This is a genomic window from Flavobacterium sp. B330r (assembly GCF_056824325.1).
In genome coordinates this window covers 2,191,518-2,249,188 of record NZ_CP124860.1, presented here as the reverse complement: position 1 = coordinate 2,249,188, position 57,671 = coordinate 2,191,518, and the positions used below count along the sequence as shown (strand labels likewise).

The 57,671-nt window shown below is 34.3% G+C and carries 48 protein-coding genes and 3 tRNA genes (1 of these 51 only partly in view); 23 read left to right on the top strand and 28 right to left on the bottom strand.

What is annotated here, in order from left to right:
• Nucleotides 1-40: 40 nt before the first annotated feature.
• The gene (locus QLQ95_RS10200; RefSeq protein ID WP_095928186.1) at nucleotides 41-1,141 is read right to left on the bottom strand and encodes a DUF4407 domain-containing protein; all 1,101 of its coding nucleotides are present in this window, start codon (nucleotides 1,139-1,141) and stop codon (nucleotides 41-43) included.
• 236 nt (nucleotides 1,142-1,377) lie between these two features.
• Between QLQ95_RS10200 and QLQ95_RS10195 the strand changes: the two genes are divergently transcribed.
• Both QLQ95_RS10195 and QLQ95_RS10190 read left to right on the top strand, forming a co-directional pair.
• Nucleotides 1,378-4,188, top strand: coding sequence for a TonB-dependent receptor (locus tag QLQ95_RS10195; protein ID WP_482503670.1), 2,811 nt, complete (start codon nucleotides 1,378-1,380; stop codon nucleotides 4,186-4,188).
• A 74-nt stretch (nucleotides 4,189-4,262) separates the two neighbouring features.
• The gene (locus tag QLQ95_RS10190) at nucleotides 4,263-5,321 is read left to right on the top strand and encodes a phytase (protein WP_482503668.1); all 1,059 of its coding nucleotides are present in this window, start codon (nucleotides 4,263-4,265) and stop codon (nucleotides 5,319-5,321) included.
• Between the two features lie 245 nt (nucleotides 5,322-5,566).
• Here the strand turns inward: QLQ95_RS10190 and pckA are convergent, their stop codons facing one another.
• Nucleotides 5,567-7,171, bottom strand: coding sequence for a phosphoenolpyruvate carboxykinase (ATP) (pckA, locus tag QLQ95_RS10185; protein WP_482503666.1), 1,605 nt, complete (start codon nucleotides 7,169-7,171; stop codon nucleotides 5,567-5,569).
• Nucleotides 7,172-7,472: 301 nt separating this feature from the next.
• Nucleotides 7,473-7,859 carry a DUF423 domain-containing protein gene (locus QLQ95_RS10180; protein ID WP_482503664.1) on the bottom strand — a complete coding sequence of 129 codons (387 nt, stop codon included), beginning with the start codon at nucleotides 7,857-7,859 and terminating at the stop codon, nucleotides 7,473-7,475.
• A 187-nt stretch (nucleotides 7,860-8,046) separates the two neighbouring features.
• Between QLQ95_RS10180 and QLQ95_RS10175 the strand changes: the two genes are divergently transcribed.
• Nucleotides 8,047-9,411 carry a saccharopine dehydrogenase family protein gene (locus QLQ95_RS10175; protein WP_482503662.1) on the top strand — a complete coding sequence of 455 codons (1,365 nt, stop codon included), beginning with the start codon at nucleotides 8,047-8,049 and terminating at the stop codon, nucleotides 9,409-9,411.
• 88 nt (nucleotides 9,412-9,499) lie between these two features.
• Here QLQ95_RS10175 and QLQ95_RS10170 read toward each other — a convergent pair whose 3' ends face one another.
• The 8 genes from QLQ95_RS10170 to QLQ95_RS10135 form a co-directional block, all read right to left on the bottom strand.
• The gene (locus QLQ95_RS10170) at nucleotides 9,500-9,919 is read right to left on the bottom strand and encodes an energy transducer TonB (protein ID WP_482503660.1); all 420 of its coding nucleotides are present in this window, start codon (nucleotides 9,917-9,919) and stop codon (nucleotides 9,500-9,502) included.
• A gap of 138 nt (nucleotides 9,920-10,057) precedes the next feature.
• The gene (locus tag QLQ95_RS10165) at nucleotides 10,058-10,504 is read right to left on the bottom strand and encodes an energy transducer TonB (protein ID WP_482503658.1); all 447 of its coding nucleotides are present in this window, start codon (nucleotides 10,502-10,504) and stop codon (nucleotides 10,058-10,060) included.
• 55 nt (nucleotides 10,505-10,559) lie between these two features.
• A complete protein-coding gene (locus tag QLQ95_RS10160) occupies nucleotides 10,560-11,774 on the bottom strand; it encodes an energy transducer TonB (RefSeq protein WP_482503657.1) in 1,215 nt (404 codons plus the stop codon).
• Between the two features lie 60 nt (nucleotides 11,775-11,834).
• Complete coding sequence (locus tag QLQ95_RS10155; protein ID WP_482503656.1) at nucleotides 11,835-13,037, bottom strand: M56 family metallopeptidase; 1,203 nt, start codon at nucleotides 13,035-13,037, stop codon at nucleotides 11,835-11,837.
• On the bottom strand, nucleotides 13,034-13,408 hold the full coding sequence (locus QLQ95_RS10150; protein ID WP_198854767.1) for a BlaI/MecI/CopY family transcriptional regulator: 375 nt from the start codon (nucleotides 13,406-13,408) through the stop codon (nucleotides 13,034-13,036). Before QLQ95_RS10150 ends, QLQ95_RS10155 begins: the two co-directional genes overlap by 4 nt.
• Nucleotides 13,405-14,367, bottom strand: coding sequence for a DUF6624 domain-containing protein (locus QLQ95_RS10145; RefSeq protein ID WP_482503654.1), 963 nt, complete (start codon nucleotides 14,365-14,367; stop codon nucleotides 13,405-13,407). Before QLQ95_RS10145 ends, QLQ95_RS10150 begins: the two co-directional genes overlap by 4 nt.
• A gap of 19 nt (nucleotides 14,368-14,386) precedes the next feature.
• Nucleotides 14,387-14,815, bottom strand: a complete 429-nt coding sequence (locus QLQ95_RS10140; RefSeq protein ID WP_253251817.1) for a hypothetical protein — start codon at nucleotides 14,813-14,815, stop codon at nucleotides 14,387-14,389.
• A 515-nt stretch (nucleotides 14,816-15,330) separates the two neighbouring features.
• Entirely contained in the window at nucleotides 15,331-16,719 is a 1,389-nt protein-coding gene (locus QLQ95_RS10135; RefSeq protein WP_095929770.1) for a dipeptidase, read from the bottom strand.
• Between the two features lie 110 nt (nucleotides 16,720-16,829).
• On the opposite strand from QLQ95_RS10135, the gene QLQ95_RS10130 reads away from it, so the two are divergent.
• Nucleotides 16,830-16,911, top strand: a tRNA-Leu gene (locus QLQ95_RS10130).
• 169 nt (nucleotides 16,912-17,080) lie between these two features.
• Here QLQ95_RS10130 and QLQ95_RS10125 read toward each other — a convergent pair.
• Nucleotides 17,081-17,659 carry a DUF4468 domain-containing protein gene (locus QLQ95_RS10125; RefSeq protein WP_482503653.1) on the bottom strand — a complete coding sequence of 193 codons (579 nt, stop codon included), beginning with the start codon at nucleotides 17,657-17,659 and terminating at the stop codon, nucleotides 17,081-17,083.
• 281 nt (nucleotides 17,660-17,940) lie between these two features.
• On the bottom strand, nucleotides 17,941-18,180 hold the full coding sequence (locus tag QLQ95_RS10120) for a hypothetical protein (protein ID WP_482503651.1): 240 nt from the start codon (nucleotides 18,178-18,180) through the stop codon (nucleotides 17,941-17,943).
• 86 nt (nucleotides 18,181-18,266) lie between these two features.
• Between QLQ95_RS10120 and QLQ95_RS10115 the strand changes: the two genes are divergently transcribed.
• From QLQ95_RS10115 to QLQ95_RS10105, 3 genes are all read left to right on the top strand, one after another.
• Nucleotides 18,267-18,497 carry a helix-turn-helix domain-containing protein gene (locus QLQ95_RS10115; RefSeq protein ID WP_281634597.1) on the top strand — a complete coding sequence of 77 codons (231 nt, stop codon included), beginning with the start codon at nucleotides 18,267-18,269 and terminating at the stop codon, nucleotides 18,495-18,497.
• A 128-nt stretch (nucleotides 18,498-18,625) separates the two neighbouring features.
• A complete protein-coding gene (locus QLQ95_RS10110) occupies nucleotides 18,626-19,003 on the top strand; it encodes a YcxB family protein (protein WP_482503650.1) in 378 nt (125 codons plus the stop codon).
• 417 nt (nucleotides 19,004-19,420) lie between these two features.
• Nucleotides 19,421-20,212 carry a hypothetical protein gene (locus tag QLQ95_RS10105; RefSeq protein WP_482503649.1) on the top strand — a complete coding sequence of 264 codons (792 nt, stop codon included), beginning with the start codon at nucleotides 19,421-19,423 and terminating at the stop codon, nucleotides 20,210-20,212.
• A gap of 215 nt (nucleotides 20,213-20,427) precedes the next feature.
• Here QLQ95_RS10105 and QLQ95_RS10100 read toward each other — a convergent pair whose 3' ends face one another.
• From QLQ95_RS10100 to QLQ95_RS10060, 9 genes are all read right to left on the bottom strand, one after another.
• Nucleotides 20,428-21,093 carry an HAD family hydrolase gene (locus QLQ95_RS10100; RefSeq protein ID WP_482503647.1) on the bottom strand — a complete coding sequence of 222 codons (666 nt, stop codon included), beginning with the start codon at nucleotides 21,091-21,093 and terminating at the stop codon, nucleotides 20,428-20,430.
• Nucleotides 21,094-21,439: 346 nt separating this feature from the next.
• A complete protein-coding gene (locus tag QLQ95_RS10095) occupies nucleotides 21,440-23,023 on the bottom strand; it encodes an efflux MFS transporter permease (RefSeq protein WP_095929763.1) in 1,584 nt (527 codons plus the stop codon).
• Between the two features lies 1 nt (nucleotide 23,024).
• Nucleotides 23,025-24,077, bottom strand: a complete 1,053-nt coding sequence (locus QLQ95_RS10090; RefSeq protein ID WP_095929762.1) for an HlyD family secretion protein — start codon at nucleotides 24,075-24,077, stop codon at nucleotides 23,025-23,027.
• Nucleotides 24,078-24,133: 56 nt separating this feature from the next.
• The gene (locus QLQ95_RS10085) at nucleotides 24,134-25,432 is read right to left on the bottom strand and encodes a TolC family protein (RefSeq protein WP_428239059.1); all 1,299 of its coding nucleotides are present in this window, start codon (nucleotides 25,430-25,432) and stop codon (nucleotides 24,134-24,136) included.
• 441 nt (nucleotides 25,433-25,873) lie between these two features.
• Nucleotides 25,874-26,695: an AraC family transcriptional regulator gene (locus QLQ95_RS10080; RefSeq protein WP_482503645.1), complete on the bottom strand. Its 822-nt coding sequence runs from the start codon at nucleotides 26,693-26,695 to the stop codon at nucleotides 25,874-25,876.
• A 182-nt stretch (nucleotides 26,696-26,877) separates the two neighbouring features.
• Nucleotides 26,878-26,951: transfer RNA gene (locus QLQ95_RS10075), tRNA-Asp, on the bottom strand.
• 735 nt (nucleotides 26,952-27,686) lie between these two features.
• Nucleotides 27,687-27,760: transfer RNA gene (locus QLQ95_RS10070), tRNA-Asp, on the bottom strand.
• A gap of 86 nt (nucleotides 27,761-27,846) precedes the next feature.
• The gene (locus tag QLQ95_RS10065) at nucleotides 27,847-28,773 is read right to left on the bottom strand and encodes a DUF58 domain-containing protein (RefSeq protein WP_095929759.1); all 927 of its coding nucleotides are present in this window, start codon (nucleotides 28,771-28,773) and stop codon (nucleotides 27,847-27,849) included.
• The gene (locus QLQ95_RS10060) at nucleotides 28,770-31,337 is read right to left on the bottom strand and encodes a M1 family metallopeptidase (protein WP_482503643.1); all 2,568 of its coding nucleotides are present in this window, start codon (nucleotides 31,335-31,337) and stop codon (nucleotides 28,770-28,772) included. Before QLQ95_RS10060 ends, QLQ95_RS10065 begins: the two co-directional genes overlap by 4 nt.
• 833 nt (nucleotides 31,338-32,170) lie before the next feature.
• Here QLQ95_RS10060 and QLQ95_RS10055 point away from each other — a divergent pair.
• Genes QLQ95_RS10055 through QLQ95_RS10040 form a run of 4 tightly spaced genes read left to right on the top strand, consistent with a single transcriptional unit; the run spans nucleotide 32,171 to nucleotide 37,072 of the window.
• Nucleotides 32,171-33,091, top strand: coding sequence for a DUF4625 domain-containing protein (locus QLQ95_RS10055; protein ID WP_482503641.1), 921 nt, complete (start codon nucleotides 32,171-32,173; stop codon nucleotides 33,089-33,091).
• A 17-nt stretch (nucleotides 33,092-33,108) separates the two neighbouring features.
• Nucleotides 33,109-33,579 (top strand): DUF4625 domain-containing protein, encoded by a 471-nt coding sequence (locus QLQ95_RS10050; RefSeq protein WP_482503640.1) that lies wholly within the window; start codon nucleotides 33,109-33,111, stop codon nucleotides 33,577-33,579.
• A 10-nt stretch (nucleotides 33,580-33,589) separates the two neighbouring features.
• Nucleotides 33,590-35,797, top strand: coding sequence for a TonB-dependent receptor (locus QLQ95_RS10045; protein WP_482503638.1), 2,208 nt, complete (start codon nucleotides 33,590-33,592; stop codon nucleotides 35,795-35,797).
• A 51-nt stretch (nucleotides 35,798-35,848) separates the two neighbouring features.
• The gene (locus QLQ95_RS10040) at nucleotides 35,849-37,072 is read left to right on the top strand and encodes a hypothetical protein (protein WP_482503636.1); all 1,224 of its coding nucleotides are present in this window, start codon (nucleotides 35,849-35,851) and stop codon (nucleotides 37,070-37,072) included.
• Nucleotides 37,073-37,269: 197 nt separating this feature from the next.
• Here QLQ95_RS10040 and trxA read toward each other — a convergent pair whose 3' ends face one another.
• Entirely contained in the window at nucleotides 37,270-37,587 is a 318-nt protein-coding gene (gene trxA / locus QLQ95_RS10035) for a thioredoxin (RefSeq protein WP_068844792.1), read from the bottom strand.
• Nucleotides 37,588-37,818: 231 nt separating this feature from the next.
• Between trxA and QLQ95_RS10030 the strand changes: the two genes are divergently transcribed.
• From QLQ95_RS10030 to QLQ95_RS10020, 3 genes are all read left to right on the top strand, one after another.
• Complete coding sequence (locus tag QLQ95_RS10030; RefSeq protein ID WP_482503635.1) at nucleotides 37,819-40,290, top strand: AsmA family protein; 2,472 nt, start codon at nucleotides 37,819-37,821, stop codon at nucleotides 40,288-40,290.
• Nucleotides 40,291-40,386: 96 nt separating this feature from the next.
• Complete coding sequence (locus tag QLQ95_RS10025) at nucleotides 40,387-41,652, top strand: DNA cytosine methyltransferase (RefSeq protein ID WP_320495788.1); 1,266 nt, start codon at nucleotides 40,387-40,389, stop codon at nucleotides 41,650-41,652.
• Complete coding sequence (locus tag QLQ95_RS10020; RefSeq protein WP_320495789.1) at nucleotides 41,652-42,728, top strand: HpaII family restriction endonuclease; 1,077 nt, start codon at nucleotides 41,652-41,654, stop codon at nucleotides 42,726-42,728. Before QLQ95_RS10025 ends, QLQ95_RS10020 begins: the two co-directional genes overlap by 1 nt.
• Before the next feature lie 57 nt (nucleotides 42,729-42,785).
• Here QLQ95_RS10020 and QLQ95_RS10015 read toward each other — a convergent pair whose 3' ends face one another.
• Nucleotides 42,786-43,019 carry a hypothetical protein gene (locus QLQ95_RS10015; protein WP_066032999.1) on the bottom strand — a complete coding sequence of 78 codons (234 nt, stop codon included), beginning with the start codon at nucleotides 43,017-43,019 and terminating at the stop codon, nucleotides 42,786-42,788.
• A 341-nt stretch (nucleotides 43,020-43,360) separates the two neighbouring features.
• On the opposite strand from QLQ95_RS10015, the gene QLQ95_RS10010 reads away from it, so the two are divergent.
• Nucleotides 43,361-43,675 (top strand): HPF/RaiA family ribosome-associated protein, encoded by a 315-nt coding sequence (locus QLQ95_RS10010; protein ID WP_095929746.1) that lies wholly within the window; start codon nucleotides 43,361-43,363, stop codon nucleotides 43,673-43,675.
• 92 nt (nucleotides 43,676-43,767) lie between these two features.
• On the opposite strand, the gene QLQ95_RS10005 is transcribed toward QLQ95_RS10010, so the two are convergent.
• Nucleotides 43,768-44,433 (bottom strand): hypothetical protein, encoded by a 666-nt coding sequence (locus tag QLQ95_RS10005; protein WP_482503634.1) that lies wholly within the window; start codon nucleotides 44,431-44,433, stop codon nucleotides 43,768-43,770.
• A gap of 179 nt (nucleotides 44,434-44,612) precedes the next feature.
• Here QLQ95_RS10005 and QLQ95_RS10000 point away from each other — a divergent pair, with 179 nt between their 5' ends.
• The 5 genes from QLQ95_RS10000 to QLQ95_RS09980 all read left to right on the top strand — a co-directional run bounded on the left by QLQ95_RS10000 (nucleotide 44,613) and on the right by QLQ95_RS09980 (nucleotide 48,625).
• Complete coding sequence (locus QLQ95_RS10000) at nucleotides 44,613-45,101, top strand: nuclear transport factor 2 family protein (protein ID WP_482503633.1); 489 nt, start codon at nucleotides 44,613-44,615, stop codon at nucleotides 45,099-45,101.
• Nucleotides 45,102-45,364: 263 nt separating this feature from the next.
• Nucleotides 45,365-46,747, top strand: coding sequence for an ammonium transporter (locus QLQ95_RS09995; RefSeq protein ID WP_482503632.1), 1,383 nt, complete (start codon nucleotides 45,365-45,367; stop codon nucleotides 46,745-46,747).
• 113 nt (nucleotides 46,748-46,860) lie between these two features.
• On the top strand, nucleotides 46,861-47,538 hold the full coding sequence (trmB, locus tag QLQ95_RS09990; protein ID WP_095929742.1) for a tRNA (guanosine(46)-N7)-methyltransferase TrmB: 678 nt from the start codon (nucleotides 46,861-46,863) through the stop codon (nucleotides 47,536-47,538).
• Between the two features lie 42 nt (nucleotides 47,539-47,580).
• Entirely contained in the window at nucleotides 47,581-48,216 is a 636-nt protein-coding gene (locus QLQ95_RS09985; protein ID WP_095929741.1) for a LysE family transporter, read from the top strand.
• Nucleotides 48,217-48,298: 82 nt separating this feature from the next.
• Nucleotides 48,299-48,625: an MGMT family protein gene (locus QLQ95_RS09980; protein ID WP_320495794.1), complete on the top strand. Its 327-nt coding sequence runs from the start codon at nucleotides 48,299-48,301 to the stop codon at nucleotides 48,623-48,625.
• A 106-nt stretch (nucleotides 48,626-48,731) separates the two neighbouring features.
• Here the strand turns inward: QLQ95_RS09980 and QLQ95_RS09975 are convergent, their stop codons facing one another.
• Complete coding sequence (locus QLQ95_RS09975) at nucleotides 48,732-50,057, bottom strand: sensor histidine kinase (protein ID WP_320495796.1); 1,326 nt, start codon at nucleotides 50,055-50,057, stop codon at nucleotides 48,732-48,734.
• A 146-nt stretch (nucleotides 50,058-50,203) separates the two neighbouring features.
• Nucleotides 50,204-51,556, bottom strand: a complete 1,353-nt coding sequence (locus tag QLQ95_RS09970; protein WP_095929738.1) for a sigma-54-dependent transcriptional regulator — start codon at nucleotides 51,554-51,556, stop codon at nucleotides 50,204-50,206.
• A gap of 160 nt (nucleotides 51,557-51,716) precedes the next feature.
• Between QLQ95_RS09970 and QLQ95_RS09965 the strand changes: the two genes are divergently transcribed.
• The 3 genes from QLQ95_RS09965 (at nucleotide 51,717) to QLQ95_RS09955 (ending at nucleotide 56,341) form a co-directional block, all read left to right on the top strand.
• Nucleotides 51,717-52,967: an efflux RND transporter periplasmic adaptor subunit gene (locus QLQ95_RS09965; RefSeq protein ID WP_482503629.1), complete on the top strand. Its 1,251-nt coding sequence runs from the start codon at nucleotides 51,717-51,719 to the stop codon at nucleotides 52,965-52,967.
• Nucleotides 52,968-53,070: 103 nt separating this feature from the next.
• Nucleotides 53,071-53,778 carry an ABC transporter ATP-binding protein gene (locus QLQ95_RS09960; RefSeq protein WP_248729096.1) on the top strand — a complete coding sequence of 236 codons (708 nt, stop codon included), beginning with the start codon at nucleotides 53,071-53,073 and terminating at the stop codon, nucleotides 53,776-53,778.
• A 133-nt stretch (nucleotides 53,779-53,911) separates the two neighbouring features.
• Nucleotides 53,912-56,341, top strand: a complete 2,430-nt coding sequence (locus QLQ95_RS09955; protein ID WP_095929735.1) for an ABC transporter permease — start codon at nucleotides 53,912-53,914, stop codon at nucleotides 56,339-56,341.
• Nucleotides 56,342-56,406: 65 nt separating this feature from the next.
• Here the strand turns inward: QLQ95_RS09955 and QLQ95_RS09950 are convergent, their stop codons facing one another.
• Nucleotides 56,407-57,671, bottom strand: partial view of a L,D-transpeptidase family protein gene (locus QLQ95_RS09950; protein ID WP_320495801.1) — the 3' portion only. The gene runs 337 nt beyond the window's last position; 1,265 of the gene's 1,602 nt are visible here — the last part of the coding sequence; its start codon lies beyond the right edge, outside the window — the gene reads right to left on this strand; its stop codon occupies nucleotides 56,407-56,409.

Here is a 57,671-nt window from a genome sequence, read left to right as displayed (position 1 = left end):
GCATTTATAGCTTTGTATTTAGAAACTTTGCACTTTGTACTTATAAAGTCGCTTTTTGCTTTTCTACAAATTTATGAGATTGCAGTTCCAGTAACTCTTTTGCATTTTTTCGTTGCAGATCGAATAAACCTTTATCTTCTGCAATATCAGCGTACACTTTATCATGCATTTCGGCACTTGTTTTAACCAATAATTCACGTTGGTATTTATTTTGTGTCAAAGTTGCTTTCATTGCGGTTTCGGCTTCTTCTTGCTTGAAATCGAATTCCCCTTTTGGCGCTAATAATTTAGCGATAATCGGAGATGTTTCAATAGCAAGAAACAACAACATAATGAAAAATGACGGAAGCCAAGGCAGTTTATTTAAGGCATTGATGCGCGCCATTAATCCGTCGAAACCTTCAATAATAGGCTGTGTCTGCGAAACTTTTTTATCTAAATCGGCCTGAAGCTGTACGCCAGCTTTTTCTTTTTCGGCAATTTTAGCTTCGTTTGCTTTTTTAAGTATTTCAAATTCTTTTAAGGCCGCATCGTGTTTTTCGCGTTTCTCTTTATAAACCGGACCTTTTCCTAATTTTTTAGTTCCGGTTGTTCCTTCGGCTTCAGTAATATAAACTGAATATAAATCGTTTACTTCTTTCTCTTTCTTTACAATATCCGCTTTAAGCGCAGCAATTTCAGCTTTATTTTTATCTAAATCCGTTTTGAAATACGTTCCAATTTGTTTTTTGTTTGCCAATTCCATTTCGTTTTTCTCTTTCAATAAAACGGTATTGATTTCTTTTTCGAAAATCTTAATCTCCAAAGGCTTCGAAATTACAATTGCAATAATAATAGCCAAAGCAATACGCGGAGTTGCCTGAAGGAATTCATCTAAGAAACGATCTCTTTTTTTAATCGTAGAAACGATAAATCGGTCTAAATTGAAGATTAGTAAACTCCAAACAAATCCGAAAATTAAAGCGGGATAAATAGAATCGAAAACAGTAAAAAGCGCATAAGCACTGGCTAGAAAAGCCATAACTGCCGTAAAGAACACGGTGGCGCCAATACCAACGTATTTGGTTTGTTCGCCTTCTGAGCAGTCTTTCAAGAGATCACGGTCGGCTCCTGAACATAGGATAAAAAATTGTTTTAACATGATTGATGATTTTTGATTGTGATTGATATGGCAAATTTAACGCCAAATTTTCAAATACAGTCAAAATATCAATTTCTTTTTAGTTGTGAATCAAACGTTTGAAAACGCAATGTTAGTTAAACATTAATAATTATAAGCAATAACTGACTAATCATAACACTATGTTAATTTTTTTTCAAGGCTTTAGTAATACACGGGTCTTAGTTTCGCAACCGAAATTAAACTAAACACACACAATGAAAAAATTCTATCTATTAACAGCATTCTTTTTATTCGCCTTTACAGGTTTTGCTCAGAAGGCTATTATATCTGGAAAGATATTAGACGCCGATGACAAACTGCCTCTTCCTGGAGCAATGATTCAAATTGTAGGCGAGAAAAAATACACCGTTTCTGACTACAACGGTCGTTTCGAATTATTAAATATTAATGAAGGAACTTACCAAGTTGAAGTAAAATATATTGGATATACTTCTTTAACTCAAGAAATAAAAGTGGAGCAAGGAAAAAACAACGTAATTGATTTTTCTCTTAAAGCTTCTGAAAATGAACTGAAAGAGGTTATTGTTGGAGATATCTTAAAAGGTCAGGCAAAAGCGCTGAATCAACAGAAAAATAACAAAAACATCGGAAACGTAATTTCTTCAGATCAAATGGGACGTTTCCCAGATGCTAACGTTGGAGACGCTTTAAAACGTGTTCCAGGTATCACAATGCAGAATGATCAAGGTGAAGCGCGTAACATTATTATTAGAGGTTTAGCTCCATCTTTGAACTCTGTAACTTTAAATGGTGACCGTATTCCATCTGCTGAAGGAGAGAACAGAAACGTACAAATGGACTTAATTCCATCTGATATGATTTCTACAATCGAAGTAAACAAAACACTAACATCAGACATGGATGCTGATGCAATTGGGGGTTCTGTAAACTTAATTACAAGAGCAACTCCAAACGGAGAAAGAATTTCTGCAACTCTTGCAGGAGGTTATTTACCAATTCGTGACCATGCTTCTTATACTGCTGGTTTTGTTTATGGTAACCGTTTTGCAAATGATAAATTAGGAGTAGTTTTTAGCGGATCTTACAATAATGTGGATTACGGTTCTGACAACATCGAAAACGAATGGGTAAAAGATGAGTTTGGAAATGACTATTTACAAGCTTCTGAAATTAGAAAGTATGATGTACAGCGTATCCGTCGTAGTGCTTCTGTTGCTTTAGATTATAAATTCAATGACAACAATACGATTTTTGCAAATGCAATCTACAACTGGAGAGATGATAGAGAAAACCGTTTTAGAACTACTTACGATGATATTGAGCCACTTTATAATGGCGAAGAAATTGTTGGTTTTGAAGGTCGTGTAAAACGTCAGACAAAAGGTGGTTTAGACAACAATAGAAACAAAAACAGAAGATTAGAAGACCAGAGAGTACAAAACTATTCTATTCGTGGAGAGCACTTAATCAATTCAACATTAGATTTAGATTGGTCTGCTAATTATGCAAAAGCTAGAGAATACCGTCCGGGTGAGCGTTATATCGAATACCGTCAAAAAGGCCTAGAAATGTTCGAAGATTTATCAGATATCAGATTTCCTTTAATTACTACCGTTGGCGAGTCTTTTGACGAATTTAAATTTGACTCTGTTACTGAAAACACAGACGAAACAAGCGAAAGCGAATTTGGTGCTAAAGTAAACATTCGTTTCCCATTCTCTGTAATTGCAGGAGAAAAAGGAAGATTGAGAACGGGTCTTAGACTTCGTTTGAAAGAAAAAGAAAGAAACAATATGTTCTATTCTTATACACCGCTTAACGATGATATGGAGTTATTATCGCAAGTTCCGACATCTTATTATGATGGAAAAGATTTTAATCCAGGAAGTAAATATGTTCCAGGAACTTTCGCTTCAGCTTCTTACTTAGGAAGTTTAGATTTGAATAATGCTTCTCTATTCGAAAAAGAAGCAGATCCAGCAGAATATTTAGCTGTAAATTACAATGCTAAAGAAAGAATTACTGCTGCTTATGTAAGATGGGATCAGGATTTTAACGATAAACTTTCTATGGTTTTAGGTTTCCGTGTTGAAAATACTCATATCGATTATACAGGAAACCGTGTATTAGACGAGGAAGAATTAGAGAGCAAAATCAACAACACCAACTCTTACACTAATTTATTGCCAAGTATTTCATTCCAATACAACGCAACAAAAGATTTAGTTTTGAGAGCTGCTGCTACAACTGCATTAGCTAGACCAAACTATTATGCATTGGCTCCTTATGTAAACAATATCGCTGCCGATAAAGAAATTACAGCTGGAAATCCAGATCTTAAAGCTACTTATTCATACAATTATGATTTCATGGCTGAGAACTATTTCAAATCTGTTGGTTTAATTTCTGGAGGTGTTTTCTACAAAAGATTAAACGATTTCATTTACAACTACAGCGACAATCAATATACAGATGCGAAATTTGCTGCAGATTTCCCTAATCAAGTAAACCCAGTTCCAGCAGGAGAAAACTGGTCTTTCTTACAATCAAGAAATGGAGAAAATGTAGATGTTTACGGGTTTGAAGTTGCATTCCAACGCCAATTGGATTTCTTGCCAGGTAAATTCCTAAAAGGTTTTGCAATCTATTTGAACTATACTTACACGCAATCTAAAGCAAAAGGTATTGCCGATGAGGATGGAAACGAAAGAAATGACATCAGTCTTCCTGGTACAACGCCACATATGTTTAACGGATCTTTATCTTGGGAAAACAAACGTTTCTCTGCAAGAATCTCAACCAACTTTACATCTGATTACTTAGACGAATTAGGTTCTGAATCTTACAAAGACAGCTACTATGACAAACAGTTTTTCTTAGATGCCAATGCTGCTTACAAGATTACTCCAAAACTTCGCTTTTTTGCTGAAGCTAATAACTTAACCAACCAACCGTTACGTTACTACCAAGGAGTTGCTGCTCATACAAAACAAGCTGAATATTACCAGCCACGTTACAATTTCGGATTGAAATTAGACTTGTAATCTGAACTTTTTTAAAATTCTTAAATTAGACAGAGTTTAGCGCTCTGTCTAATTGCATTAAAATATATAACATAATGAAAAATAAATCTTTAGTTGCTCTTTTACTTTTAGCTGTTTCATTTACAGCTTGTAAAGACGATAAATTAGCCCCAGTTCAGCCAAACGCTGTAAAACCTACAGCTGTTACAGAAGCTTTACCTCACGATACAGATGATCCTTCTATTTGGATAAACCCAACAGATGCTTCAAAAAGTATTATTGTTGGAACAGATAAAGACACAGACGGAGGTTTGTATGCTTTTGATTTGAATGGAAAAATCCTTAAAAAATCAATTCCGTTAAAACGTCCAAACAATGTTGATATCGCTTATGGATTGATTATCGACGGAAAAAAAGTAGACGTTGCCGTTACAACAGAACGTGAAGAAAACAAAATCAGAATTTTCAGTTTACCAGATTTAGAACCTATTGATAACGGCGGAATTCCTGTTTTTGAAGGAGAAGCACAACGCGACCCAATGGGAGTTGCTTTATACACTCGCCCGACTGATGGAAAAATCTTTGCTATTGTAGGAAGAAAAACGGGTTCTTCTGGAAGTTATTTATGGCAATATGAACTTTCTGGAAACGGAAAATTTGCTGTAGCAAAAGTGGTTCGCAAATTTGGAACATACAGTGGTAAAAAAGAAATTGAAGCTATTGCTGTGGATAACGAGTTAGGTTTTGTATACTATTGCGACGAGCAAGCTGGAATTAGAAAATACAAAGCAGATCCTGCTTTAAACGATAATAAAGAATTGGCTTTCTTTGGTCAGAAAGATTTCAAAGCAGATCACGAAGGAATTGCGATTTACAAAAAAACAGATTCTACAGGGTACATTTTAGTATCCAATCAGCAGGCCAATTCTTTTATGGTTTATCCAAGAGAAGGCGCAAACGGAAATCCGAACAATCATCCTTTATTGGCAGAAGTTCCGACTTCGACAATCGAATGTGATGGTGCAGATGTTACGAGCGTAAACTTAGGGCCAAAATATAAAAACGGACTTTTTGTAGCGATGAGCAACGGAATGACTTTCCATTATTACACTTGGGATTTAATTCAAAAACGCATCGACGAAGCTAAGAAATAAAGATTCAGTGTTGATTTGAAATTGCAGTTTTTCGGTACTTTCCTTTAAACTGTACTGAAAACTGCGTTTCAATGTCTTTAAAAAGTACTTATTGTCAGGCTGAGCGAAGTCGAAGCCAAGTTTCCAATTGAAATGCCCTTCGACTCCGCTCAGGGAGACAAGGAAGAAGTATCAAACAAACACAAAAAACAAAAAAAGCTGTTCATTTCTGAACAGCTTTTTTACTTTGAATTAAATAATTCCCTTTATTCTGTAATTGGTGCTCCTGCTAAGATTTCAGCATTTGCAAACTCTTCAAATTTGGCAAAATTAGCTTTGAATTTCTGAGCTAATTCTAACGCTTTTTTATCGTATAAATCTTTGTCTTCCCAAGTATTTCTAGGATTTAGAATTTCTTCTGGAACATTCGGGCAAGATTGTGGTTTTGCAATTCCAAACACTTTGTGATCTACGTACTCTACATTGTCTAATTCTCCTTTTAATGCAGCAGTAATCATAGCACGAGTATATTTAAGCTTCATACGGCTTCCTACTCCGTAAGGTCCGCCTGTCCAACCTGTGTTGATCAACCAAACTTTTACTCCCGCATCTTTCATTTTCTTACTCAACATTTCAGCATAACGCGTTGGGTGCAAAGGCATAAATGGTGCTCCAAAACAAGCAGAGAAATTAGGCTGAGGCTCTGTTACACCAGCTTCTGTACCAGCAACTTTTGCTGTATATCCAGAAATAAAGTGGTAAGCCGCCTGACCTGGATTTAATCTTGAAATTGGAGGCAGAATTCCGAAAGAATCGGCCGTTAAGAAAAATATATTTTTAGGATTATGTCCAATCAAACCTGGCTGTACATTATCAATATGTGTAATTGGGTAGCTTACACGAGTATTTTGAGTAATAGAAACATCGTCAAAATCTACTTCGTTTGTTCCTTCTTTGAAAACCACATTTTCTAAAAGCGCTCCTTTTTTGATTGCTCTAAAAATGTCTGGTTCGTTTTCTTCTGTTAAATTAATCACTTTTGCATAACATCCGCCTTCAAAATTGAAAACAGTGTTTTCGTTTGTCCAGCCGTGCTCATCGTCTCCAATTAATTTACGTTCTGGATCTGCAGATAAAGTTGTTTTTCCTGTACCAGACAATCCGAAAAAGATTGCTGTATCTCCTGCTTCGCCAACATTGGCGCTGCAGTGCATTGGAAGTGTATTTTTGAAAACCGGAAGAATAAAGTTCAATGCAGAGAAAATTCCTTTTTTCATTTCTCCTGTGTAACCTGTTCCTCCAATTAAAGCAATTTTTTTAGTAAAATCTAAAATAGCAAAATTAGACTGACGTGTTCCATCTACAGCAGGATCTGCCATAAAACTTGGAGCACAAACTACAGTCCATTCTGGAGTAAAATTTGCCAGTTCTGAATCTTCTGGACGTAAGAACATATTGTAGCAAAACAAGTTTGACCAAGCAGTTTCTGTTACAACACGAACATTTAATCTATAATTTGGATCAGAACATACATAAGAATCACGAACAAAAACCTCTTTGTCTGATAAAAATGCTGTTACCTTATTATAAAGCTTTTCAAAAGCTTGGGGCTCAAAAGGGATATTTACATTTCCCCACCAAACTTGATCTTTAGTGATATCATCTTTTACGATAAAACGATCTTGTGGAGAACGACCTGTAAATTCGCCTGTATTAATTGCTAACGCTCCTGTAGAATTCTCAACACCTTGTCCTGACTGCAAAGTAATCGCATGTAATTCATCTGCAGATAGTTGATAACGAACTTTTGCATTTTCAATTCCTAACTCTTTTAACGAAATCGATTGCGCGAAAACTGTATTAGTGTCCATAAGTTTTTAAGTTGTGTGTGATTTTTTGTTTAAAGCAAAATTACAGATTTATTTTTATTTCTTTTAAAATACTTAAATTTCACTTTAATTTATATGAAAAAAGAGAAATTTCACTTTAAAAATTATAAAAAGAAAAAAATAACCGCCTCTAATTTGTTTATTTACAACCTTATACGCGAATTTGTTATATTATTTTTGTTTGACAACAGAAAATACAAAAAAGTCACATAAATAAAGTTATATGTTATTTATGTGACAAAATTAAAGATTAATTCTTAGACAGAATTTTTTTTTCGGGATTTTATGATTTTCTCTTCAATATCGTAAAGAATAATAGCGCCCAACCAATAATTAATAGAAAACCACCCACAGGAGTTGCGAATACGATAATTTTAGATTCAAACAAAGTGTAGTCTTTTGTAGCCAATACATAAATTGAACCGCTGAAAAGAACAACACCTGCTACCACAAAATTATAGATCGTTTTTAAGGTCTTTTCGGTTATATCTTTTTGAGTCGATAAAAAGAGAAGAAATAAGGCGTGATACATTTGGTAACGAACACCAACTTCAAAAGTATTTAATTGATCAACTGAAAGATATTTTTTCAATAAATGAGCGCCAAAAGCACCCAAAATAATAGCTAACATACCGATAAAAGCTCCAGTTAAAACGATTCTTCTTTTCATAATATATTTCTTTTGAAATTTGAAACAAAAATACTTCAAACGAACCGAAAAACCGCTTTAGTTTCTGGATTATTTAGAACAAAATCAGGTTATTTTTTATCCGATTTCAAAAAATAAATTGAATTTTATTTAATTTGAATTGTTATATTTATAACATTTAAATATATTTGTGTTAAATATTTGAGACATGAGAAACGTTTTAATAATTGGAGCAGGAAGATCTGCATCGTCTTTGATTCGATATTTACTATCAAAATCTAATGAAGAAAAGCTGCATTTAACCGTAGCCGACCTTTCATTGAATCTCGCAAAAGCAAAGACTCAGAATCATCCGAATGCCACACCGCTTGCCTTAGATATTTTTAATTCCGACGAAAGAAAAAAAGCTATTGCAAATGCGTCAATAGTAATTTCTATGCTCCCTGCACATTTGCATATCGAAATTGCAAAAGATTGTTTAGAATTTAAAAAACATCTTGTTACCGCTTCTTATATAAGTGATGGCATGCAAGCTTTAAACGAAGAAGCCATCAAAAACAATCTGATTTTCATGAACGAAATTGGTCTCGATCCAGGAATCGACCACATGAGCGCCATGAAAGTTATTGACGAAATAAGATCGAAAAGCGGTAAAATGCTTTTGTTTGAATCTTTCTGTGGCGGACTTGTAGCTCCTGAATCTGACAATAATTTATGGAATTACAAATTTACTTGGGCACCCAGAAACGTGGTCTTAGCAGGACAAGGAGGTGCTGCAAAATTTATTCAGGAAGGAACTTATAAATACATTCCGTACAGCGCTTTGTTTAGAAGAACTGAATTTCTAGAAGTAGAAGGTTACGGAAAATTTGAAGCGTATTCTAATCGCGATTCTCTTAAATACCGCTCGGTTTATGGTTTAGATGATATTCTGACATTATATAGAGGAACTATTCGAAGAGTGGGGTATTCTCGCGCTTGGAATATGTTTGTACAGCTCGGGATGACTGATGATAGCTATGTTTTAGAGGGGTCAGAAAATATGAGTTATCGTCAGTTCATCAATTCTTTCCTTCCGTATCATCCAACTGATTCTGTAGAAATTAAAACTCGATTGATTCTAAAAATCGATCAGGACGATATTATGTGGGATAAACTTTTGGAACTGGATTTATTTAACCCAGATAAAAAGGTAAATCTGCCAAATGCTACTCCGGCTCAAATCTTAGAAAAAATTCTGACTGACAGCTGGGCTCTTGAACCAGATGACAAAGATATGATTGTGATGTATCATAAATTTGGTTATGAACTAAATGGAGAAAAGAAACAAATCGATTCGAAAATGGTTTGTATTGGCGAAGACCAGACTTATACCGCAATGGCAAAAACAGTCGGACTTCCGGTTGCAATTGCCACTTTATTAATCTTAAATGGAAAAATTACAACTCCAGGCGTTCAGCTTCCTATTAAAAAAGAAGTTTATGAGCCTATTTTGAAAGAGTTAGAAGAATATGGGGTCATTTTTAATGAACAAAATGTGCCTTATTTTGGATACAATCCGGACCTGTTTTAGTCTGGATCTGCATGTTTATTTTTAGAATTTTTTTTTAATTAGTTTTTAATTTTATCCGCTTCTCCCATCAGAAGCGGATTTTTTTATTTTACTGAACTGGCGTAAGCGTTATTGGCAATTTATACAATACTCTTACTGGCAAACCTTTGTTTGAACCCGGAATCCAATTAGGAGAAAGTTTTATAACCCTAACAGCTTCTTCACCTGTTCCATATCCTATATCTTCTACTGCTTTAATATCAGATAGCGTACCGTCTTTCTCAATAATAAACTGCAGTTTCACCTTTCCTCCGTACTTTAGTGCTTTTTCTGGAACTATAAAGTTTTTACCCACAAACCTGTAAAACTTGTTTATTCCACCCGGAAAATCAGGTTTTTTCTCAATGCTATCAACCTTCATTTCCAAAGGTCTATCCTCATCTTTCGAATTATTTTCCTGAGCCATACTTTTAGTACTCATGAAAATCAGTATTACTAATATAAAACTCTGAGTAATTATTCTCTTCATATTTTTAAAATGTTTAACCGCTAAAATATTATGTCTTATACGTACAAATATAGATTTTTACTTTAATTAAAGTTGTTCCAATTTTAGCGCAAGAACAAAAAAAATCCGTTCAAAAAGAACGGATTTTTTTGTTTTGATTTAACGCCCTAAAGGTCTGGCCAATTGAACAACCATCGGTAAAATAAATTTAGAACTTACAGGTTCGCCATCCTTAGTTGCTGGAATCCATTTTGGGCAGATTTTCATAACACGAATAGCTTCGGCACCCAGACCATATCCTAAATCTTTTACAATTTTTATATTAGATAAAGACCCATCTTTTTCAATTGTGAAATGTATATAATACTTTCCATCTACTTTTTTTTCGTAAGCAATCTCAGGCATCTTATAATTTTGAGCATAAAAGATGTAAAAATCGGTTAAACCATTAGGAAATTCTGCCTGAGTTTCTACACTTACAGTATTATCAGATTTAGCAGAAAGATCTATTAGTTCTACTTCTTGTGCCCAACTTTTTGAATTACATGAAAGCAGTAAAAAAAAGGAAAAAGCACCTTTAAATATTAAATTAGAAAACGGTTTCATTTGTAGCATATTTTTTACAAATCTACATTAATTCTTATTTCTTTTAAATTTTTTGCTAATTATTATTTTGAATAGTAATTGGTAAAGTATAAAGGACTCTAACAGGTTTTCCGTGTTCGCTTCCTGGAATCCATTTTGGAGAAAGTTTTAAAACTCGAGTCGCCTCTTCTGCAAGACCATATCCAGAATCTTTTAAAATTGTAATTTCAGACAAGCTTCCGTCTTTTTCAACCATAAACTGCATTGAAATTTTGGTGTTCACACTATTTTTTGAAACTTCTGCTGGAACTTTAAAATGCTGTCCAACAAACATGTAGAACTTCTCTATTCCGCCAGGATATTCGGGCTGTTTTATTTCTAAATCGCCAGATTTATAAACCTTATCGTTAATAGTATCCATTGTTTGAGCTGTCGCTTCAGAACTAAAAGCAAACAGAAGTAAACTGCAAATTATCCCAACAACAAAAACTTTAAAAACTATTTTCAAAGTAGATTCTTTTTTAGTCATCATAACTAAACGTTTTTTAGTTATTTGATAATTGATATTACTTGCCAATGGAACAGTTTGCTTATTTGAAGCAAATTCTAGAAGCAAATTTTGATAATTGCTTACTTCTCCAAACTGGTTATTTACAGCTTCATCGGCTAAAAATTCATGGTTTAGTTTAATCGCTTTTATAAAATAAGGAATAATCGGATTTATCCAAAACACGACTCTCAAGGCTTCAGCAAAAAGAATATCCCACGTATGTTTTTGCTCTAAATGTGCTTTTTCATGCGCGATTAATTCTGATGGAACTTTACCCATCTCAAAATCTGTTTTATTGACAAAAATGGCATTCCAGAAAGAATGAGGCAAAACAACTTCATCTGTTAAAACAATCTTTGCCCCATTTATCAAGCGAGTTTCTTTCCTATTCAATTTCATAAAAAATGAAATTAGATTTAAAACAAAACGAAGTCCCAGAACCAATAAAACAAAAGCATATATACGAATTAAAAAATAAAATATGTTCTGCATAATGAAGCTTTCATTTAGAGGAGCTTGACTTGTTCGAATCACGATTTCATCCAATTGAATTGCGTTTAATCCGCTCTCAAATAAAGGTTTGAATGTAAATAGTTGCAACGGAATTATAAAACTAAAAATCAAACTTCCGAGAAGATAAGCACGATTGAATCGAAACATTCTTTCGTTTTCTAACAACAACTTATATACTGCATAAAAAACAGCAAGCAGTAAACCTGATTTTAAAAGATACGTTATCATTTTTTCTTTTTTTGAATTTCTGAATCGATTATTTACCTTTTTTTTAGGAATGTTTTATTCTCAAGGATTTTGTGGTCTTCTAAACATTGTAGTATCAAACTGAATATTTTGATAACCATAAGATTTCCTTCGTTCTTTTGCTCTTCCTTCACTTTCATTAATTATAGTACTCACCTCAGAACCAGATTCTTGTTTTTTATCTAAAGTTTCATTCTCTTTTACATCCTGCGTTTTTTTTGAAGCAACTGCTGGCTGAGACGAAACTTTGATTTTCTTCCCGTCTGTTGACTTAGCAGATTTTTCCTTTACAACCACGTCTTGTTTTTTATCTTTTGAAATAACTTTTTTCTCATCAAAAGAATTTCCACTTCTACTATTTTTCACTTCTGTTTTCACTTCTTGCGCAACTGTTTTCATGCATAACAGCAACATTAAAGTCGTGATTAGAGGCACTACAGCAATTTTCTTTAAAAACGCTGTGCTTTTTGATGTTCTTTTTTTCATCATTATTAATCGTTTTTTTGTTACTAAATAATTCAAATTACTGGCCAAGTAAATCGTTTGTTTCTCGCTTCCTTTTGTTAAAAGTAAATTTTGGTAAAACGGAACATTATTATAAGTTTTCACAATTTCCTGATCGGCAAGAAATTCGTGATTGAGCTGTATTGCTTTTTTATAAAACAAAAAAATCGGGTTAAACCAAAAAACAATTTTTAAAAGCTCTATAAAAAGAATATCCAAAGTATGTTTTTGATGCACATGAACCAATTCGTGCGTGTACAGTTCGGCTTCAATATTTTGCTTTTTATAATCTTCTAAATTGATAAAAATGTAATGCAAAAAAGTATGTGGCAATATTTTTTCTTTTACCAAAACCAATTTTGAATTCTTAAATTCTACACTTGGAGAATTGCCAATTCTGGAAAAAATCTTCCAAATGTTTCTTCCAAACCTTACTGCCATCAACAGCGTTACGATTGCGTATAAAGTCCATAAAAGAATGAATTTATAATCTACTTTTTCTGCTGTTTGATGAATCGATGTATTTATTTTATGCTGACTAGTAGTAATTTGCCTTGAAAAATCTACAGTAATTTCTTTGATAATTTCAAATGAGATAAACGGAATTGCAACGGAAATTAAAATTGCAAAAAGCAAAAAGAATCTATTAAATTGATGCATTTTTTCTCGCTCTAATATCAAATGATAAAAAGCTAGAAAAACACATAAAGCGACTGTTGATTTTACAATAAAAGCTATCATTTTTTCTTTTTTTGAATTTCTGAATCGATTATTTTTTTAAGATCTTCCAGTTCCGAAGCCGACAAATTGGTTTCGGTCGTAAAAAACGAAGCAAATTGCGAAGCCGAATTATTAAAGAAATTACTAATTAGCCCTTTTACGTGTTTTGCAAAATAGTCTGTTTTCTTGACCAACGGATAATATTCTCGAGAATTTCCAAATTCATTATACGCCACAAATTTCTTGTCAATCATTCGTTTTAAAAGCGTCGCTACGGTTGTTGTTGCTGGTTTTGGTTCCGGATACGCTTCGAGCAAATCTTTCATAAAAGCCTTTTCAAGCTTCCACAAATGCTCCATTAACTGTTCTTCTGCATTTGATAATTGTATCATGGTTTTGTATTTTCAAGTTTTTCTGTTTCAGCCAATTCCTTTTTATATTCCTCCAAATTCCATTCAACATTCAATTTTGTCGCATATTCGGCCATAGTTCCAAGTCCGACCTCTGCACGCCTTTTATCGACATTATCTGGATCTATCATTGGTGCTATACGAATTTTATTAGTCTTTTTATTCATTGAACTCTGACTGCCATAAATTTGTTTTTTTCCTTCTCTCAAAGCCACTCTATCTTCCAAATACGCCAGATTCCCTGGATTGGCATTTCCGTTTTTAACCGCCTCTCTCATCATAGGCAGATATTTTTGCTGGTATTTTAAATCGGCATGCTGAATCACCAGAAATAAAGTCTGATTTCCCTGAGAACCTACCACATTTTTTCCTAGCCAGCCTCTTTCGTCCAGTATTTTCATCACCTTAATGAGGTTAATACTGTCTTTTCTTTCCATGATTTTACCAATGCTGTCTATTTTCTTTTTATCAGGTTTTGAAGCTCTATAAACATTCATAAATTCTCCGCGAATTTCCTGATCTTCGGTATAAATTTCTGCAAGTTCTTTTTCCAGCACTTTATCATAATTTGCTCCAATAATATCTAACTTCTTCTGCAGTTTATCAATTGTTTTATTCCATTGTTTTTCTGAGTGCAAAGGCTTTAAATCGTTATCAATTTTAAGATGGGCAATATTCTCGTATCCGTTATCGATAGAAAGATTTAGCCATTTAAATGCTTTTTTGTTCTTTTTTGCCATAGAAGCAGAACAGCTTGCGTTGTATAAGTCTCGATCGTCTTTCTGTTCTATTTTAAACGCTTTTTCATAATACGAAACAGACAATTCATAGTTTTTTACTGTGTAACAAGAATCGGCTTTTCGAACCCATTCTTTATACGTTTGAGCTTGCAGAAAAATACAGTTCATCACTAATAAAGAGAGTGTAATTATTTTTTTCATGGTTTAGAGGTTAGTTGGTTTATTTAATATTTTGTTCCGAAATCAATTCTCCTTTTTCGTAATTCTTGATTCCTTTTAATTTTCCTTTGTCCGAATAAAACTTCCATTCTCCAAAATAAAACCAATGCGTTTCTACCGAATTCGTTTCTAATTTTGTTTTTCCTTTCGATTCCAGTTTTCCGTTTTCGTAATAACTTTTCACAATACAGATTCCGTTTTTATATTTCTCCGTTTTGTAGATTTTTCCATTAATGTACGATTTCCACTTTTTTACTGGAAGATCATTTTTATAATATTCATACGATTTATAATCTGTTCCGTCTTGCGAATATGTATCAATCCAAACACCTTCTTTTTTCTTGTCAATCTTCTGATTAATCGGCTGACTTTTACACCCCAAAAGCATTAATCCGAAAAGAAATAATAAAAAGATGTTTTTCAATTTCATGATTGCTCTACAATTATAGATTCGTTTCTACAAATGTAGAGTTAAATTTTAAATATGCAAGAAAAAGAGGTTTTTTTTTAGTTGCAAAGTGACAGAGGTACAAAGTGACAGAAGTTTTTCCTTTGAATATTAAAAGATTAAAAACAAAAAAATCCGCTCATTTCTGAACGGATTTATATCTTAAAAATGCTGCTGAAAATTTAACCGCAAAGAACGCAAGGATTTTATTTTGGATCGCTTTTATAAACGCAAAGTTCGCAAAGCTTTGCAGACATAGCTTTGCGAACTTCTATAAATCTTATTAAAAAATCCTAGCGCACTTTGCGTAATTCTTAGCGTTCTTAGCGGTTAAAAAAACTTAACCGCAAAGAATGCAAGGTTTTTATTTAAGGTTACATTTATAAACACAAAGTTCGCAAAGCTATGTGATGAAGCTTTGCGAACTTTTATAAATCTTACTTAAAAAATCCTTGCGAACTTTGCGTAAAACTTTGCGCTCTTTGCGGTTAAAAAACTTATTTACTTAATTCCACAAAATACTTGTAAAACAACGGAATAGTCTCAATACCTTTCAAGTAATTAAAGATTCCGAAATGCTCATTTGGCGAGTGAATTGCATCGCTATCCAAACCAAATCCCATTAAGATGGTTTTACTTTTTAATTCTTTTTCAAACAAAGCCACAATCGGAATACTTCCTCCAGAACGAACCGGAATTGCAGGAACTCCAAACGTTTCTGTATACGCTTTATTTGCCGCCTGATAACCAATGCTGTCAATTGGCGTTACATAACCTTGACCACCGTGGTGAGGCGTAACTTTTACCGTAACTCCAGCTGGCGCAATGCTTGTAAAATGTTTGGTAAAAAGTTCTGTAATTTCTTCCCATTCCTGATTTGGTACCAAACGCATCGAGATTTTAGCAAAAGCTTTACTCGCAATAACCGTTTTAGCACCTTCGCCAGTGTAGCCGCCCCAGATTCCGTTTACGTCTAATGTTGGACGGATTGAGTTACGCTCGTTGGTTACATACCCTTTTTCACCATAAACATCGGCAATGTTTAAAGCATTTTTATATTTTTCTAAGCTAAAAGGCGCTTTTGCCATTTCGGCTCTTTCTTCTGCAGACAATTCTTCTACTTTATCGTAGAAACCTGGAATTGTAATATGATTGTTTTCGTCGTGAAGCGAAGCAATCATTTTTGCCAAAATATTAATTGGATTCGCCACAGCTCCACCGTATAAACCTGAATGCAAATCGCGGTTTGGACCTGTAACTTCTACCTCAACATAACTCAAACCTCTTAAACCTGTCGTGATCGATGGCTGTTGGTTGGAGATCATTCCTGTATCTGAAATCAAGATTACGTCGTTTTTCAGTTTTTCCTGATTGCGTTCTACGAACCAAGCCAAACTTGCAGAACCTACTTCTTCTTCACCTTCGATCATGAATTTTACGTTACAAGGCAACGTATTGCTTTGCACCATTAACTCAAGCGCTTTTACATGCATGTACATCTGACCTTTGTCGTCACACGCCCCACGCGCGAAAATTGCTCCTTCTGGGTGAATATCTGTAGTTTTAATAACCGGTTCAAAAGGTGGTGAAGTCCATAATTCTAATGGATCTGGCGGTTGTACGTCGTAGTGGCCGTAAACTAAAACCGTTGGAAGATTTGGATCTATAATTTTCTCTCCGTAGATAATTGGGTAACCTGGAGTGTCGCAAGTTTCGACATAATCGCACCCTGCTTTTGATAAACTTTCTTTTACAGCCTCTGCTGTGTCAATAACATCTTGAGAATATGCAGTGTCGGCAGAAACCGACGGAATCTTTAATAATTCGATCAATTCGTTGATAAACCGATCTTTATGTTGTTGAACGTAGGACTTAATATTTTCCATTTAAATTATTTTTATAGAAACCCAAAAGTACAAAAAAGAGAATTAAAAAAAATTTTCAAAAAATGCTTTGATAATTCAAAAGTATGCCTATCTTTGCACCCACAATTACCGCGGATATGGCGAAATTGGTAGACGTGCCAGACTTAGGATCTGGTGCCGCAAGGCGTGTAGGTTCGAGTCCTATTATCCGCACAAAAAAAAGCTTCTGAAGATTTTTCAGAAGCTTTTTTGTTTTATGCGATTTTATATTATTCGATTTTATTTCAAATATAGCCCGTGGTTTCAACCACGGGAGACAAAGATTGTGGGCAATGAATGTGTTCCAATTGTTAAAGCATCGTAAATATTTACCTTATCCAAACTACCAATTATCATTTTTTTTCATACTTGAATCCATACTTAAAAGAATCGATTTATTAAGTTCGTTAAAATACGATGGAACTTCAGGAATATATTTCCACAAGCTCTTAAAACTTCCATCTTTTTTATAATAGGCATCCAATCCTTCCTTTGGAGTATTACTATTAAAAATCACATTATCCACCCACCCACCAGCAGAATATTTATTTCCAGTATAATAATTCTGCATACTAATTAAATCAAATTTGTACTTATTATCTTTTATAGAAATTTCTATCTGATACTTTGTTGGATAATATGTTTTCCCTAGCATAGGAATATGGTTTGAAAATAAAGTTTCCGAACTTCCTTCAAATCTTACATATTCATTTTCAATTGTAGAAAGCACGACTTTATCAGGATTTTTGTAGGTAACTTTTATCCATTCGATAATCTTTTTATAAATTTCTGAAGCTGTTTTCCCCTCTACAGGAGTAACTATAAAATCAGTCATTCCTTTGTTGTTATCAAATGTAAATTCAGATTCTTGGGCATTTAATATTCCCGAAATAAACAACATTAATAGTAGTATTTTTTTCATTTTATTTTTATTTATTTTTTGTATCAAATATATGTAGTTGCAGACTATATATATTACGGTTTTCCATAAACATTTTTAGCATAAATCTTAATCAAATATGGATTTTCGAAGATTTATACAATTCCTTAATAATTCATCTTGACGAAAGGAGCTTTTCAGCATCACCAACAGGTTGTCAAACTATGAAAAAAATTGCGGAAATCACTCTGGAATTTTTTGTCGGTTTTGCTTTTGGTTTCTCCTTTCGTCGAAATGAAGATATTTTAAAACGTTATTTTCTGTTATTCAACTTCCAGATACGGATGCAAAATTTCGGCTAATTCATTCAGCCAATAAAAACCTTTTTCTAGGTTTTCCTTTTGAGCATAGACATATCCTCTTTCATCATCTCTCATAACAACTAAAGCAATTGCATAATTTAATTGTCGTATCGCTTTTGCCAAATCTTTGGCATCAATAACATTATTAAAAAAATCTAAGAGTCTTTTCTCTGTTTCTTCCGAAAGATAATTTGTAGCCATTATCTTATTTTTTATTTGAAGCAAATATAATAATTTGTATGCTAATTAGCCTACATGAACAAAATAAATCTTTCCACTTTTGAAATATGAATATTTCAGAAGAAACTTTTCTCGTTAATCTTGGTATTCACGTTAGACAATTACGTGAAAAGAAAGGCTTATCTCAACAAGGTTTAGCTGACGACTGTAATATTAACAAATCTCAAATAGCAAGATTAGAAGTTGCTAAAGTAAATACAGGCATAAAGACCCTTGCAAAAATTGCCAATGCTTTAGATGTTGAACTTAAAGAATTGTTTGATTTTCCTTTGAAATAAAACCTTAAAATTTTCCTTAGTCTCCAATGATTAAAACCAAAAAATTTCAACTTACAAAAAAAGAATATTTCATATTCCTCGTTAGACTTGAATTAAAAAGACGAGGATGGTTATTTCTTTTTATGTGGATGTTTTCTGCTTTCGTTCTTTTTACTGGAAAGCAAGATTCTTTTAGCATTTTTATTATAGTCGTTGGTTTTATGTATCCTGTTCTTACGATTTATAAATATTGGATTTTTGCAAATTCAAAAGACAATAAGATTATTTTCTACGAAAGACAACATGAAATATTCTCAGATAGAATTATTTCTGGAATGGGGGAAATCTCTAATAGTACAGTTCCTATGCAAAATTTTGTAAAAGTTTTCGAACTAAACGACCTCTATCTTTTATACTACACCAAAGGACAAGCAATCTTCCTTCCAAAACGAATTTTTGAAACTCAAGAAGATGAAAATTGGTTTAGAAATGAAGTTTTTTTGAAGATAAAGAACAGACGAGTTTAAATTTTAGTCAAAGACAATCCGTCTAGTTTGTCATTTCGACGAAGGAGACCCGAGCGATAGCGAATAGGCGAAGCAAATCTTCGCAAGAAACTCGACAAAGATTGGCTTTTCGTTGCGGAGTTTCTAGTGTGATTGCTTCGCCAGTTCGCTATCGCTCGTGTCCTAGTTCCTCGGAATGACAAAAAAAAAGAAAAACCCTTTTAATCTTAATAATCTGTGGCTAAACAAAAAAAACTCTGCGACCCTGCTCCCGATAGCTATCGGGATTGCGAGATTAAAAACCATCAAAGATTATAAATTCAGAAATTTCTTTAATTATTTTATGCTTTAGTATTTAAATATTCTTATTTTTAAAACACCAAAAACCTAATTCTCAAAATTTCGCTTGTTTTTAAATCTCAAAAACAATTAGAACACATGAGAAAATACAGATTATTAGTCATTCTATTAGCAATTATTGCTGTCTTTTATTTTGCGAGAACGATTCGAAGCTTTACCGTTCAGCACGAAACCAAAACCCTTAAATCGGAGCATTTTATTGTTTCCTATAACGGAATTTATAAAAGCGAGGCCGAAAAAGTGAGCAAACATCTCGAGGAAAATTATTCTAGAATAAGAGAAAATCTAAAAGACGTAGAACACGACCCTATAAAGGTTTTTGTTTACGGTTCGCAATTCAAGTTTAATGAAGCTACGGGTTTAAAAGAAAATACAAAAGGCACAAGTCGTGGTCCAAACGAATTTCATTTTGTATGGACGAATTGGTTTAATTCTATTTTTCCAGACGATCCGCTCAAAACGGCTTTGCACGAGTTTACGCATTGCGTTCAATTAAACATATTAATATACAAAGCAAAAGACACCATCATCACCCAAGACCGACTTACTTTTGAAAGGGAATTTGATAAAAAGTTTAAAGCCGAATATCCGCGTTGGCTCTGGGAATCGATTAGTATGTTTGAAGCAGAAGAAGTAAATACGTTAAGCGTGAAATACGCCAAAAGCAAAAACCTGACTTTAGAAGATTTAAATCACAGCAATCAGATTTATAATATTGGCTACACGATAATCGAATATATGACCCAAAAATGGGGAAAAGACATTCTGCCCAAACTTATTGTGTCTTTCGGCAATATCGAAAAAACATTGAACGTAACGCAAGAGGAATTTGAAAAAGGCTGGATTGCTTTTTTGAAGGAGAAGTATTAGGCCATCATTTTCAAACATCTAGTTTGTCATTCTGAGGAACGAAGAATCGCACACGGGATTCGACACAGATTGGAAATTCACTTTGCGGAATTTCTAGTGTGATTCTTCGTTCCTCAGAATGACAAACCTTATGATAACTTAGCTACACAAAAAAACCTTTGTCAAAGTTTAAAACTTTGACAAAGGTCTCTCGTGCAGATTTGGAATTTGGATTTTTATTTATTGGAATTTAATATTTCAATAATCTTATCCACATTGATTTCACTATAATCATTAATATAAAAATCACATGGTGGAAGCTGTTCTTTGGTATGCGTGCTCAAAACTCCAACGACTTTCATTCCGGCATTTAGTCCTGCTGTAATACCCGAAAAAGAATCTTCGAAAACCACACAATCCGAAGGAGAAACTCCAACGCGTTCTGCCGATTTTAGATATACTTCGGGATTTGGTTTATGAAACGTTACGTCTTCTGACGACATCATCGAATCCATTTTTTCGTCTAGTTTCAGGAAATTGCCGATCAAATCCAAATTCGCACGCGGTGCCGATGTGGCAACTGCAGTTTTGAAACCACGAGATTTTAATTCGTTTAAAAAATCCATGTAATGCGGAATCGTTTCGACTTTGTCTTTGTAAATCTCACGGAACATTCCTTCTTTCTCGTCTTCAAGCTTGATCAATTCTTCTCCCTCAATTGGACGTTTGAAGAAATGCGTCATGATATAACTATTGTGTTTTCCGTACATATGTTCTTCAAATTCTTCTTGAGTGTACGGAACATTATATTTATCGAAAAACTTTTCAAAAGCGATCACATGATGCGGATTGGTGTGCGAAATCACGCCATCCATATCAAAAATTACACATTGCTGGCTCATAATTTTGTTTTGTTGTTTTAACGGTTGCAAGATAAGTTTTTCCGCAGAGTTGCGCGGAGGTTTTTCGCAGAGTTTTTTTTTAATCTCGCAAAGGCGCAGAGACGCAAAGTTTTTTGTTTTAGAGCCACAGATTAATAAAATTAAAAGGATTTGTCTCTCGCAGATTTGGCAGATTATGCGGATTATTTATTTTCTTATTTAAAAAATCTAATCTGCTCGATTTGCCAAATCTGCGAGAGGTAAAAAATCTTTGCGACTTCGCAACTTTGCGAGATTAAACCAGACAAAGATTGGCAACAAAAACTTTGCGCAAAGAACTTGAAACTTTAAACCTGAAACAAAATCTTTACCCTATCCAAATCTTACTTTTAACCAAAGTCATAGTTTGTCTCAAATGCTGATTGCACGCAATTAGAATAATCAAAACCACTAAACCATAACCAACAATAGTATAAATTTCCATATCGGCCAATAAAGTCGATTGTTTAGAGATTGTGCTGAAAACTTTTTTCATAGCCAAAACATTTGCATTATCTGCCGAATATCCTTTGGCAATAAAACTTTGAGTTGTGCTTGCAATGGTTTGCTGTGCTTCTGGATTTTCACCAGTAACAAATTGGCTTAATTTCAGAAAGTGTTTTTTGTTTAAGAAAACCATTGCATTCTGCATGACGCAGAAACCAATTGTACTTCCCCAAAAACGCCCTGAAACCCCAACAATTCCTGAAGAAACCGCCATATTTGCCGGAACCGATGATGTGGTAAATAAGATGAGCGGAACAAATAAAAATCCAACACCGATTCCTTGCAAAATATAGGGAATGATAATATCGCTTAGTGCAATATCTGGCACAAAAAGAAACGTAAACCAGAAATGGAAAATAGCAATAAGCGTAAAACCAATCATAAAAATAATTTTTGTCGAAACAGATTTCATCAGAAAAAATGCGGCTAAAATAAGTCCGATTACGTTTCCTAATCCATTTATATACTGAACGCCCGCAACACGAGAAGGATCCCAATTCCAGATTGAAAACATTGCCGAATGACAAAGACTCAGTGTTGCTCTGCTGATATAGAAAAGGAAAAACAATAAAAATCCTATTCGCAGATTGGCGTATTTTATAACTTCAAAATTAAAACTCGGTCTTTTTACTAAACGTTCTTTAAAAATGAATAATCCGCCTGTAATGAGCGAAATCATCAAGATTAAAACCATTTCTGAAGACTGTAACCAATATTTTTTCTCAGCATAAACAAAAAAGTAGGCACCGCAAAGAATCGAAATTAAAACCAAAAAATAACTCATCCAGTCGATTTGATACAACGGAATCTTCTTTGTAATTCGGTGCCCCCTGAAAGTAACTAAGATTAAAAAGACGTTTAAAACTTGTAGTCCTCCCGAAACATACAACATATATTTCCAGTCGTAATGATCGAGAAACCACACGGCGATATTCATAATAAAAGGCGTAGACAACAACAGCGCGCCGTAGTAAAATGAAAACCCGATAATAATGGCATTTTTAGTATTGAACTGCTCAATAAGCAATTGTCTGATCGTGATTACAGGAAGCGCCATCAGGATTCCTTCGGCAACTCTCATTAATAGAAAAACCGAAAAATTAGTAATATAAGCAGATGAAATAATTGTAATTCCGATTAAGGAATAAACCGCCATCAAGTAATTTTTTGCAGGGAAAAAACTCGAAAATCGGCTTTCTATTAAAATGGTTGCCAGCAGAGTTCCGTACGTAACGCACATTGCAAACTGCAAATCTTCTGGCTCAATGTCCAGAAAACTCGCCGCATACGTTACGTTTGACGTATAAACTCCCAATAAAATCATGGAATGCAACAAACAAACGAACAAAATAATAATGATCGCCCATTTTGGAACCCATGATTTAAATATACTTTTATCTTCCATTTTATTTGTGCGCAGCAACAACCGTAATGTTCATTCCTGCTCTTAAAAAATCGGTTTGTTTGTCTTGCTCTTTTAACTGAATTCTAACTGGAATTCTTTGTTCAATTTTTACGAAGTTTCCAGTCGCATTATCTGGAGGTAGCAACGAGAATCTCGCACCACTCGCAGGCGATAACGAAGCAATTGTTCCCACAAAAACTTTGTCGCTTATTGCATCTGCTTTGATTTCTACTTCTTGCCCAACAGTTAAATATTGCAATTGCGTTTCTTTAAAGTTCGCTGTAATCCATTTTTCTTTACTTACGATAGAAAGCAAAGATTGTCCTTCTTTTACCATTTGTCCTGGCTGTAAAGTTCTTTTTCCGACCCAGCCATCATAAGGCGCTGTGATTACAGTGTACGAAAGAAACAATGCCGCATTATCTGCAACAGCTTGTTTTGAAGTAATATTCGTTTGCGTTGTTGGAACATTCGCTTCAGCGACAGAAGTACTTAAAGTAGCCGAATGAATTCTGTTTTTCATTTCCTGAAAATGTGCTTGCGCCGACTCGTAATCTGCTTTTACTTTCTCCAATTGCTGAGAAGTTGCTGCTTCTTCACTCACCAAAGCTTTGTATCTTTCGTATTCTAGTTTGGTTTTCCAAAGATTTGATTTTGCTGCTTCTAATTGCGATTCGTTAATTGCCGTTGCACTTGCTGTATTAATGGCATTTTTTTGAGCCACAACACTATTTTGTTGCGCATTTTGAACATCGGCAAGAGCCACATTCAATTTCGATTTATATTCTCTATTATCAATCACTACCAAAGTATCTCCTTTATGCACAAATTGGTTTTCGTCAAAACGAACTTCCTGCACATAACCTGTAATTCTCGACATAATTGGCGTAACGTATTGTTCGACCTGCGCATCATTGGTTTCTTCGTGGTTTCGGTTAAACACATAAAACCAAATTCCTAAAATAACCCCGCTTATTACCAGCGCACACGCAATAATTGTTATTAGTATATGAAACGTTTTATTTCTTTTAGTTTCATTTTTTATCTTAACCATCTTTTTTATCTCTTTATCTTAGTCTTTCTTTAAAATCTTTCCTCTAGCTTTTCCGTTTAACTTCCTGCATTAGGCATAATTCCTGCCGTGTGCATCATTTGGTAATGTTTCAAAACAGCATCCAATCGGGTAGAGATTTTGTTGTATTTTGCCTGAAGCAAAGCATTATCAGCATCGACCATTTCGGTAATTAAAACCAATTGGTTTAAGTATTTCAACTTTACAATTCGGTAGTTTTCTTCAGCTAAATCCAAAGCTTTGTCAACCACAACAAATTTTTCGAGAATTTCCTGATACTGCGTATGCTCTTTGTATAACTGATCTTGAATTTCTTCTTTTATAATTTCAGTCTGCATTTTCTGCACATCGATTTTAGTACTCGCTTTTGCCACTTTCGTTTTGTTTTTATACAAAGCCGAAAGATCAAAACGCGCCTCGATTCCTACCTGACCTAAAGTGTACAAATACGGATTTGGCGGAAAGAATTTGTAGTTTGGATAATAAAAGCCATAATTCCCGAAGAAGTTTACGCTAGGCAGATAATTCCCTTTTACCAATTGCATTTCGGTTTTACTGATATTTAATTCCTGACTTGCAATTCGCATTTCTTCATTCTGCATCGCTTTATTCAGATAAAAATCATACGGATCTAAACCGTTCATTTCGTCCAGACTTGCAGTTGTGTCGATTGCAATTTCTTCGTTTTCCGAAATCTGAATTAAAGTCTTCAGATCGTGAAGCGCAATTTTAATGTTTTTGGAGTTTGTAAGCGCGTTCAACTCACGATCTGAAAGCTGTAATTCGGCACGTATAACCTCATTTTTGGTTACAGTTCCGTGTTTTTGAAGCGATTGCACTTCTTTTAATCGGCTTTTTTCTTCTTTGATGTTTTCTTCAAATATCTTTTGAAGTTCCATCATTTTATAAATCGCCAGATAGTTTGAAACAACTTCCAGTTCAATATCATTTTCTGTTTTTTCCGATTTTATTTTTGCAATTTCGTTTTCCTGATTCGCAATTTTTATTGCGTTATTAATCTTGTTTCCAACGTAAATTGGCATTTTAAAAGTTGAATTTACCTCATAGATTTCAGGAATTGCTTTCGTAACTTCTTTTCCGTTTAAGAAACCATCTCCTTTAAATTCTGTAATGTTGGTAATTCTGGAGTACATTCCGTTTAGTTGTACATCCGGTAATCTAAGTTCTTTTCTTTCTTTGATGTTTTGCTCAGCGAGCGTAATCTCCAGTTGAGATTTAAGGATTTTCTTGTTGTTTTCCTTCGCCAGTTTCATCGCTTCTTGTAAAGAAACCGTATGAACTTCCTGAGCTTGTAAACTACTGAATACTAATACCATTAGTAAAATCAATAAGCTTCTGGGAAAACAATCTTCTTTAGAGTTTGTTTTTGTAAGGAACATGAATATTTGAATAATTTATGCTGCAAAGTTCCTTCATTTTTTGCTTGGCGGATGATTCTAAAAAGTCAATAACATATTCATTTCGGACAAATGTTAAAATTCCATTTTTCGAAAACGTTATATTAAAACACTGAAAAACAATTTATTACAAAATAGGTTTGGATTGTGCTATTTCACGCAGATTTTAATAGATTTGAGCAGAAGGCGCAGATTTTTATTTTTTGTTCTCGCAGATTTGGCAGATTGTGCAGATTATAAAGCATTTAAAAAAATCTCTCAAATCTGCGGAATCTGCGAGAGATTTTTTTTTACGCATGGAAAAAAAGAATCTGCAAAATCAGCTAAAATCTATTAAAATCTGCGTGAAACAAAAACTATCTAGTTCTTTTCCAAAATTTCCTCTCCGTTTAAGTAATCAGAAGGTCTTTGGCCTAAAATCTTGAAAAAAGTGTTACTAAAGGTCGGAACACTATTATACCCAACTTCTAGAGCTACCTCTTTTACCGAAAGTTTTCTTTCTAACAAAAGTTCGATTGCTTTGAGGATTCTTCGAATGGTATAATATTGAATAAAAGACATCTTGAGATCTTTTTGAAATAAGCGATACAAAGAGCGTTCGCTAAACCCAAATTCATGCGCCACATCGGCAAAAAGAATCGTTTCTCCCAAATTATTTTCGATATGTCGAAGAATTTTTCCTAATCGTTTATCTTTAGGCTGAGGAAGTTCTAAAGGTAAATTCGTATGACATATTTGCGGAAGAATCGCTTTTATAGCTTTTGCTATGACAAAACTCGGAGTCCCCTTTTTCAAATCACCGTTCCACTGATTGGTAAACATCATCATTTGAAGCAGCAGATTATTCACCGGGTAAATACCTTCGATTTTATAGAATTCATCTTCATCCTTTTCAACCGGAAAATACAAATTTCGCATCATCACGTGTTCCGACTTTGGTTCGATACTATGCTCTACTCCCGCGGGAATCCAGATAAAATGTCTTGCAGGCAAAAAATATGATTTCGTTTCAGTTGTCACAAAAACTACATCACCTTCTGCATACAGCATTTGCGCTTTCTTATGCTTATGTGTTGGAACAAGTAATTCTCCCATTATATTATGATGACAATAAATGCTTTTTTTATCAGCATCTACTTTATGGAGATAATATTTGTCTACTTTGAATGTTGATTGTTCCATAATATAAAGATAGGAGAAATTTAACGCAAAGCACGTAAGGTAAAAACGCAAAGTTCGCAAAGCTTTTAAATAAAACCTTTGCGAACTTTGCGTAAAATCTTAGCGCTCTTTGCGGTTAATAATCCAGAAAGTTTATATAAAAAAAATGCCTCTCATAATGAGAGGCATTTTACAAACTTAGGCGGTCTGGACGGGACTCGAACCCGCGACCCCATGCGTGACAGGCATGTATTCTAACCAACTGAACTACCAAACCCTGCGTTATTGTGGGTGCAAAAATACAACAGAATTTCGTTTCTGCAAGCGTTTTTTAAAATAAAATTTGAGAAATTTTTAATTGGCTAAATTCCAATATTTTAAAAATTGGCGACGAAATCAAAAAAGAAGAAGTTTCTTTCTTTTTCTTAACCGAGAAGGATTTTCACATAGAAATATTTATCATTTTTGTTAAACATAGCCCGTGGTTTCAACCACGGGGACACAATGCATATAAATACGTATCCCGTGGTTGAAACCACGGGCTATATTTTAATATTATAAATAGAAAATCTTTGTAGGGTTACTCGCGAAGATTTGCTTCGCCTATTCGCTATCGCTCGAGTCTCGTTCCTCAAAATGACAAACTGTTACGTTAAAGTTGGGATTAAGCAAAAAAAATTGCAAGGCTTTCTCAATTGTAAGCTTTGCGAACTTTGCATTCTTTAAAAAATATCTTTGCAGACTTTGCGTAAATCTTAGCGCCCTTTGCGATTAAAACCTACGCAATCAAATTTTGGAATTTGGAATTTTCACCGAGTATCGGAATTTGGAATTTACCTTTTACAAAAGGTCTTAAATCAAAAAAGCCATCCACAAAAGTGGAAAGCTTTTCATTGGTCTAACTACTAAACCAGCTACGAGTTACAAAGTCGTAGCAAAACAACACAACTAATCTTAGATACCGTATTTGGGCAAAAAAGCCTTTCTGTTAAGAAAGGCTTCCCCAATATTGCGGTCTGGACGGGACTCGAACCCGCGACCCCATGCGTGACAGGCATGTATTCTAACCAACTGAACTACCAAACCTCTGCGTTATTGCGGTTGCAAAGATATAACAGAATTTCGTTTCTGCAAGTGTTTTTATAAAAAAAATGAAATTATTTTTATAAAAATCACCCAAAGTTTTGTTTTTCAACTAAATATGTTGTCAATATTTTTTCAAAATTATCGCCAACATTTACCGGAACGTACTTAATTTGATTCTTTGCACAGGTTAAAGCCAAGTTTTTAAAGTAAGCTTCTACCCTTTTTTCATATTCTTCTTTTACATTGTCAGCAAAAATCGAAACCTCTTCACCTGATTCTAAGTCGATAAACTTTCTTGGTGCGTTATCAAAATCAAATTTCAATTCGGTTTCATTATCAACTACATGAAACAAAACCACTTTGTGTTTGTTGTGTTTAAGATGCTGTAATGCATTAAAAAGCTTTTCATCATCTTCGGTCTGGAACATATCGGTAAACAAAATAATCATAGAACGGCGATGCATTTTCTCTGCAATTTGATGTAGATAGGTAATCGTATCCGTCGTTTTTTTGACTTTTGGTTGAACCAATAATTCTTCCAGTTTATTCAAAAGCATTCTGTGATGGCGATCGCTTCCTTTTTCTGGTGCGTAATATTCGTAATGATCGGAGAAAACGCTTAAACCAACAGCATCGCGCTGTTTCTTTAAAATATTCATCAAAACTGCCGAGGCCAAAACTGCAAAACCAATCTTCTTTTCATAAAAAGGCTGATTCGATTTGAGCTCAGGATAATGCATTGATGACGAATTATCTACAATAAGATGACAGCGTAAATTGGTTTCTTCCTCAAAACGTTTCGTGTACAAACGATCCGTTTTGGCGAATAATTTCCAGTCGATATGTTTGGTGCTTTCGCCTGCATTATAAACTTTATGTTCGGCAAATTCGGCCGAAAATCCATGAAACGGACTCTTGTGCATTCCCGATATAAAACCTTCCACAACCTGATTCGCCAGCATTTCTAGATGCTGAAAACTGGAGACTTTCTCTATTTCCGATTCGATTTTCATTCGGTTTCTTTTTTAATATTTTGTGCTTTATAAAGCAAATCTGTCGCCTGAAACAATTTACGCTTCAAGATCGGACTAAAATTAGGGTTTTCTTTTAAGAATCGCTGTACTTCATCAAAAGCAAATTTCGACGAATATTTTCCAACAGTATTATCCAGCCAATCTTTCGGAAAGAAAATATCTCCCGTGCGCTGAATTTCATCAACCAAATCTAATGAAAATCTAATATATTTCTGCGCACTTTCTTGACGAAGCGGATGATGAATATTTGCCAAACCAACCGAAACCCAAGATTCTTTCTCACGGTTTGCATCGTCTTTTAAAGATTCCATAAAAGCATTTCGAACCGATTCATCATTTGATAATGAAGGCAATAAAAACTCAAAACGCTTTTGTTTATCCGGATTTGTGAAAGATGTTCTGGTTTTTTCCAAGATTTCATCGGCTTTTGGATGTTTAAAAATCGCTAGATTCATCGCCATATTGGTGTAATCATCTTCGTTAAGTTTCAAGTTCGGAATCGAGATTTCTTTGCTCCAAACCTTATATAAACTAGTCATTCCAAGATCTGAATAAGCAACCGAGCTAAACAAACCAAATAAGGTCTTTTTAATATTAAAAGACAAGTCCGATGGCAAACGTGTAAACAAAGTATATACAAGCATTTTTTCACTAATTGTCTGTTGTTTTTCTGTAAAAAATCTCCAATATATATTGTTTATATTATTAGTTATAATTCGCAAAACCAGTTCATTTTCTTCTAATTGAATTCCTCTAAAATAACATCTAAATGCATCATCAGGTGAAATCTTCCCAATAAGCATATTTTCGTAGAGATTACTGTAAGCCGAAGCTCTCGCCATTTCATCTTTTAAAGAAGCAATATAATTCAAATTATTCCCGTCAAGCGGAAAAACACCGTATCCAAAACCATTATAATTGTAAATGATAGCAAACGGTTTTTCAAGTCCGATAGCTTCTTTTACAACGGTATTTTTGTCATTAACATTGACTGATAAAACCTTCACTTCTTTGGCATAAACCAAACCAATCTGAAAAACCTGAGGCCAGATATTCTCTGATTTATCTTCTGCTTTTTGCTGAATTTCAAAGCTTTTAATTCGGTTTTTAGCATCATATTCGATTTGATCCGTAAAAATGGCTCTCCCCGATTTATTTACCCAGACATCGCTCCATTTTTTCATGTCAAGCGGAGTTTCAGCATCAAGAAGTTCTACGAGATTATTCCAATCTGCATTGTCGTTGGCATATTTCTGAATGTATTTTTCGATTCCTTTCTGAAAAGCTTCCTTTCCCATAGAAGCCTCTAACTGACGCATCATAATTGGCGCTTTGTTGTAAATAATGGCTCCGTACAACGAACCCGCATCTTTTAAATTCGCCAAATGCTGTTTGATCGGATGAGTTCCTAAAGATCGATCTTCCGCGAAAGCGCTAGGATAATGCGCCGTAAAAAATTGCAGATTATGATTGACTTTTGGAAAAATCGGATTCATGATTTTATCGGCCATGAAGTTGGCGAAAACCTCTTTCATCCAAACATCGTCAAACCACTTCATCGTAACCAAATCGCCAAACCACATATGTGAGGTTTCATGAGCAATGAGTTTTGCACGGTTTAATTTCTCGCTGTCGGTTGCACTGTTGTCCAGAAACAAAGTCGATTCTCTGTATTGAATCGCACCAACATGCTCCATTCCGCCATATTGAAAAACGGGAATCGAAGCAAAATCCAATTTCTGAAATGGAAATTTATAATTAGTATATTTTTCTAAAAAATCTAAAGATTGCTGATGTAAACTGAAAATAGTATCAGCGCTTACGCGAAATTTCTCCGGACTGTTTTCACGATACAACATTGTCATTTCTAAACCTGGCTTTTGTGTCGCGCTTTTGAATTTTCCTGCAACGAAAGAAAATAAATACGTACTCATTTTGTCTGATTCTCCAAAAGTGTACAGTGTAAAATCTCCCTTTTCGGTTTTTTCTTTTACATGGGCTCCAGCCAAAACTGACCATTCTTTGGGCACAGAAAGATTCAATTTATAAGTCGCTTTTAAATCGGGCTGATCAAAACAAGGAAACAATGTGCTCGCACGATCGGGAACTAACAACGTGTATAAGAAATCATCATTTCTGTTTAATGATAAATTACCCGCAATAAATGAAAAAGAAACTAGATTTTTCCCCGAAACCAAAGCCGAAACGGGAATTACAATATGTCCGTTTTCATGAACTATAGAAAGTTTTTTTCCATTTACTTCAACGGTTTCTATATTGGATGTTTTCTCTTTAAAATCAAAAAGTAAGGGGTGACTTATATCAGACAAATTCAAATTTACAATTGAATAAGCCTTTATTCTTTCTTCTTTCTGATTCGGAATTTCAAAATACAAAGTGTATCGAAGATTTGAAATCTGTTTTTTACGAAAATGCGCCAACTGCTCAGAAACACCGTTTTCAAACAATTCACTTGTTTTTGATTGGGAAAAACTATTGGAAATCAGGATAAAAAAACAAAGAAAGCTGTAGAAAATTTTCATTTTTAAGGAATATAAGATTTGCTAAAATTAGCAAAAGCATTGATTTTTCGCAAACAATTACTGCAACAACATTGCATTTAAAAATAAGATTTCTATATTTGCAACACTATTGCATTAATTCTGACCTTAAATGAGTCGGAAATAATCTCAACGAATGAAAAAGAAACTTAAACTTATTAACCTTTTAATGCCTTTAATTGTATTGTTCGCAATACTTTTTCCGGCTGTCCATTCGTACGAACATATTTTAGACACTCATAATTGCAAAGAGAAATTAGAGTTTTCTGTTTCCGAAAAACCGCAATTTAAAGCCAAACTGCATTCATTTCATAAATGTTCGATTTGTGATTTTAAATTCAGTGCTGTTGGCACCTTTGAGTTTACTGTTTTTCAGTTTTTCAAGAATAATCCTGTTGTAAAACACCTTAGTTTTCACAGCAAACCACATTTTACATTTTTTAAGGGCTCTTTATTTTCCCTTCGAGCCCCGCCTTTTACACTTTAGTATTTTTTTGTGTTCCCGATTGTTTTGCCATTCGGCTATTTAATTGTTTTTATGATTTCAAAATCTTAAAACATTCAAAGGCTATTTCATTCATTTTAAGCATTTAATGCAACATATTGATATTGATATTGATATTGAAATAGCTTTTCTACACAAAAAAATCACCTCAAAATTTTATTCTTTTTTCATTTAGAACAAAGCTTTATCCAAAAGTTTTAGTCTGAAATGAACTGCTTTTATTCTGTTTATCCGATTGCTAAAATCGGTAGGCATTGTCTTTCGCAACCCAAATACCCTTTATAAAATGATCAAAATCAAATCAGAAAAAATGAAAACAACAAAACTCATTCTGACTTCATTCTTTGCTGCAATGGCTTTTTCAAGCTGTAGTAATGACGATTCCGAAAAAGAACAGGCAATTCCCGCTATTGACAAAATCGAACTCGGTCTTGGCAATAATGAAATAGCAACTATTGGTCAGGATTTCCATTTTAATGCAGAAGTGACAGCTGCTGATAAAATCGAAAATGTACAAGTTAAGATTGTACAAAGAAGTACCGAAACGTATTCTAAAATCTGGTCGCATGAAATTACATGGACGCAATATGCGGGTGCAAAAAATGCAACGGTTCACAAACATTTTGATATTCCCGAAGATGCTGCAGAAGGAAAATATGATTTCATCATTATCATAAACGATCAAAACGGAACAAAGCTAGAAGTAAAGAAAAACCTAACGATTTATAAACTAGAAAACATTCCTGTAAACCCTGTTGCTTCGGTATTTACGCTTTTTATAAATGACACTTTTATGTATCGAAAAGGCAAGTTTTCTGATGAGACGGCTAAATACAAAAACAACGATATTTTCAGTTCGCAAGTAACACTTGAAGGCGTAAAAGGCGACGGAATTATGTATTTGCTTTTGATTAATAAAAATGCCAAACACAATCCAGAAAGTGTAGATCAGATTGATTTTAGCAAAGTGATTGTATATGATGTTTTTGAACATAAAAACGTGGCAGATGCCAGTCAATTCTCTAATATTCCGTGGGACGGGACAAAATTTCTGAGAGAAACTCCAAAGCTTACTATTGGTGCCTCAAAAGATAACAATTTACCAGTTCCACAAGATTTGATTGCTAATAAATCTTGGACTTCTGGCAACTATACTTTCTTGGTTTTGTATAAAAATACGACGTACAATATCAACTTTTCGCAATCTCTGGAGCTTCCATTTGCACTTTAATTCAAAATCAAAAAAACATGAAAAAGATAAAGTTTTTAATTGCCGTTGCGGTATTTGCTTTTGCAACATCCTGCTCAAGCGATAAGGCAGAAATTGACAGCGAATATCCTGTAATTGATATTACTGAAGCAAATGCTTTTCCGATTCAATGCAGTACAATCGAGCGCGGGCAAACCTTCACTTTCAAAGCCACTTTTAATGATAATGTCGCTTTGGGTTCTTACAGCCTAGATATTCATCACAATTTCGATCATCACACGCACAGTACAGAAGTGACGAGCTGTGAAATGGAAGCGGTAAAAAAGCCTGTAAAACCAATGCTTTTCATCAATAATTACACCATTCCGAACGGGGTAAAAAGCTACGAAGCGACGACACAAATTACCATTCCAGCCGATGTTGATCCTGGAGATTACCATTTTATGATTCGCTTGACGGATAAAGAAGGCTGGCAAACGCTGAAAGGTTTAAGTATTAAAATTTTATAAGATCAGATTAATGAAGAATGCCCTATCCATATATTGGAAATATTGTTTCTTACTCCTCAGTTTATTGATTGCGGCGGAAGCTTTTTCTCAAAATCAGCCATCAGAAAAAAAAACCGAAATCAAAGAACTTAACGAAGTTTTAGTTAACGGAAATTCTATTGAAAAACGCAAAAAAGAAGAATCGCTGAATGTCGAAACGGTAAACAATAGTTTCATTCAGCGTAATCTTGGCGGGAGTTTGATGCAGTCTTTGCAGAAATTGCCAGGCGTTAAAACTATTTCGATTGGTTCTGGAGGTTCAAAACCGCTTATTCGTGGTTTGAGTTTCAATCAGGTTATTGTGGTGGAGAATGGCTTGAAACACGAAGGCCAACAATGGGGCGCAGATCACGGTTTGGAAATCGATCAATATGCTGTAAATCGGGTAGAAATTATAAAGGGCCCTTCTTCATTTATTTACGGATCTGATGCTGTGGGGGGCGCAATCAATATTAAACCTTTGCCACTTCCGTCGCAAAACAGTTTTGGCGGAAGCATAGATCTTACTGGAAAAAGCAACAATGCGCAATTTGGAAGTTCTATTAATTTATTTGGAAGAAACAAAAACTGGTTCTTTGATTCCAGAGTAACCACAATGGATTATGGAGATTATCGCGTTCCAACCGATGTGGTTCATGTGTACAGTTATGCTGTTCCGTTGTATAAAAATCATTTGCGAAATACAGCAGGAAAAGAACTTGATTTCCATTTGAGTACAGGTTATTCGGGAGAACATTTTAAATCGCTTTTCTATTTCAGTAATGTGCATACCAAAAGCGGTTTTTTTGCGAATGCGCACGGACTCGAACCTCGAAATGTAGATCTCGAATTACACGACAAATCAAGTCGTGATATTTTGATGCCGTATCAGCAAGTCAATCATTTAAAGGTTAGCAATACGACTTCTTTTCAATTGGGAAATCATGCTTTTGAGATGCAAATTGGTTTTCAAAATAACTTCAGAAGAGAATATAGCCATTATGTAAATCACGGTTATATGCCACCGATTTATCCGGAAGATATGTACGCTCCACAAGATTTGGAACGTCAATATGATAAAGATGTTTGGTCGTTTTCTGCTAAAGACGAATTTAGAATTCAAAATCATCAAATTACGGTTGGTTCTAATGTAGCTTTTCAGCAAAATGAAATCGGCGGATGGAGTTTTTTAATTCCTGCTTTCACTCAATTTAATGCAGGTTTATTTGCTTATGACAAAATTGAACTAAACGAAAAATGGTTTTTAAATGGCGCTGTTCGTTACGATTACGGAAAAATTAAAATGAAATCGTATTACGATTGGTTTCAAAGTCCCGTTTCTGAAAACAATCAGACGGAGTTGGAATATTTACAGCGTTCTCAAGATCTAACCAAAAACTTTGACAGTTTTACATGGTCGGTTGGAGCAAATTACAATCCCGGAAAGCTTTCACTGAAAGCCAATTTGGGTTCGAGTTTTAGAATGCCGATTGCCAAAGAACTGGCTTCAAACGGTGTAAATTATCATTATTTCCGATTCGAAAAAGGGAATTCGAATCTGGATGCAGAACGTTCGTATCAATTGGATTTGGGAATGGAATGGAAAGCGCAAAACTTCTCTTTTCAGTTTACTCCATTTGCCAACTATTTTCCGAATTTCATTTATCTGAATCCAACTTCCGCTCATGATATTTATTATGGTGCAGGAAATCAGGTTTTTGAATATGAACAAAGCAAAGTCTTTCGTTATGGCGCAGAATTTCAGACTCGCTATTATTTCCTGAAATCTTTAAGTGCAGAAATTGGTGCCGAATATCTTTATTCGGAACAAAAATCAGGAAGCAAAAAAGGCTATACACTCCCGTTTTCTCCGCCACCTTCTGTTTTGTTTGGATTGAATTATGAACCTCAAATTAGCTTTTTAAAAGAACCTTATTTCGCTGTTGATTATCGCTTTACGGCGCAGCAAAACAATATCGTTCCGCCAGAGAAAAAAACGGCTGAAAGCCATGTTTTTAATGTGGCTTTGGGCTCAAAAATAAAAACAGGAAAACAGGATATCAGCATCAATATTCAGATCCAAAATTTATTTAATACAAGATACTTAAATCACACCAGTTTTTATCGACTTATCGAACTTCCTGAAGCGGGACGAAACATTATTGTTTCTATGAAGATTCCGTTTTCGGTTTCGAGATAAGTCCAACCATTCAAAAATCAATTATTTACAAATTTCAAACCCTTTATTACAATGAAAAACAAATTTTACAAACTACTATTTTTATTCGCTTTGTCGCTTTTTGCAGTTTCGTGCAGCAACGACGATGACAACCACGATGATCACGATCATGATCACGACACTTCAGAAGAACATACATTTGTTCGAGTTTTACTTTCTGACGAAAAAACTACAGAGTTAACGCTTTTTGATCCGCATGAAGATAAGATCAGTTCTTTTACTGCAAAATTTGCTAAAGCCTCTTTGTACACAACAGAATCTGGACGTTTTGCCGGAATTGTTCACAGAGACAATAATTTCGTAGAAACTTTTGATAGCGGATTGGAATTACACGGCGATCATATTGATGTTGATGATGTTCCGAAATTTGGAGTTTTAGCGACAAGCGCATTAAAACCAACGCATTTTAAAAGTAAAATTGGCGAAATCCTGACTTTTAATGATGGCGACGGAACACTTTCTGTTGGTAAAGAAGCCGATGTAAACAAAGCTGGTTCAACTTTCAAAACCATAAATGCTGGTTTATTGGCGCATCACGGTGCAATGGCGACTTTTACAAACGGAACTTATGCGATTACGGTAAAAGATAATTCGGTTACGGGAACGCTTCCAGAAAAAGTAAAAATCATCGACAATACCGCAAAAACACTTTTTGATGCTAAACTTGCGACAAAAGGAATTCACGGAAATGCTTCAGACGGTGTTTATGCTGTTTTTGGTTCGTCAAGCGGAATTTTGGTTGTAGAAAGCAACGGAAACCAAAAGTTAATCGATCATCCAGCAGATTTTGGAACGGCTTGGTTTGGAAGTATTTTAGAAACAGCTTCTGCTGGAAAATTTATTGGGTATACAGCTGCAAAAGGCGCTTATTTAATTGATGTTGTGGCTAATACTGTAAAACCAATTATTGCGAACACAACCATTATGCAATGCAAAGTAAGTTACGACCATAAAAAATTGGCCGTTTTATTACATTCTGGAGAATTTAAACTTTACGACATCAGCAGTTTACAAGCGGTAAAAGAAACTAAAGCAACTGCAGAAACGGCTACAGATGCTACATTAAAACCTCAAATGGCAGTTACAGATCGTTTTGCTTATATCACTTCGCCAACAACTGGAGAATTAATACAAGTAAACCTTTCTACATTGGCAATCAAAAAGACTAAGGTTTCTAGCACGCCATATATGATTACGGTTTTAGGTTATGAAAACAGCGAAACTCACAGCCACTAATTGATTTTAAAACAAAATAAAAACGACACTCTAGATTTAGAGTGCCGTTTTCTTTTAAAATACAAAGTTTTTCTGCCACTAATTTCACAAATTTTCACAAATTTAATTCGTGTTAATTCGTGAAATTCGTGGCAAAAAAAACAATAAAAAAGGTCCAACTTTCGTCGGACCTTTTTTATATCAATCGTAATCTAAGATTACAATAAAGCGTCTAAACTATCTGCGTAGGTTTGTTTCGGAGCTACTCCTACTTGTTTTCCTACTACTTCACCGTTATGAAACACCAAAACGGTTGGTATGTTACGCACACCATATTTTGCAGCAAATTCTTGGTTAGCATCTACATCTACTTTACCAACAACTACTTTACCAGCGTACTCTTCGCTTAATTGGTCAATGATTGGACCAACCATTCTACAAGGACCACACCATGCTGCCCAAAAATCTACCATTACTGGTTTATCTGATTTTAAAACTACTTCATCAAAAGTAGCATCTGTTATTGCTAATGCCATAATATATTAAGATTAAAATTAGGTCTGAAATATTAACTTTCAAACTACAGTACAAATTTAAAAATTTAAAATAAATCAAACACCATTACTAAATTAGTTTTCGTTATAAATGTATTATCATTAATTATAAGCTAGATAACTTTAAAATTACAACATATTTATCTGAAAATCAAACCAATAAAAAGTTAATGTTTTTTGTAGTATCTTTAATACATTCAAAATTCGGCTACAATGAAAGAAGCTATATCCAAAACCAAATCCTTTCTGCAATCTGATTCTTTTAAAAAATATGCCAAACGTTTTGGATATTTTATCTTGGGCTTAATTGCAATACTTTTGCTTGCCTGCGGAGGTTTGTCGATTTATTTTAATCGAAATAAAGCCGAGATTATTGCTAAAGTCAATACTAAAATCAACGAAAATATAAATGGCAAATTCCATATTAGAGATTTTCATTATAAGTTTCTTACTGGTTTCCCAAACTTTACATTGGCGCTAAATGATGTCGAGATAAAGGATAATCAATGGCAGAGTCACAAACATACTTTGCTGAGAGCAAAAGAAATCGAAGCGCGTTTGAACATTTTGAGTTTATTGCAGCACGAAATCAACATTCATAAAATCTTAATCAACGACGCCGATATTTATATTTATAAAGCCGAAAATGGTTATTCTAACGTCAATATTTTTAAACCTAAACAGAAAAAAACGCAGACCGATAAAGAAAAACCCGAAACTACGATTGACGAAGTAAACCTCAACGATGTTCGTGTAATTATTGACAATCATCTGGGACACAAACTATTTGATTTTGATGTGGCGAGTTTAGAATCTAAAGTAAACTATGAAGACGACAGCTGGCAGACGAATCTGTATTTGAAAACCAAAATTAACAGTCTAGCCTTTAATACCGTTCACGGAAGTTTTGCGAAGGAAAAAGTTCTGGAAGGCAATTTTGACATTTCGTATGCTGAAGTCAATCAGAAAATAGATATTAAAACCAAAGGACTTAAAATTGGTTCTGACGTTTTTGACATTATCGCTTATTTTAATATCGGAAAAAGCAATTCGTTTTTCGGAATCAATATCGGAACGGATATTTTATGGCGAAATGCTTCCAATTTATTATCAGCAAACATCAGCTCCAAACTTAATCAATTCGACATCAAAAAACCGATTAAGGTAAACTGCGACATCAAAGGCGATTTGAATGTAGAAGGCGATCCGAAAATTGTGGTGCAGGCAGACATTCGCGATAACGAAGTGAGTATTCCAGATGGTTTGTTTGCTAATTGCAGTTTCAAAGGAATTTTTACTAACACTTTTAAACCCAAAGAAGAATCCAGCGATCCAAATTCAGCCATTATTCTAACCAATTTTAAAGCTGAATACGAAAGCATTCCATTAAAAATTGCTCAAGCCGTAATTAACAATCTCGAGAAACCGATTGCGACAGGAGTTGTAAATTCCGATTTTGACATTTCGAAACTCAACGGAATGATGAACGAGAAAATTCTTCACTTTGAAAGCGGTCATGCCAAAGCCAATTTGAAATTTCAGTTTGATATTGTCGATTTGTACATCAATAAACCCAAATTTACGGGCGATGTAGATATTGCGGATGCCACATTCGATTATCTTCCGAAAAAGATTCATGCCGAAAAAACGGCTGTACAATTGTCGTTTACGCAAGAAGCGCTTTACATTAAAAAAATAGCCTACAAACACAAAAAGAACATTATTCGCATTGATGGGAAAATCGATAATTTCCTGAATCTCTACTACGACGCGCCCGAAAAAATGGTCGTAAATTGGAATATTTACTGCCCGAATATTGATGTAAAACAGTTTTTAGGCGTTCTGCAAAATTCTCCGAAACAAAAAGTGGCAGAGAAAAAACCAGTTAAAAAGAATGTCAATTTTACGAATCAGTTACGATCTGTAATAGAAAAATGCACGGCCGTAATTAATCTTAAAGCTGATAACATTACCTACGGATCGCTTACCGCAACCAACACTCAGGCCACAATCCAGATGCTAAATTCTAAGATTCTGCTCAAAAACGGAACGTTAAATACTTCTGGCGGAAGCATAAACTTTAGCGGTTCTGTCGAACCAAGCGGAAATCGTTATGTTTTTACTTCAAACGCACAGGTAAACCGAGTTGATATTGCAAGTTTTTTAAGGTCTTTTAATAATTTCGGAATCAAATCTTTCAGTCCAAAAAACATTCGCGGACGATTAACCAGCAATGCCAATGTTGCGGGTTTAATGAGCAGTAAAGGCGATTTGATTGTCAATTCGATGAAAGGAAAACTGGATTTTAATGTCAATCAAGGTGCATTACTCAATTTTGAACCGATTATGAAAGTCGGAAAATTTGCTTTTCCGTTTCGCGATGTAGAGAATATTACTTTCAGCGATTTGTCGGGTTCACTCAATCTGCGCGGAGAACAAGTCGATGTCAATAAACTTACCATAAGTTCCAGTGTCTTAAATTTTGACATAAATGGCATTTACTCTTTCGGACGAGGTACCAATCTCGCCCTTACCATCCCGCTAAGAAATTCTAAAAACGACGCCAAACTAGCCACCAAAGAAGAACGAAAAGCCGTTCGCGAACGCGGTATTGTCCTGCATTTGATTGCTTATGATAATGAAGGAAAAATGAAGGTTAAGTGGGGGAAGAAGGATAAGGGGTAAACAAATAATTACTATTCATCAAATCCAGTTTGTGGAAAACATAATTCCTGATTTTGGATTATTATTCATAAATTGCACCACTAATTTTAGCGCAAAATGACGGGAGAAGAAAAGATCAACATTGACGAATTTGATGGTAAAAAATTTAAAAATCGCTTTGTAGAAGAAGACGATAATAGAAAAGCCGTTGTTACACATTATCTGCACAATTATCACAATGGCGTTAAAGATCATTTTGAAGAAGAAGCTGCTCAATACATAAAACAAATTGTTGAATACAAAAATGAAGAAGAGAAACTAAATATGGTTTCTGATTCTGCATTACAACAATTACTTTTTGAAGTGGAAGATGTTCCGTTTCCTACTCCCGAAAATTATACTTTTAAATTTATCGACCTTTTTGCAGGAATTGGAGGTTTTAGAATTGCGTTACAGAATTTAGGAGGAAAATGTGTTTTTACTTCTGAATGGGATGAGAACGCAAAAAAAACGTACAAAGCTAATTTTGGAGAAACTCCTTTTGGAGATATAACAAAAGAAAGAACAAAGAATTATATTCCAGAAGGTTTTGATGTTTTATGCGCAGGATTTCCTTGCCAAGCTTTTTCAATTGCAGGAAAAAGAGGCGGATTTGAAGATACGCGAGGAACATTATTTTTTGATGTTGCTAAAATTATAAAAGACAAACAACCAAAAGCAATTTTCTTAGAAAACGTAAAAGGTTTAAAAAGTCATGATAAAGGAAAAACTTTAGAAACAATTTTAAATGTTCTTAGAAATGATTTAGGATATTACGTGCCTGATCCTGAAATCATGAACGCTAAAGAATTTGGTGTACCTCAAAACAGAGAGCGTATTTATATTGTTGGTTTTAGAGGTGACTTAGGAATAAATTCATTTGAATATCCAGAAACTTTAGATGAAAAAGTTACATTCAAAGATGTAAAAGAGAAGGATGTTGTACCTACAAAATATTATTTATCATCTCAATATCTTCAAACTTTAAAAAATCACAAAGAAAGACACGCCAGCAAAGGAAATGGATTTGGATATCAAATCATTAAAGATGACGAAATATCAAATTCTATCTTAGTCGGAGGAATGGGAAGAGAAAGAAATTTAGTTTTAGATGATAGAATTACAGACTATACTCCATCAACACATATTAAAGGAGAAGTAAATCGTGAGGGAATTAGAAAAATGACTCCGCGCGAATGGGCAAGATTACAAGGATTTCCTGATCATTTTGTAATTCCAGTTGCTGATGCTTCTGCATATAAACAATTTGGAAATTCTGTTGCTATTCCTGCAATTCAAGCAACTGCTGAGAAAATAATTGATTTAATTAAAGATAAATTATAATGACGGGTAATAAAGGGGAATGGAGTGAAATATATGCGCTTTTCAAATTACTTGGCGACAAAGTGCTCGCCTCTGGAAATGAAAAAATTGAAAAAATCCCAGATATCCTTTACCCCATAATTAAAATCTTACGCTCAGAAAGGAATGGAAATTTCGAATATTCAATTCTAGATGACATTGTTTTAATATCTGAAAAAGAAGAGCTTTTAAGAATTCCTGTTTCTGTTTTTAAAGAAAAAGCAACTTATTTATTGCAGGCTATAAAGTCAAATCAAGACGGAAATTTTTCTGTCCCTGAGATTGAAGATTTCATGCAGACTATTAATTGCATATCAATAAAAGCAAGCTCTTCAGCAAAAACAGACATAACAATAGTTATTCATGATCAAAGAACAAATCAGCAACCAGTTCTTGGATTTAGCATAAAATCGCAATTAGGCAATCCCTCTACACTTCTGAATGCAGGTAGAACAACAAACTTTATTTTTAGTATTTCAGGACTAAATCTATCAGAAGAAGAAATAGATATTGTTAATTCGATTGATTCGAGAAGTAAAATAAAAGATAGAATTGAGTATATAAAAAACAGAGGCGGGTATTTCAATTTTTCAGAAACTGAACAACAAATTTTTTCAAACAATCTTATATTGATTGACAGTTTGCTACCTCAAATTATTTCAAACATTTTAATTGATTTTTATACTAGTGCTCATTCTAAGCTTTTAGACCTAGTCTCGAAGATTGAAGAAACAAATCCATTGAATTTTGACATAACAAATAAGCATAAATTTTATTCTTATAAAATTAAAAGATTTTTAACTGATGTTGCATTAGGAATGACTCCTTCAAAAGTATGGAATGGAGAATATGATGCCACAGGAGGATATTTAGTTATCAAAGAAGATGGAGAAATAGTTTGTTATCATATTTATAATAAAAGTGAGTTTGAAAATTATTTATTAAATAACACTAAACTGGAAACAGCAAGTTCAAGCAGACACGGATTTGGTATGCTATACAAAAAAGATGGAGATTTATTTTTTAAACTGAATCTCCAAATTAGATTCATAAAGTAATTTCTAAACAATAAATATAAAAAGCCACTGAAAAGTGGCTTTTTCCATTTCTAAAATCTACTCAATCCCCAAATAAGGATCAAGAATCTCTGCTAATTCATTTAGCCAAAAGAAACCATCTTCAATATTTACGGTCTCCGTTTTCATAAATCCATCTTCTCGTATTGCATTTAACGCAATTAGGAAATTTACTTGCCTAATGGTTTTTGCCATACTTTTGGAATCGATTGAATTGTTGAAGAATTCAGTTAACCTCAATTCGGTTTCTTTGGAAAGGGTGTTTGTACTCATAAGTCTGAAAGTTTAGAGAGTATAAAACCCGCATGGGTTAGCTGCTCTACGCCTTTCAGAGCGTTGCGGTTGTTTCCAATACCGCCAGCATGCCATGCGGGCAGAAGTTTTGTTTTGTTCATATTCTGAAAGTTTAGAATTGCAAACATACGAAACAAAACAATAAATTGTAAGTTTTTTCTTTATTTAAAAATAAGGTACTATAAGTATATTTTCTCCAAATCGAATTTACAAAATTGAAAAATAAATCAATTTAAAATTTCATAATATTTCCTTAACCTACTTGTCTTTTATCTTTAAAATGGATAAGTTTGAGAATGAATCATTAAATTTTATTTGTTATGAAAGTACAAATCAACACCGACAAAAACATTGAAGGAAGTGCAAGATTAGAAAGTTATTTTTCTGGAGAAGTAGAAAAAAGCTTAGACCGTTTTCAAGATAAAATTACTCGCGTAGAAATTCATTTTGGAGATGAAAATGGAGAAAAGTTCAGCTTGCATGACAAAAAGTGTGTGATTGAAGTTCGTCCCGTAAAACTACAGCCAATTACAGTTACAGAACACGCCGAAAGTCTTGAAAAAGCTTTTAGCGGTGCATTGGCCAAAGCTAAAAAAACATTGACGAGCACTTTCGAAAAAATAAAAGAACATTAATATAATAAGTTGCAAAGTAACAAAGTGACAAAGATTCTAAGTTTTCTTGGAACCTTTGTCACTTTGTTACTTTATTACTTTGTCTCTTTAACTTATGATTTTGGCAGTGGTGCACCAACTGCAATATCGCAACGGTGACCTGGTTTTCCGTGCGGCGGATTCATTCCGTCTGCTACTTTCACTTCATTACCTTCGGTACTTAACAAAGCTGGAACTGGGTTTGATGCTGGCGGAGTAACGGTAAAGTTTTGAGTAACTGTTCCGCTTTGAGCGGTATTTGAAGCTGTTGTTGTTGTAGTTTTTGCAGGAGCAGAATTTAAAGGTGCTCCAACAGGAATATCACATCTATGTCCTGGCTGTCCGTGTGGCGGATTCATTCCTTTTGCTACTTTAACTGGAGCAGCAGTTGTAGTCGTAACCATTTTCTGCTGAGTCGGATTTACCTGAACGGTTTGTGCTTGAGTTGCCTGCGCTTGCTGTGTTGGTGCAGAATTTAAAGGTGCGCCAACCGCAATATCGCAACGGTGTCCCGGCTGTCCGTGAGCAGGGTTAATTCCTTTTGTATCGCTTAAAACTGTATTTGGGTTTGTTGCAGGTGCTTGCACCAGTGGTGCAGCAGGTTTTGTGGTATCTTTTGCAAGTCCTAATCTTACTAATTCAGAAGTTGCTGTGCTTGCTTGCGGTTCTAATTCCTTTTTACAGGAAACGAACAATAGAGAAGTTACAGCGAGTGAACTTATAAGTAATTTTGCCTTCATGACTGGGGGTATTTTTATTGATGAATCAAATATAGTGGTTTTTTGAGAGATTAAATCACATGAGTAATGTTAATGATAATTAAACACAGGATTTTAAATTGTTTTGAAAACTTCCATTTCCTTATATCACTTACATGGTTCAAAAAAAATTATAACTTTAAACTCAAATACTATATCTCATGAAAAAAACACTTTTACTTCTTTTATTCGTTGCTTCTTTTGCCAATGCACAAACAGACAAAAACAAAATCAATCAGACTTTAGATGCGTGGCATAAAGCTGCCGGCGAAGTAAAATTTGATGCTTACTTTAATACATTGGCAGACGACGCAATTTACATTGGAACCGATGCAACCGAGAATTGGACTAAAAAAGAATTTGCCGTTTGGGCAAAACCCTTTTTCAACAAAGGAACTACATGGAATTTTAAAGCTTTAGAGCGTCATATCTTTTTTGATAAAAGCGGAAAGATTGCGTGGTTTGATGAATTATTGGATACGCAAATGAAAATTTGCCGCGGTTCTGGAGTTTTGGTTAAAGTGGGGAACGAATGGAAAATTCAGCATTATGTTCTATCGATGACCGTTCCAAATGACGAAGTTGATGCTGTAACAAAGATAAAAGCTCCAATTGAAGACGCTTTGATTGCAAAACTTCAGAAAAAATAAAACATTTTACGGTTTTCTTATTATAAACGTAACTTTTTGAGCACTTTAGAAGCACTGTTAGCAGATTATTTTTAATTAATTCGGCAAAAACAGTGCTTTTTTGTAACTTTAGAATAAGATACTGTCAAAAAAACGAGCGGTATTTTACAAAATTCATCAAAATAAAAGCCACACCTCTATTTTATCAGCCTTAAAAACAAGAATATTTATTTTTTTCTAACTTTGACCCCAAAAAAAATAGGGTTAAACAAAGTATTTTAAAAATGAAAATAGAAAAACGCTGGATTATCTCCTTTATCATGATAAGCGTCGTATGTACGATAGGGGCTTTTTGGCCAACAGTTACCGAAAATAATTATGTTTTATCAGAATTTGGAACTACAGATCATATCGTTCCTGCCGATGTTGCCTGGATGCTTACTTCAAGCTGTCTGGTTTTAATCATGACACCAGGATTGTCTTTCTTTTATGGTGGAATGGTAGGAAAGAAAAATGTTATTTCGACCATGCTTCAAAGTTTTATCTGTCTAGGTGTCGTTACGCTTTTATGGGTTGTAGTTGCATTTAGTTTGGCATTTGGAGAACCGGTTGGTTTTGGTTCTGGAGATCATTTTTACAGCTTTTTTGGTAATCCGACCACTTTTGCTTTTATGGATTATGTTGGCGTTCTGCCTCATAAACAATTGGCCAATACAATTCCGTTTATGCTTTTTGCTTTGTTTCAGATGAAATTTGCCATCATTTGTCCTGCGATTATCACAGGTTCGTTTGCAGAGCGCGTTCGCTTTATCTCTTATTTAGTTTTCATTAGTTTATTTACCATTTTTATATATGCTCCTTTATGTCACGCGGTTTGGTACCCAACGGGCATTTTAGGAAGTTATTTTGGTGTTAAAGATTTTGCTGGAGGAACTGTGGTGCACATGAGTTCTGGTTTTGCAGCTTTAGCCGGAGTTATTGTTTTAGGAAAAAGAAAAAACAGCCAGCATATTCCAACCAATATTCCATTTGTATTATTAGGAACAGGAATGCTTTGGTTTGGATGGTTCGGATTCAACGCTGGATCTGCGCTTGCGGCCAACGGAACTGCCGCTATGGCTTTTGCTACAACGACAACTTCATCGGCTGCAGCGATGTTAACTTGGATTTTCTTTGACAGAATGAACGGAAGAAAAGTTTCTGCTTTAGGTGCTTGTATTGGAGCTGTTGTTGGTCTTGTTGCCATTACGCCTGCTGCAGGATTTATTTCTGTCCCAGAAAGTATGTTCTTCGGTTTCATTACAGCTTTGGTTTCTAATACGGCTGTAAATTGCAAATATTCTAAAAGATTTGACGATACACTTGACGTTTTTGCTTGTCACGGTGTGGGAGGAATTATGGGAATGATTCTAACCGCTATTTTCGCTCACGGCGAAAATGCAAGTTTACTTCACGGCGGATGGAATCTTTTCGGACATCACATGATGGCATTGGTTCTGGTTTCAGTCTTTACTTTCTTTGGAGCTTATTTCTTGTTCAAAGTAACCAATTTCATTATTCCGCTAAGAGTTTCAGAAGAATCAGAACACATCGGATTGGATTTATCACAACATGATGAAACATTAGATCCGAAATCAAAACCAATTACTGAACCTCACTACGGTTAATACATTATAGAATCGCAAGATTTGTTTTAAAAAAGACAACTCTTGCGATTTTTCTCTTTTTTAAACAATCCTACCGTTTATATTCCTTAATTTTGCGGAAAATTTTTGTAAAAGTGGGAAGTAAAAATAAACTAAAAAGATTCAGAGAAAACGAAACATTTCAAAACGTTTTTCAGCCAACCAGAGAAGAAGTTGTAGGCGATTTAATGCCTTTAAAAGGAAAATGGAATTCTGATTTCTTTAAAAATGATAATCCATTAGTTTTAGAATTAGGATGTGGAAAGGGAGAATATTCTGTTGGATTAGCAGAAAAATACCCAAACAAAAATTTTATCGGAATTGATATTAAAGGAGCACGTTTCTGGCGTGGTGCCAAAACTGCTGTTGAAGACGGACTTCATAATGTTGCTTTCGTTCGTACACAAATCGAATTGATCAATCATATTTTTGCTGAAGGCGAAGTAGACGAAATCTGGATTACTTTCCCAGATCCGCAGATCAAATACAAAAGAACCAAACACAGAATGACCAATTCTGAGTTCTTGAAATTGTACAAAAAAATCCTGAAAAAAGACGGTGTCGTAAACCTTAAAACCGATAGCGAATTTATGCACGGTTATACTCTTGGATTACTTCACGGAGAAGGTCACGAAGTTTTGTATGCCAACCATAACGTCTATAAAAACGAAGGAAGCCCAGAAGTTGTAACTTCTATACAGACTTTTTACGAAAAACAATATTTAGAAATTAATAAGGCAATTACGTATATTCGTTTCAAAATTAAAGACTAACTTTAATTTTGAAACCTTTATCTAACCGATTTTAATAACTAAATGACCTATCTTACCCCATTACTTTCAGGCTTTATTGCTGCAGCCATCGGGACTATTCCGCCAGGATTGCTCAACATGACAGCTGCCAAAATAAAAATGAAAGAAGGTAAAAAGAATGCTTTATGGTTTGTAATCGGGGCTGTTTTAGTTATTTTTTTTCAAGCTTATGTTGCCGTATTGTTTGCTCGCGTCATAGACAATCGTCCAGATGTTGTAACCTTATTGCGTGAAGTTGGTTTTGTCATTTTTTCTATCTTAACTATTTACTTTTTGTTTTTTGCAAAAGATCCGATAGCAAAGAAAAAAACGAAAATCAAAAAGAGTAAAAAAAGCAGTTTCTTTCTCGGAATGTTACTTTCTGGATTAAACTTCTTTCCGATTCCGTATTATGTTGTCGTAAGTGTTACTCTGGCTTCATACAATCTTTTTACATTTCAAAACCCGATTATACTAACATTTGTATTAGGTTCTGTTCTTGGGGCTTTCGGAATTTTATACAGCTATATTGCTTTCTTCGGAAGAATAGAAAAGAAAACCGATTACTTCATGAGAAACATGAATACTATTATCGGGACCATTACTGGATTAGTAGCTCTAGCAACACTTTTTAATATCCTGAATTACTACTTCGGATAAATAAAACGAACCATTAAGAGATTAAGAAAAATTAAGTTTTTATCTTTATTAACTTCATATCTTACTAGAAAAACATTTTAAAATGGCAGAGGAAAATTTTTTCGAAAGAGTGTATGTAATCGCCAGACAAATTCCGTTTGGAAAAGTTACTTCTTATGGCGCTATTGCAAAAGCATTAGGCACAGCTCGTTCCGCTCGAATGGTCGGCTGGGCAATGAATGCCTGTCATAATATGGATGATGTTCCTGCGCACAGAGTGGTTAACCAAAAAGGGCTTTTGACAGGAAAACATCACTTTGACGGAACCAATTTAATGCAGCAACTTTTAGAAAATGAAGGAATAAAAGTGGTCAACAATCAGATTGTAGATTTAGAAAAGCACTTTTGGAAACCGGAAGTTGAGATTTAAAAACAGTCATATCTCGTCTGTCAGGCTGAGCGGAGTCGAAGCCCTTTAGCGCAAGAATGGCTTCGACTCCGCTCAGCCTGACAAAGACAACCTCACCTTATTATTTTCAAATCAAACAAATCACAAAACTTGTTTTATCTTCATCAGTTTGATAGCTTAGATAACCTCCGTGAGCTTCTATAATATTCTTAGAAAGCGTTAATCCTATTCCAGCTCCATCTTTTCTGGTGGTGAAAAACGGAAGGAAAACTTTATCTCTAATTTCAGCATCTACTCCTTTTCCATTATCTGAAATCACAATAAAAAAACGATTATTTTCGGTATAGCTTGAGATCATTAATTTCTTTTCTATCTTTTCTTTTAAAGCATGAATACTATTGGTAATCAAATTGATTATGACCTGCTCCATCTGATTTTTATCAATCATAATAGAACGTGAACTGTGTATTTCATTCATCAATTCTATTCTTTCTTCCTTCAAGATCGGACTCATAATTCTAAGACAATCTTCAAACAGCGCATTGATTGGTGTCATTTGTTTATTTGGCGTTGGTAGCATTGCCAGTTTGCGATAATTTTCCACGAAAAACTGTAAATGATCGCTCCTATTTATGATGGTCGAAATACTGCTTTTGATATCTTCAAAATCGTCATCTTCCAATTCATCCTGATCTACAATGTGGAGCAAATTCTGCGAAAGCGCACGAATAGGCGTTAAAGAATTCATTAATTCATGCGAAATAATCTTCATCAGATTAATCCATGCTTCTTTTTCTTTTTTCTCAATAACGCGCTGGATACTATCTAGCAAAATGATAAAATACTCTTTGTCATAAGTCTGCGTAAGAGAAGTTTGCAACATAAAAGTCTGCAGGTCCTGATCTTCAATTTTGATTGAAATAGCGGTTTTTAATTCTGCAAAACCAACCTTTTCAATTTCACTGCACAAACTCGGAAGATAGTTTTTAAGGTATTTCCAATGACTTACTTTTGGCACTTTGAAAAGATTCGAAAAACAGTCATTCATTATAAAAATAGACCAATCCTCATTTTCTTTTTCTAAGATTAAAGCAGCGGTATCAATACTATTCAAAATCGAACGATAGATTAATTCTTTAGAGATCTGCTCTTGTTTCTGAACCTTTAAAGTATCATACAAAAGGTAGAGACTATTAAAATTGTCTTTTTTATGTTCTTCTGGAAAATGGGCAGAAAAGTCGTCATGCAAAATAGAGTTGATCGTTTTGTCATAAAACAGCAACTGGTTTTTGACAAAAAAATACATTTCAATTAGAAAAATCAAAACAAAAACACCCACTAATAAAGCGTTGTATTGAAATCCTTTGTAAAACAATAATGCACTGCCAATAAAGAGCGCCATTACAAACACAACTCTTACAAACAACGCGTTATAAAATTTCCAGTTTTTCATTTAATTATTTTTTTGTCACGTTTTTTTCTAGCCTCAGATTAAAAAGATTAAAGGGATTTTTTATCTGCTGAATTTGCAAAATCTGCGTGAAACTAAAATTTAAGACAAAGCAAAAATCTTGATTCTCGCCTCTTGCTTCTTCCTCTTTAATTCTTCAAATCGTATTTTTCTATTCTTCTGTACAACGCAGCCCGCGACAATCCTAATTCTTCAGCCGTTTTACTGATGTTTCCGTTATGCTTAAAAAGTGCTTTTTCAATTGCGCCTTTCTCCATTTCCGATAACGGATTTTCATCATTTTCCTGAATTTCTTCGAAGTTCAGAATATCCAGATCCATTACAGAAATGGTATTGTTTTCTGCTAAAATCAAAGCGCGTTCAATTTTGTTTTCCATTTCTCGAACATTCCCTTTCCATGGATATTTTTCAAGATAGGATGCAGCATTTTCTTCAAAACGCCAATTTTCCTGATTGTATTTTTCGGCAATTTGTTCCAGAATAAAATTGGCCATCGGTACAATATCGTCTTTTCTTTCTCTTAAAGAAGGCAGATTAATCTCCATGGTATTAATTCGGTACAGCAAATCTTCACGGAACGTTTTATTTTTGACTTCTGTTTTTATATCACTGTTCGTTGCGGCAATAACACGAACATTCAGCGATCGCGGTTTGCTTTCGCCTAAACGCGTTACGGTTTTGGTTTGTAAAACGTGCAATAATTTAGCTTGAAGATGCAGCGGAATATTTCCAATTTCATCTAAGAAAATAGTTCCGTTTGATGCATTTTCGAAACGGCCAGCGGTATCGATTTTAGCATCCGTAAAAGCACCTTTGGCGTAACCAAAAAGTTCACTTTCAAACAGGTTATCGCTTAGAGAACCTAAATCTACATGTACAAAAGGCTCGTTTTTCCTTTCAGAATGCTGATGAATAAATTCGGCAAAAACATATTTTCCCGTTCCATTTTCGCCCAAAATCAAAACATTGGCATCTGTTCTGGCCACTTTTTCGGCAATTGAATAAGCTTGTTTTATTTTTGCTGAAGTGCCGACAAAATATTTCTTTTCGGCCTTCTCTGTTTTTTCTGAAGCTGTTTTTTTGCTAGTTTTTCTGCTTTCAGCGACTGCTTTATCAATAACTTCTATCAATTTTTCGTTATTCCACGGCTTTAACACATAATCAAAAGCTCCAATTTTAATACCCTCTACAGCGGTTTCAATTTTACCAAAAGCGGTCATTAAGATCACAATTGTATTCGGAGAAAGCGTTTTAATTTCTTTCAACCAATGAATTCCTTCACGCCCATCTTCAAAACCAATTCGGTAATTCATATCCAGCAACACCACATTTATATCATTTTCGCTTAAAATTGAAATGATTTTTTTAGGACTATTGGTTGTAAAAATGGTCTCGAAATGTTTTTTAAGAATCATTTTTGCAGAAAAAAGAATTTCTTCCTGATCGTCAACAACTAATATTTGGGCTAGTTTTTTTCTCATGTAGTCTTTTTTCTGTCCGCTTCCGAACGGTCAACTGTTCATTATCGGACACTGCTTTTTAGAAGTGTTTTTTAGAGCCTCTTTAAAATCAATACTTTACAGATAATAAATTTTATGGCACAATATTTACCTATTGATTATCAGTAAAATAATTTAAAAAATGGACACGATAATTCCTCGTAAAAGTAAAAAATTTAGATATCTCGCAATAGCAATTGCTGTTTTTTTAGTTTTGCTCGTAATCGTCCTTTTTGCATTTAACACCAAAAGAACTTTAAATGTAAAAGCCGACGAATTGGTAATTCAAAAAGCAGAAAAAGCTTTTTTTGAAGATTTTGTTGTTTTTCAGGCAAAAGTAGAACCTTTGAATGTTATGCTTGTAAATGTTACTGAGGGAGGTTCTGTAAAAGAAATCTTTGTAGAAAATGGTGCAATGGTTACCAAAGGACAATCGCTGGCTCGTTTGTACAATCCAAATACAGAATTGAATTATCTTACTCAGGAAACCGCTATTATTGAGCAAATCAACAATTTGAATACGGGTAAATTAAATATCAGAAATCAAGAATTAAATCTAAACAAAGATTTGGTTTTGATAGAGCATGATTATAACGACGCGAAGAGATTATATGATATGAATGCGAAGTTGTATGAGAAAGATGTAATTTCTAAAAATGACTGGAATACTTTTAAAGAAAGCCTTCGTTTTCAGGAAGAACGCAAAAGAACAATTCAGCAGAGTATTCAAAAAGAAAAACAAAGCAATCAGGTTCAGATTTCACAAATAAACCGTTCGATCCAGACTATGGAAAAAAGTTTGGATATTCTGAGAAATAATAAAAAGAACTTCTTAATTACAGCGCCAGAAACAGGACGATTAACCTCTTTTGAACCTGTTTTAGGAAAGACTTTTCAGGCAGGCGCAAGCATCGGAAGAATCGATTCTAACAAAGGATACAAACTTATTGCCGAAGTAGACGAATTTTATCTGGAAAAACTTAGAGAAGGTTTAAAAGGACAGGTAGAATTTAAAGGGAAAAATCTTGAAGTTATCGTGACCAAAGTAATTCCTGAAGTAAAAGGCGGACGATTTACTGTGGAGCTTGCTTTTGTAAGTAAAGAAAATATTGTTCTGCAGGACGGACTTAGTTTTGGCGTAAAACTGATTTTGTCTGAAAAGAATAGAACTTTGGTAATTCCGAGAGGAGCTTTTAACCAGGAAGCAGCAGGAAAATGGATTTTTGTTGTAAACGGAAATAAAGCAGTAAGAAGAAATATCAAACTAGGCCGAGAAAATCCTTCGTATTATGAAGTTTTAGAAGGCTTAAAAGAAGGCGAATCTGTAGTTACTTCTTCTTACAGCGATTATAAGGATATCGAAGAGCTTTCTCTGGAGTCGCAGTCACAGTAATTCAGTGTTCAGTTTTCAGTCTCAGTTTACAATTATAAAAAAACACAATTTCAATCATCAATCAAAAAACGTATTTAATAACATTTCAAAACCTAAAAAAATTATGATCACAATTCAGAATTTAACCAAAGTTTTTAGAACAGAAGAAATAGAAACTGCTGCTTTGAGCGGTATCAATTTAGAAATAAAAAAAGGAGATTTTTTAACCATTATGGGGCCTTCTGGATGTGGAAAATCGACTTTATTAAATATTATCGGGCTTTTGGATAGCGCAAGCACAGGAAGCTACAAACTGCTAGACCAAGAAATGATTGGCTTAAAAGAAAAAGGCAGAGCGCAAGTGAGAAAAGAAAACATTGGTTTTATTTTTCAGAATTTCAATTTAATTGATGAGCTTTCTGTTTACGATAATATCGAATTGCCCTTGCTTTACAACAATGTAAAAGCTTCTGAAAGAAAACAGAAAATTGAGGCGATTGCTGAGAAACTTAATATCTCTCATCGTTTGAAACATTTTCCGCAACAGCTTTCTGGAGGACAACAGCAAAGGGTTGCCGTTGCAAGAGCTCTGGTAAATGATCCAAAAATTATTTTGGCCGATGAGCCAACAGGAAACTTAGACAGTAAAAACGGTAATGAAGTAATGGAACTTTTAACCGATTTGCACGCTAAAGGCGCTACCATTTTGATGGTTACCCACTCTGATTATGACGCTTCTTTTTCGCAAAGAACCATTCATATGAAAGACGGAGTTATATTTTCTGAGAAATTAAATCAACGCAATGTTGATGTTTTTATGGACGCTAAATAATAAAGTGATGATTAAAATTATTGTTACTGCACTTGTAGTTCTGGTAGAACTAGTATGCAAAATATTTACTATGATGTAAAACCGAAAGGTTTACTAAAAACAACCATATCAACTATAAAAAATATACCTCAAAATGATTTTTAACTGGTTTAAAATATTTATATATCATTTAAAACAAAGCAAATTGTTTTCGTTTTTAAATGTTTTAGGACTAAGCATCGGGATTGCTTCTGTCATTTTTGCGATCTTATATTGGAACAATGAAAACGCATACGATCAATGGAATCCTGAAAAAGAGAATGCTTATCTTGTTCTAAACAAAATTGGTTCGGGAGATATCTGGGCGACTAGTTCGATCCCTTTTGGCGAGACTTGTAAAGCTACAATCCCTGAAATTGACAAAATTTGTTTTCTCTACAATTGGTACGAAGATGGCGTTGTTAAATTTCAAAATCTAAAAATATTAGATAAAAAAGTTATCCGTACAGACGAAAACTTTTTTGATTTTTTCCCTTTTGAAATTATAAAAGGAAATAAACAGAACATTTTAAAAGAAAAAAATAGTGTTGCCGTATCCGAAGATCAAGCAAAATTGCTTTTCAAAAACGACGATCCAATTGGTAAATCAATTACGTATGGTAATGGCGATTATATCGTAAAAGCGGTTTTTCGCGTAACTAAACCGTCTTCAATCGAGCCAAATTATGTCTTTAACGGGGTTAAACGCGAGGGCGACAGAGATCAATGGGGGAATTTTAATTATGCTTTAATGGTCAAAGCTAAAAAAGGAACCAATTCTGCTGCTCTTATAAAGAAAATGCAAAATGTAATTTTTGTTAACAGAACCGTAAAAGATGCCAAAGCCAGCGGTCAGACCGTAGAGCAATATTTAAAAGAAAACGGACAGGTAGAAGTGATCCTAGATCAATTGAAAACGTCTCGTTTATATGGCACAATAAGTTCAGGAGGCCAAAATTTTCCTGAAGGGCAGGGCAATTTAAAATTGCTTTACATTATGGGCGGTTTGTCTGTTCTAATCTTATTTTTATCTATAGTAAATTATATCAATTTGGCAACTGCATCGGCCATCAAACGTGCCAAAGAAGTAGGTGTGCGTAAAATTGTGGGTGCAACAAAAAAACAAATTGTTACGCAGTTTATTTTTGAAACCTCTATAATCGTAACGCTTGCAATTGTTTTTGCACTTGCAATTGTAGAACTTTCATTGCCTTATTACAATACCTTTTTGAGAAAAACTTTGACTATGAATGGCGGCGAATTTTACCTGCAGCTTATTTTTATATTTGGATTAGTAATCGTTCTTGCGGGTATTTTCCCTGCTGTTTATATCTCAAATTTTGAAACATTAAAGGTTTTAAAAGGGAATTTTTCAAGAAGTAAAAGCGGTATTTGGATTCGAAACTCAATGCTTATCTTTCAATTCGGAATTGCTGCCTTCTTTATCATTGGAGCATTGATTGTTAATTCGCAGGTTAGTTACATGATGAACAAAGATCTAGGCTTTAGCGGTGATCAGGTACTTTCTATTACCTACAACACAAAAGACCGATTAAGCAGAACAGATAAATATTTAGCAGAGAAACAAGAAATTAAAAAAATTCCAGGAGTTGTAGATGTTACTACATTTGCTGGCACTTTTGGAGGCAATTCGGGATCAAGTTCAGGATTTAAGCATAATGGAATTTTTGTACAGCCAAAAAACATCGAAATGGATTTTGGATTTCTTGAAATGATGAAGATTAAAATAGTTGAAGGACGCGACTTATCTGCTCAATTTGCTTCAGACACTGTAAACGGCATGCTTATAAACGAGACACTTGCCAAAGAACTAAATCTTAAGAATCCAGTAAACACCATGATAACATCGGGCTGGAGTATTGGAAACAGTGATAATTTGAAGTTTAAAGTTGTTGGAGTTGTGAAAGACTTTAATTTAATCAATTTACAGAATAAGGTTCCGCCAATGGTTTTTATTAGTTTAAAAACACTAAAATGGAATAATTTCAATAGAGTGCTTGTAAAGGTTTCTCCAAATAATTTAACAGAAACGTTAGAAAAATTGAAATTATATTGGGAGAAAAACGTTAACCCTGACTATCCGTTTGATTACGAATTTGTTAACAAAGGATTTGCAAAAACTTATGAAGAGCAAGTCAAACAAAAAAACCTCTTTTTCATCCTAAATTTAGTCGTAATCATAATTGCTATCTTTGGATTGTTCGCTTTGGCATCATTTTCGATGGAGAGAAGATTGAAAGAAATCGCCATTCGAAAAACATTAGGAGCCGAAACAGATATACTCTTAAAAGAATTGTCGAAACAATATATTGTTTTCTGTTTTATAGGATTTGCAATCGGGATTGTTCCTGCTTATATATTATTACAGAAATGGCTTGAAGATTTCGCTTTTAGAATTGGAATATCAACAGTTCCGTTTATAATTGCCCTGATTTCACTTTTGTTTTTAACATTAGTAATTGTTTTAACAAAAGCATTTCAGGTAACTAGAATAGATGTATTAAAATATCTAAAATACGAATAAGCTTGTAGACCATTTTTTTTAAAGAAGCCCGACAGATTTCAGTAAAATCCGTCGGGCTTTTATTTTTAATCTTTCATTGTAATGGCATCATTATAAATTAACTTATCCAGACTTTGGTCTCGATCGTAAACATCTGGGAAAAAATTGACTTCTCCATTGTCCTGAACCCAGCAGGTAAAATAACCTATATAAACCGGAATTTTACGTTTAAGCATGCAGGTTGTTTCTTTTCCGCCATTCATAGCACTCTCAATTTTGTCTGCCGGCCAGTCTGGGTCGTCTTTTAAAATATGCAATGCAAGCTGTTTGGCTTCTTTCACATTGATACAGCCGTGGCTAAAAGTGCGTTTTTCAAATTCGAATAAACTTTTTGCAGGCGTATCGTGCATGTAAATATCATTCGGATTTGGGAACATGAATTTTACTAATCCCAGCGAATTTTTCGGTCCTGGTTTTTGTCGCACTTTACCTCCATTCCATTCCATGTTATGCTCTTCCAAATAGTTCTTATCACTTGCAATCTGGAGTTTTAATTCGTTTTGAATAATGCTATTGGGTACGTACCAATACGGGCTAAATACTATTCGATCCATACTTCCACTAAAAATCACTGTTTCACTAAGTCTGTTACCCACAAAAATGTCCGAAACCAGATCATATTTTCCGTCCTTAACATAAAACAGTCTAAATGAAGGAATATTAACCATAACGTACTCGTCTGCTTTTGCCAATTTGGTCGGAATCCATCTGCATCTTTCCATGTTCAACATAATGGTTCTGATTCTCTTGCTAATCGGCTCATTCATTTGATTGATAATATCTCTCGTTAGGGCATAATTTATTTTTAAATTATATCTTTTTTTATAATTTAAAACTCCCGCCATCAATTCTTCATCATAAATATCACTGCCAGAATCTTGTTTTAAATCTCCTACTACAAATAAGCGATTTCTAATTTGTTTAATGGCGATAGCTGTATCGTCTGGTCTTAAATCTTTAAAAGTCGCACTGTCAATCGCAATTTTCTGCCATAGATTATCGGTTTCAATTTTACGGTATTTTTTTAGCGCATCTTTCAATCTGTAGTATTGGCTGAATAACAGATTATCGTCTTTATCCAATCTATTGGAATCTACCATTAATGAGTCGAGAATGTGAGAATACGAAATGGATTTTGCAGGCAGATACCATCCTATTTTTTTCAATGTCGCAGGATCAACTCCAGAATACACATTGCTTGCATAAAACACATACATACTTGTAAGTAGTAATTCGGTATCAAGCTGAGATGGTTTGTTTGAAGAACTTTCATTAAACGCCTCATCAATTT

Excerpts from the sequence above, each read along its gene's own strand:
- QLQ95_RS10200 (WP_095928186.1), bottom strand. The coding sequence starts at position 1,141 with ATGTTAAAACAATTTTTTATCCTATGTTCAGGAGCCGACCGTGATCTC.
- QLQ95_RS10195 (WP_482503670.1), top strand. The coding sequence starts at position 1,378 with ATGAAAAAATTCTATCTATTAACAGCATTCTTTTTATTCGCCTTTACA.
- QLQ95_RS10190 (WP_482503668.1), top strand. The coding sequence starts at position 4,263 with ATGAAAAATAAATCTTTAGTTGCTCTTTTACTTTTAGCTGTTTCATTT.
- pckA (WP_482503666.1), bottom strand. The coding sequence starts at position 7,171 with ATGGACACTAATACAGTTTTCGCGCAATCGATTTCGTTAAAAGAGTTA.
- QLQ95_RS10180 (WP_482503664.1), bottom strand. The coding sequence starts at position 7,859 with ATGAAAAGAAGAATCGTTTTAACTGGAGCTTTTATCGGTATGTTAGCT.
- QLQ95_RS10175 (WP_482503662.1), top strand. The coding sequence starts at position 8,047 with ATGAGAAACGTTTTAATAATTGGAGCAGGAAGATCTGCATCGTCTTTG.
- QLQ95_RS10170 (WP_482503660.1), bottom strand. The coding sequence starts at position 9,919 with ATGAAGAGAATAATTACTCAGAGTTTTATATTAGTAATACTGATTTTC.
- QLQ95_RS10165 (WP_482503658.1), bottom strand. The coding sequence starts at position 10,504 with ATGAAACCGTTTTCTAATTTAATATTTAAAGGTGCTTTTTCCTTTTTT.
- QLQ95_RS10160 (WP_482503657.1), bottom strand. The coding sequence starts at position 11,774 with ATGATAACGTATCTTTTAAAATCAGGTTTACTGCTTGCTGTTTTTTAT.
- QLQ95_RS10155 (WP_482503656.1), bottom strand. The coding sequence starts at position 13,037 with ATGATAGCTTTTATTGTAAAATCAACAGTCGCTTTATGTGTTTTTCTA.
- QLQ95_RS10150 (WP_198854767.1), bottom strand. The coding sequence starts at position 13,408 with ATGATACAATTATCAAATGCAGAAGAACAGTTAATGGAGCATTTGTGG.
- QLQ95_RS10145 (WP_482503654.1), bottom strand. The coding sequence starts at position 14,367 with ATGAAAAAAATAATTACACTCTCTTTATTAGTGATGAACTGTATTTTT.
- QLQ95_RS10140 (WP_253251817.1), bottom strand. The coding sequence starts at position 14,815 with ATGAAATTGAAAAACATCTTTTTATTATTTCTTTTCGGATTAATGCTT.
- QLQ95_RS10135 (WP_095929770.1), bottom strand. The coding sequence starts at position 16,719 with ATGGAAAATATTAAGTCCTACGTTCAACAACATAAAGATCGGTTTATC.
- QLQ95_RS10125 (WP_482503653.1), bottom strand. The coding sequence starts at position 17,659 with ATGAAAAAAATACTACTATTAATGTTGTTTATTTCGGGAATATTAAAT.
- QLQ95_RS10120 (WP_482503651.1), bottom strand. The coding sequence starts at position 18,180 with ATGGCTACAAATTATCTTTCGGAAGAAACAGAGAAAAGACTCTTAGAT.
- QLQ95_RS10115 (WP_281634597.1), top strand. The coding sequence starts at position 18,267 with ATGAATATTTCAGAAGAAACTTTTCTCGTTAATCTTGGTATTCACGTT.
- QLQ95_RS10110 (WP_482503650.1), top strand. The coding sequence starts at position 18,626 with ATGTTTTCTGCTTTCGTTCTTTTTACTGGAAAGCAAGATTCTTTTAGC.
- QLQ95_RS10105 (WP_482503649.1), top strand. The coding sequence starts at position 19,421 with ATGAGAAAATACAGATTATTAGTCATTCTATTAGCAATTATTGCTGTC.
- QLQ95_RS10100 (WP_482503647.1), bottom strand. The coding sequence starts at position 21,093 with ATGAGCCAGCAATGTGTAATTTTTGATATGGATGGCGTGATTTCGCAC.
- QLQ95_RS10095 (WP_095929763.1), bottom strand. The coding sequence starts at position 23,023 with ATGGAAGATAAAAGTATATTTAAATCATGGGTTCCAAAATGGGCGATC.
- QLQ95_RS10090 (WP_095929762.1), bottom strand. The coding sequence starts at position 24,077 with ATGGTTAAGATAAAAAATGAAACTAAAAGAAATAAAACGTTTCATATA.
- QLQ95_RS10085 (WP_428239059.1), bottom strand. The coding sequence starts at position 25,432 with ATGGTATTAGTATTCAGTAGTTTACAAGCTCAGGAAGTTCATACGGTT.
- QLQ95_RS10080 (WP_482503645.1), bottom strand. The coding sequence starts at position 26,695 with ATGGAACAATCAACATTCAAAGTAGACAAATATTATCTCCATAAAGTA.
- QLQ95_RS10065 (WP_095929759.1), bottom strand. The coding sequence starts at position 28,773 with ATGAAAATCGAATCGGAAATAGAGAAAGTCTCCAGTTTTCAGCATCTA.
- QLQ95_RS10060 (WP_482503643.1), bottom strand. The coding sequence starts at position 31,337 with ATGAAAATTTTCTACAGCTTTCTTTGTTTTTTTATCCTGATTTCCAAT.
- QLQ95_RS10055 (WP_482503641.1), top strand. The coding sequence starts at position 32,171 with ATGAAAACAACAAAACTCATTCTGACTTCATTCTTTGCTGCAATGGCT.
- QLQ95_RS10050 (WP_482503640.1), top strand. The coding sequence starts at position 33,109 with ATGAAAAAGATAAAGTTTTTAATTGCCGTTGCGGTATTTGCTTTTGCA.
- QLQ95_RS10045 (WP_482503638.1), top strand. The coding sequence starts at position 33,590 with ATGAAGAATGCCCTATCCATATATTGGAAATATTGTTTCTTACTCCTC.
- QLQ95_RS10040 (WP_482503636.1), top strand. The coding sequence starts at position 35,849 with ATGAAAAACAAATTTTACAAACTACTATTTTTATTCGCTTTGTCGCTT.
- trxA (WP_068844792.1), bottom strand. The coding sequence starts at position 37,587 with ATGGCATTAGCAATAACAGATGCTACTTTTGATGAAGTAGTTTTAAAA.
- QLQ95_RS10030 (WP_482503635.1), top strand. The coding sequence starts at position 37,819 with ATGAAAGAAGCTATATCCAAAACCAAATCCTTTCTGCAATCTGATTCT.
- QLQ95_RS10025 (WP_320495788.1), top strand. The coding sequence starts at position 40,387 with ATGACGGGAGAAGAAAAGATCAACATTGACGAATTTGATGGTAAAAAA.
- QLQ95_RS10020 (WP_320495789.1), top strand. The coding sequence starts at position 41,652 with ATGACGGGTAATAAAGGGGAATGGAGTGAAATATATGCGCTTTTCAAA.
- QLQ95_RS10015 (WP_066032999.1), bottom strand. The coding sequence starts at position 43,019 with ATGAGTACAAACACCCTTTCCAAAGAAACCGAATTGAGGTTAACTGAA.
- QLQ95_RS10010 (WP_095929746.1), top strand. The coding sequence starts at position 43,361 with ATGAAAGTACAAATCAACACCGACAAAAACATTGAAGGAAGTGCAAGA.
- QLQ95_RS10005 (WP_482503634.1), bottom strand. The coding sequence starts at position 44,433 with ATGAAGGCAAAATTACTTATAAGTTCACTCGCTGTAACTTCTCTATTG.
- QLQ95_RS10000 (WP_482503633.1), top strand. The coding sequence starts at position 44,613 with ATGAAAAAAACACTTTTACTTCTTTTATTCGTTGCTTCTTTTGCCAAT.
- QLQ95_RS09995 (WP_482503632.1), top strand. The coding sequence starts at position 45,365 with ATGAAAATAGAAAAACGCTGGATTATCTCCTTTATCATGATAAGCGTC.
- QLQ95_RS09985 (WP_095929741.1), top strand. The coding sequence starts at position 47,581 with ATGACCTATCTTACCCCATTACTTTCAGGCTTTATTGCTGCAGCCATC.
- QLQ95_RS09980 (WP_320495794.1), top strand. The coding sequence starts at position 48,299 with ATGGCAGAGGAAAATTTTTTCGAAAGAGTGTATGTAATCGCCAGACAA.
- QLQ95_RS09975 (WP_320495796.1), bottom strand. The coding sequence starts at position 50,057 with ATGAAAAACTGGAAATTTTATAACGCGTTGTTTGTAAGAGTTGTGTTT.
- QLQ95_RS09970 (WP_095929738.1), bottom strand. The coding sequence starts at position 51,556 with ATGAGAAAAAAACTAGCCCAAATATTAGTTGTTGACGATCAGGAAGAA.
- QLQ95_RS09965 (WP_482503629.1), top strand. The coding sequence starts at position 51,717 with ATGGACACGATAATTCCTCGTAAAAGTAAAAAATTTAGATATCTCGCA.
- QLQ95_RS09960 (WP_248729096.1), top strand. The coding sequence starts at position 53,071 with ATGATCACAATTCAGAATTTAACCAAAGTTTTTAGAACAGAAGAAATA.
- QLQ95_RS09955 (WP_095929735.1), top strand. The coding sequence starts at position 53,912 with ATGATTTTTAACTGGTTTAAAATATTTATATATCATTTAAAACAAAGC.